The sequence below is a fragment of the Streptomyces sp. NPDC004752 genome, from assembly GCF_053601275.1.
The window spans coordinates 1-55,498 of record NZ_JBSGBN010000022.1 but is presented as its reverse complement, the minus strand read 5'-3'; the positions used below and the strand labels follow the sequence as shown (position 1 = coordinate 55,498).

The following is a 55,498-nucleotide window of genomic DNA, read 5'->3' as shown; positions in this document are numbered from 1 at the left end:
CGGTTCGCGGCCGGGCAGCTGACGGTGCCGACGTTCGGGAACCATCCGCTGCGCCTGACCCTGGACTGCGTCGGCAGCGGAGCGGCGGTACGGCGGTACCACGCGGACCATCCCGAGGTCGTCGACGTCCTGGGGTACTACGACGCGGCGACGGCGGCGAGCCGACTGCACAGGCCGGTGCTGGTGGCTGCCGCGCTGTTCGATCCGTCGGTGCCGCCACCCGGCCAGTTCGCCGTGTACAACGCGCTGGCGGGGGCGGGCGCGCTGCATGTGTTGGCAGCCGGGCACTTCGAGTACGACGGGGCGCAGGCGGAGCAGGCCGAACTGGACGCAGTCACCACCGAGTTCTTTGTCCGCACCCTCAAGTAACCTGCCGCTGTTGACGGTTCGAGGTGTTCAGGGGGCCGGCCTGGGGCGAGCGTCATCGCGCAGCAGTAGCCGCTCCCAGGCCGAACTTTCGTCGGCGACATCATCCTTTCGTCGGCGACATCATCGAAATCGCCACTGATGCCCACTCCTCGTCCGGAACGTCGCCGTGCCGTGTCCCGGGGGCTACGCCTCCTGCCTGCCTGTGCACCCGCAACTGCCCCGACGGGCGACGGACACCGGCAGCATCATCGACACCGGCTTGTTGTCCTGACGGCCGGTCAGGCGTCGCACGAGGAGTTCCACCGCCTCCTCGCCCAGCTGTCGCATCGGTTGGCGCACCGTGGTGAGCGCGGGGCGGACCAGGCGGCTGAGTGCGATGCCGTCGAAGCCGGTGACCGCGATGTCCTCCGGCACCCGCACACCCCGGCGTTCCAGTGTGTGGAGAGCGCCCACCGCCATCTGGTCGTTGGCGAACAACAGGGCCTTCGGCCGCTCACCGGGCCGGTCGAGGAGAGCTTCGGCGGCGCGGGCACCCTCGGCCTGCGTCATCATGCCGACGCGCAGATCGGGCTCTTCGGACACGGAGACTCCGGCGGCGCGGCACGCCTCGACATAGCCGCGGAAACGGGCCTCCACGTCCGGCGACTCCTCCGCGGACCCGACGTAGGCGAGGCGGCGCAGCCCGTGGTCCTCGATGAGGTGGCGGGTGAGTTCGCGCTGCCCGTCGGCGTTGGCGACCTCGATATGGTCCAGGTGGTCGAGGTCGTCGGACTCACGCGGCCCGGCCAGCATGACCACCGGCTGCCGTCGTGAGATGACCTCCAGGTCCTCCGTCGGGACGGTGCGGGCCAGTACCGCGAACCCGTCGACGCGGCCCGCCACCTTTGCCACCAGGCTCTCCGGGCCGCCCTTGAGCGAGGCGGCGATCAGCAACGCGTACCCGTGTCGCCGCGCGGCCCGCTCCATGCCGCGGATGATCTGGTCGGAGTAGAGCATCGCGGCGTCGTCGTCAGCCTCGTCGCCTGCGCTGTTCTCCGCCTCGGACTCGGCGTCCGGATCGGCGTAGTCGGGGAAGCACAGGCCGAGCACACCGGTGGAACGGCTGGCGAGACCACGGGCATTTCCACTGGGCACATAGCCGAGCTCGCGGGCGGCCGCGAGAACTCGCTCGCGGGTCTGCGCGCGGACTGTGTCGGGGGTGCGATACACCCGGGACACGGTGGCAATGGAGACGCCGGAGCGTTCCGCGACGTCGTACACAGTGGGGGCTGTGCTCACTGGTTAGGACCCCCGAGTCCGTTGCGGCCCGGCAGGGCCTGAGTAGATGAAAGCGCATTCAGCCTAGGTCGGGGCGCGCTGCGGGGCAAGGTCGGTCCAGACGGGTGCACAGAGGCGACAATCCTTCGGCCGACTGAGGCGCGCAGGGTCGGCTCCGGCCGTCGGGCAGCACACGTCCGTGCACCGGAAATGGTGCCGTGGTGTGCCCGGTAGGAGGTAGGAGCAGGGCCGTCCGTCGACCCTCGGGATGGGTATCCCGATCGATGTCCACAACGATCAGGCGATGGCGGCATGGGGACGCGACTATGTGCGCAAGGAACCGACTACGTGCGCAAGGAACCTGCCATGTGCGCAAGGAACCCTGCTCGGCGAACTCGCCGACGCCTGCCGGATGACGGACCTCGCGGCCCGGATCCGCGTCTTCGCAGGTCTGCTCATCCCTGCCGCGGGCGATGACCTGCCCCTGACCGGCTGGATCACCGACACCCCGCGCGCCCGACCTGCCCTCCCTGCGGCCGACCTGCCCTTCCTGCACTCGTCGGCCTCGAACGCGATCGTGCTGCCGTCGACGCCACCGTCCCCCGGCCTCACCACAACGGCCGGACCGAAGGCGTCAACAAGCCGGACCGAAGGCGTCAACAACAAGATGCCGTCGGGATCGAGGGCCGTGGCCAGGGGGCCGGTCGTGACTGTGGGCCGGTGTCGGCGAGCGCCATGTCCTCCATGCGCTCACCGACACCGGCCCCGCGCCCGAGTAGCCGCCCTCGTTGCGGCTGCTCGGGCGGGCTTGCCCGGCCTACGCGCTGAGCAGCGCGGCCCAGGTCGACAGGCCCACCGAACCGTCGGCCGTCAGGCCCTTGGCCTGCTGGAAGCTCTTCACCGCGGCCTCGGTGGCGGGGCCGAAGCTGCCGTCGATCGAGAGGCTGTTCCCTTGGGTGGTGAGCTGCTTCTGGAGAGCGCGCACGGCGTCGCCGGAGGAGCCCCGCTGCACGGTGGTCACCAACTTGGCCCAGGTGGCGGGACCGACCACGCCGTCGGCCGTCAGGCCGTTCGCGCTCTGGAACGCCTTCACCTTGGCTTCGGTGTCCCAGAGGAAGATGCCGTCGCTGCTGGTCGAGTAGCCACGGCTGGTGAGCAGATACTGGACCGTGGTGGCGTCGGCGCCCGAGGCACCGAAGCCCACCGTCGGCCAGGACGGACTAGGGTTCTGCGGCGGGTCGGTCGGGGTGCCGGAGTCGCTGATGTTCACCGGGCGGTACGGCTTGAACTCACTGCCGGCGTTCAGCCCGTAGGTGAGCACACGGTGGTCGGTGCCGTGCCCACCGCGCTGTTCGAACGCGCTGTATGCGGAGTGCGAGGAGTCCGTCCACCCCTCGAAGATCACCACGTGGCGGGTGGTGTTGCTGCCGTCGGCGTCGATGAGCAGATCGCCGGGTTGCAGTTCGCCGAGGGTGATCGGCGTGGTGAGGCTGCGGTTGGTCGCCAACTCCACGGTGTTGGGCCCCGACTTCCACAACCCGAGGGTCATGGAGACGTAGCCGGAGCAGTCCTGGCGGTAGCCGTCCGACCAGACCTTGGACTGGCTGTAGGGCACCTGGGACCCGTTGTTGGCGGTCAGCCAGGTGGCAGCACGGCGTAGCACCTCGGCGCGGGTGACGGTCTCCGCCTGCGTACGGACGGATGCCGAGGCGTGTGCCACGGTGGCCGCCGCCGGGCTGGTGGCGAAGGCCGTGCCGGCCGTGACACCGGTCAGGGCTATGCCACCGGCGACTGCCGAGGCAAGGGCTATGCGTGTTCTGCGGCTCGTCCTCGAGCGCAGCGACATCTGAAGCCTCCTGAAGCGTGTAGTGGGGGGGTGTGGGGGTGCGTGGGGTGCGTGGGGGGTGCGTGGGTGGGGGGACAGCCCGTGATCGCGTTCGGCAACGCGAGGCATCCGTCGCGATGCCCAGCCTTCGCCGCTTGGCCCGCGGGAACCGAAACGAGCCTGGCTACGGCCGAGTTGAGCGCTGTCCACGCGCGGTCGCTCAGGTCGCGAATGCCGAAGCTGCCGCCGATCGTTGAGTACGTGGCGTGCTGCACCCTGTCGGTGAACTCGATAATTCAGGCAGTGGGGACATGGAGATATCGCCTCCTGGCTCCCGCCGTGATGAGCCGACGCGGAAACCGTTTGGATGTGGGGGGTGGGCGCCAATTCGGCGGACCTTGGCCGGGTCGGAAAGCGCGCGTCAACCATGGGAAATGACGACTTCCTGAACGAAATTCAGGAAGCCGGGACAGGGTGCCGTCGCGCGCAATTCTGCTCGGTTGGGTCCGATGTTCAACCTAAAGGCAGCGTCGGGCCGACGGTGCCTCCCTTTCCATGGGTTCGGGCCCAGTCCTTGTTGGCCGATTGTGTGGCAAGGGTCCATGGCGTAAGGGGTGTTGATGGCCTACGTCTCGCGCGCGGAGTGGGACGAACCGGGGTGTTGCCGGGTGGTGGTCGTCAATTAACCCGCCCGAGGCGAGATGTGCTCGTGAAGGTTGCGTAGAGGGTTTTACTGCGGAGTGCGGTTGCGGCTGACCGCCCCACGAACGCCTTACCCCCCACCCCTCCGAGGCGCTTGAAACGCGGTGGCTCGCTCCCTTTTCCGGGGTCTATTCAGGCATGCGTGCTTTTCGCGCATTCTGCAACGTGGGCGTCTTTCCGTGCATCTGGGCCCGGCACGCCTTCGGTGCGCCTGGACGCGTCATGCCCACGGCGGTCAACGCTGCTGCCGTCGTGGTGGCGGCGACTGTAAGAGCGACGACCAGCCCGGCGCCCCCGACTGGCGGATTCGTCTGTGGGGCGGCAAACTCTCCTGGCACCGTGTACACCGTGATCCGTTCGCCAACGTGTGTGCTGGCCGGGCAGGTACGACCCAACGGAACAAAGTCCGACTCTCGGAGGCTACGGTGGCGTTCGGTGCCGTCGAGCCACCGCAGTGAGCATTCCTGCCAGGTGCCGGTGACCTGTCCCGTCGGAGCGTTCCGCTCATGCTGAGTGGTCTCCCTGACGACCGCCCGGACGGGCTTGCCCCACACGTCGAGCACCGCCTGGTCAAGGAAGACCAGCAGCGCCGCGGCCAGCAGACCTTCCACAACGGCGGCCAACCCCAACTGCCACGGCTCCAGGCGGATGAAGGACACAGCGATCAGCGCGCACCCCGCACCGAGAAGACAGAGCGCGGCGACATCCGCGACCAGCGGCCGGGGCCACAGCGCAGGGAGGAGGATCACTGCCACCACGGCGACTGCGAACGTGACCATCGTCGCGGCCACCCCGATCAACGCACCAGCGACCCAGGACTGCCGTCCCACACTCATCCGGCCCCGCCACCTCCGCGTCGATAGTCCTCTTCCCAGCTGCAACCCGGCTCAGCGCCTCAACGAGCCAGCATTCTCCCTGAACTTCGACATGCCGACCAGGAGTTGACGGCGCATCACGCCGCCAACTGCGGGCGAAGACCCGGCATCGAGGCCCCGGGGGACGGGACGAGGGGGCCTCCCGGCTCGGTCACCACCATGGTGACGGCGGCGCCATCCGCGCAGGCGGTCACCGAGACGAAGTCGTTCAGCGCGACAGCGCAGGCATACGGCGTCACGCAGCCCGCCCTGTCGAACAAGATCGCCAAGCTGGAGGAGCGCCTCGGTGGAAAGCTCTTCGAACGCATGCCGCGCGGGGTGACCGAGACGGCGGGCGGCGCCGAGGTGCTGCCGTTGGTCGAACGGGCCGCGTCCGCGCTCGACGTCGTCGCCGTGAAGGCCCGGCGGCTGACCGAGCCGGGCGGGCAACGGATCCGCCAGGGTCGTCTCGGCACTGGTCGGCTCCTAGCTCGTCGGCTGGGCGTTCCGTGCCGTACGCGCCCTCACCGAACCACGCGAACTCGTGCTGCACGAGGCAGACATGGAGGAACTACGGCAATGCCTGCGCCGGGCAGCAGTCCATGACCATGTCGAGACCGGCGGCCCGGGTCCGGTCGTACGCGGCCTCGTCGATCACCCTCAGCTGGAACCAGACGGCCCGCGCACCCTTGGCGACCGCCTCGTCGGCGACCTGCCCGGCGAGATCGCTGTTCACGAACACATCCACGACGTCGACCTCGAAGGGGATCTCCGCGAGGGAGGCGTACCCCCGCTCGCCGTGGACCGTCTCCGCCTTGGGGTGCACCGGGACCACGCGCTTGCCGAACCGCCGCAGCACCTCGGCCACGGCGTAGGCGGCGCGCCGCCGGTTCGAGGAGAGGCCCACGACGGCCCAGGTGTCACCGGCCTCGGTCAGGATCCTGCGGATCGTCGCTTCGCTGCCGTACACGGTCGCGGCCTCCTCGGGCGTGGCGCGGAACTGTCCTCGCCGCAACACCGCCCGCCGGGCGGTGATTCCCTCGCGGACCCGGGAAAGCCGCGCACGGGCGGTTGCGCGCCGCCCACCCCATCCCATACTCCGGCTGCCTACTCCATCTCCGGCCGCCCACCGCGTCTCCCGCCACGGTGTCGGTTTCGGCGTCAAGTCCTGCGTTCGGGCTTCCGTCCGCCTACGCTCGCCCCGTGCTGCGCATCATCGACGCCCGAACCGGTCAGCCCGTCGACGCCGCTCCCGCCCGCCGGGGGCTGACCCGTGTCGAGGCACACGTATCGGGCTCCGACACCTCGGCCCTGCGTGTACTGCTCGTCGCCGACGTACTGGTCCGCGCCCTGGAACTCGGCGGCACGCCCGTGTGGCCGCTGTTCACCGGCGGGCGGCGCCGGGCCGAGCTGCGTGCCGCGGCCACGACCCTGGGCATCCGTCCCTTCGAGGAGGGACGCTCCCTCGCCGCGGGCCTCGGCGAGGCGCAGATCGTCCACGTGGTCGGGGACGACGGCGTGCTGCCCGAGGGCGGGGTCGTCGTCGGCGTCGCCCCCGCGATCCGCGTGGATCTCGCGGGCGAGGCCCCCGCGGCGGCCGGTGCCCACGCGGGCGCCCCTTACGCGGCCCCGCTCGCCGACCCCGCCGTGCTGCGCCTGGCCCTGCTCGCCACCCGCCGGGACACGCCCGTGCGCATCGACGCCGACGCGCTCGACCGGGCCGGGCGGACGCTGGCGCGCTGGCGGCGGGCCGTCGCCCAGTGGGCACGGCAGCCGTCCCGGCCGATCCCCGACGAGGTGCGCGGGCGGCTGCGCGCCGCCTGGGAGGACAATCTGGATGTGACCGAGGTACTGAACGTCCTGGACCGGGTCGCGGCCGCCGCCGACCTGCCGGACGGCGCCCGCTTCGAGACGTACGCGCACGCCGACCGGCTGCTCGGCCTCGACCTCGTCCGCGATCTCGGGAGCCCCGCGTGATCGCCCGCGCGGGTGTGGGCCCGTTGCGCCGCCTGGTCGTGCTGCGGCACGCCAAGTCCGCCTGGCCCGGCGGCGTCGCCGACCACGAACGCCCGCTCGCACCGCGCGGCCGACGCGACGCCCCCGCCGCGGGCCGCGCCCTCGCCGAGGCCGACTGTCTGCCCGACCTCGCCCTGTGCTCCACGGCGCTGCGCGCCCGGAGCACCTGGGAACTGGCCTCGGCCCAGTGGGGCACCCCGCCACCGGTCCGGTTCGATCCGCGGCTGTACGCGGCCGACGCACCGGACCTGCTGCGGGTCGTGCACGAGGTGTCGCCCGAGGTCGAGACGCTGCTCCTGGTCGGACACAACCCCGGTCTGGCGGAACTGGTCCTCGACCTGGCCGGGGACGGCCTCGACGACAGCCTGGACGTGGTCCGGGCGAAGTTCCCGACCTCGGCCATCGCGGTCCTGTCCTGGCACGGCACCGGCTGGCAGGCCCTTGGCCCCGGCACCGCGCTCCTCACCTCGGTCACCGTCCCGCGCGGAAAGCGACCGGGGTAGACGGAGAGGAAGACGGAGGAGAGGGAGACGGAGGGGACGACGGAGTGGCAGACGGAGGAGAAGACAGGTGGGGGGAACGTCGACCGACGTGGATCCAGGCCCCGAGGGCCGGCGACCCGCGGCCCGGCGACCCATGCTCGACCAGCCCGTTGGAGCCGCTACCGCTCGGTCGGGCCCGCCGGGCACGGATTAGGCTGGCCGGATGCAGGACGAGTACCGCACCGTCGCCCGTGCGGGCGTGCACGAGACCGAGGTCAATCGCTCCCGGTTCCTGTGCGCGCTCGCCCCGGCCGCCACCGAGCAGGAGGCCCAGGAGGTCATCGCCGCGGTCCGCAAGGAGCACGCCGACGCCACCCACAACTGCTGGGCGTACGTCATCGGCGCCGACGCGGCCGTCCAGAAGGCCAGCGACGACGGCGAACCCGGTGGCACCGCGGGCGTACCGATGCTCCAGATGCTGCTGCGCCGCGACATGCGGTACGTCGTCGCCGTCGTCACCCGCTACTACGGCGGCGTCAAGCTCGGCGCGGGCGGACTCATCCGGGCGTACGGCGGAGCCGTCGGCGAGGCCCTGGACGAGCTGGGCACCCTCACCCGGCGCCGCTTCCGGCTGGCCACGGTGACCGTCGACCACCAGCGCGCGGGCAAGATGCACAACGACCTGCGCGCGACCGGCCGCGCGGTGCGCGACGTCCGGTATGGGGAGGAGGTCACCATCGAGATCGCCCTGCCGGACGCGGACGTGGCCGCCTTCCGGGCCTGGCTGGCCGACGCCACCGCCGGGACGGCCCGCTTCGAAGCGGGCGGGGAGGCGTACGGGGACGCATGACGTGCGGAACGGGGACGCATGACCTGCGGAGTCGATCGCACGTAACCGGCCCATGGGGCGCGGCTGGTGACGGCCCGATGCGGGAGTGACCGCCCGTGATGTCAGACCCGGCCGTTAGTCTCGGGGATCATGAGACTCCTGCACACTTCCGACTGGCATCTGGGCCGGGCGTTCCACCGGGTGAACCTGCTCGACGCCCAGGCCGAGTTCATCGGACACCTCGTTGGGACCGTGCGCGAGCGCGATGTCGACGCGGTGGTCGTGTCGGGAGACGTGTACGACCGGGCGGTGCCCCCGCTCGCCGCGGTCGAGCTGTTCGACGACGCGCTGCACCGGCTCGCGGACCTCGGCGTGCCCACGATGATGATCTCCGGCAACCACGACTCGGCCCGCCGCCTCGGGGTCGGCGCCGGGCTCCTCGACCGCGCGGGCATCCATCTGCGCACCGACCCGGCCGGCTGCGGCACCCCGGTCGTGCTGGCGGACGCCCACGGGGACGTCGCCTGCTACGGCCTGCCCTACCTCGAACCCGCCCTGGTGAAGGACGCGTTCGGGGCCGACCGGGCGGGCCACGAGACCGTGCTCGCCGCCGCCATGGACCGGGTCCGCGCCGACCTCGCCGCCCGTGCGCCGGGCACCCGCTCCGTTGTCCTCGCGCACGCCTTCGTCACCGGCGGCGAGGCCAGCGACAGCGAACGGGACATCACCGTCGGCGGGGTGGCCGCCGTCCCGGCCGGGGTGTTCGACGGCGTCGACTACGTGGCACTCGGGCATCTGCACGGCTGCCAGACCCTCTCCCCGCGCGTGCGCTACTCGGGCTCCCCGCTGGCCTACTCCTTCTCCGAGGCCGACCACCGCAAGAGCATGTGGCTCGTCGACCTCGGAGCCGACGGCTCGGTCGCCGCCGAGCGGGTCGACTGCCCGGTACCGCGCCCGCTGGCCCGGATCCGCGGCACACTGGAGGACCTGCTCGCCGACCCGGCGCTCGCCCGGCACGAGACGGCCTGGGTCGAGGCCACGCTCACCGACCAGGTGCGGCCCGCCGATCCCATGGCCCGGCTCACCGGCCGCTTCCCGCACACCCTCAGCCTCGTCTTCGCCCCCGAGCGGGCCCCGGACGACCCCGACGCGTCGTACGCCGGCCGCCTCGCCGGCCGAGCCGACCAGCAGATCGCCCAGGACTTCGTGGCCCATGTGCGCGGCGCAGGACCCGACGAGCGGGAACGGGCCGTGCTGCGGGAGGCGTTCGACGCCGTGCGCGCCGACGACGCGCTGCACGAGGTGGCGCGATGAGGCTGCACCGGCTGGACATCACCGCCTTCGGGCCGTTCGGCGGCTCCCAGAGCGTCGACTTCGACGCCCTGTCCGCCGCGGGCTTGTTCCTGCTGCACGGACCGACCGGCGCGGGCAAGACCTCCGTCCTGGACGCCGTGTGCTACGCGCTCTACGGCTCCGTGCCGGGCGCCCGGCAGAGCGGCCAGGGCCTGTCCCTGCGCAGCGACCACGCCGGCCCCGGCACCCGCACCGAGGTCCGCCTCGAACTGACCGTCGCCGGACGGCGGTTGGAGGTGACCCGGCAGCCGCCCTGGGAACGGCCGAAGAAGCGCGGTTCGGGCACGACCCTGGACAAGGCGCAGACCTGGCTGCGCGCCTATGATCCGGCGGCCGGTGCCTGGCGCGACCTCAGCCGCTCGCACCAGGAGATCGGCGAGGAGATCACCCAACTGCTCGGCATGAGCCGGGAACAGTTCTGCCAGGTGGTCCTGCTGCCGCAGGGCGACTTCGCGCGCTTCCTGCGCGCCGACGCCGAGGCCCGGGCCAGACTGCTCGGCCGCCTCTTCGACACCCGGCGCTTCGCCGACGTCGAAAAACGCCTGGCCGAACGGCGCCGCGCCACCGAGACCCGGGTCCGGGAGGGCGACGCCGCGCTCCTCGCCGACGCGCACCGCATGCAGCAGGAGGCGGGTGACACCATGGAGTTGCCGGAACTCGCCCCTGGCGAGCCCGGACTGGCCGAGGCGGTCCTGGGCGCCGCCGCCGTCGCCCGCAGCACCGCCCGGGAACGGCTCGCCATCGCCCACCGCCGGCTCACCGCCGCCGAGTCCGCCCAGACCGCCGCCGACCGGACCCTCGCCGACGTACGCGAGCTCGCCCGGCTCCAGGCCAGATACGCCGAGGCACAGCGGCGCGCCGCGCTCCTCAAGGAGCGGGCCGGCGCCCACCGCGAGGCGCAGGCCCGCATGGAGCGGGGCCGCAAGGCGGAGGCCGTGGCGCCCGCCCTGGAGCTGAGGCAGGCCGCCGAGGCCGAGCACCGGCTCACCGCCGCCGCCGCGACACACGCGCGCGGGCTGCTGCCGCGGACTTTCGCGGACGCCGGTGCCGCCGGGCTCGCCGCAGCCGCCCGCCGGGCCGCCGAGGAACTGGGCGGCCTGGAGTCGGCGCGCCGCGCCGAGCAACGGCTCGCCGAACTCGTCGCCGAGCGCGCCGACCTGGACCGTCAGGAACGCGCCGACGAGGACATCCTGCGGGAGGCCGGGAGCTGGCTGGCCGACTGGGACACCACCCGTGCCGGACTGCAGAGTCGGCTGGAATCCGCCCAGGAGGCAGCCACCCGTGCCGAACAGCTCGCTGTGCAGCGCGAACCGGCCCGGCGCCGACTCGACGCGGCCCGGCTGCGAGACCGACTGGCCGAGGACACGCAGGAGGCGCGGCAGCGGGCACTCGCCTCCGAGCGGAACGCCCTTGCGGCCCGCGCTCACTGGCTCGACCTCAAGGAACAGCGGCTGAACGGCATCGCGGCCGAACTCGCCGCGAACCTCACCGACGGAGCACCGTGCGCCGTCTGCGGCGCCACCGAACACCCCGCGCCCGCCCGCAGAGTCGCCGGGCACGTCGACCGCGCGGCGGAGGAGCGCGCGCTGGCGGACCACCAGCGCGCCGACGAACAGCGCGCCGAGGACGAGCGGCGGCTGGGCGCCGTCCGGGAAGCGCTGGCCGCCGCGACCGCCGAGGGGGGCGACACCCCGACAGACCAACTCGCCGCCCAGACAGATGAGTTGGAGCGGGAGTACGCGCGGGCGCGGCGGGACGCGTCCGGGCAGCACGCCGCCCGCGAGGAGCTGCGGCAGGCCGAGCAGGAGCGTGAACGACGCCTCGCCGCCCGGCAGCAGACCGAGATCAGGGCCGCCTCTCGGCTCACCCGGCGGGACGCCCTCGACCAGGAACGCACCCTCCTGGAGGAGGAGTTGACGCAGGCGCGCGGCGGCGCCGACAGCGTGGCGGCCCGCGCCGCGCAACTGGAGCGGCAGACGGCCCTGCTCACCGACGCCGCCGATGCCACACGCGGCGCCGAGGACAGCGCCCGACGGCTCAAGGACGCCGACGCCCGGCTGGCCGACGCCGCCTACCGCGCGGGCTTCGCCACCCCCCGGGACGCGGCCGCCGCCCTGCTCGACGACGCGTCCCACCGCGAACTCCAGCACCTCCTCGACGCCCGGCAGTCCGAGGAAGCCGCCGTACGCGCGATCCTCGCCGAGGCCGACGCGGCCGCCGCCGCCCAGCGGCCGCCCGCCGACCTCGAAGCGGCCGGGCGCGCCGCGGCCTCGGCGGCCGGCCGGCTGCGCGAGGCCGCGTCCGCACGCGACGCCGCGGCCCGCTGCTGCGCCGAACTCGACCGGCTCTCCGCCCGCGCCGCCGACGGCGTGCGCCGACTGGCGCCGCTGCGCGAGGAGTACGACCGGGTGGCCCGGCTCGCCGCCCTCACCGCGGGCACCTCGGCCGACAACGAACGCAGGATGCGGCTGGAGTCGTATGTGCTGGCGGCCCGCCTGGAACAGGTCGCCGCCGCCGCGACGGTACGGCTGCGCAGGATGTCCTCCGGCCGCTACACCCTGGTCCACTCCGACGACCGCACCGGACGGGGCCGCAGCGGGCTGGGGTTGCACGTGGTCGACGCCTGGACCGGCCGCGAGCGCGACACGGCGACGCTGTCGGGCGGCGAGACGTTCTTCGCCTCCCTCGCGCTGGCCCTCGGCCTCGCCGACGTCGTCACCGACGAGGCGGGCGGGGTCCGGCTGGACACCCTCTTCATCGACGAGGGCTTCGGCAGCCTCGACGACCAGACCCTGGACGAGGTCCTCGACGTGCTGGACTCTCTGCGCGAACGCGACCGCAGCGTCGGCATCGTCAGCCACGTCCCCGACCTGCGGCGCCGCATCCACGCCCAACTGGAGGTGGTGAAGGGCAGATCGGGCTCCGCGCTGCGGCAGCGGGGCCTCGGCTAGCCGGGCCGCCGAGCCCGCGCGGCGGCCGGGTCATGGGGTCCCGGAGGCGGTGCTGCCGTTCTGTGCCGGGGCCGACGGCGAGGATCTCGCCACGGACCACGACGGCGCGGCCCTCGTGCTCGGCGACGAACCGGCCTCCACCTCGTTCCTGCCGGACCACGACACCTTCGTACGGTGGAGCGCGTGTCGGCTCCGAGGACGAACCGCCGACGGGCGTGCCCGCGGCCCTCGGAGCGGCCGGGTGGCAGCACGAGACCGGCTGGCAGGGGCCCGGCCCGCCATCCAGTTCGAGTCGACCCGACCCGACCCGACCCGACCCGAACCGAACCGAACCGACCCGGCACCGCGACCGACCGCGCCGAGCACCTGCGCCCGCCGCTGGAGCCGGGCCGCTACGCGGTGCGCGCGGCGCATGCCGAGCCGGGGCCGGGGGCCCGGCTCGGCCTTGTCCAGCTGCGTCGGGGGCGTCGGGGGCGTCGGGCCTTGCCGTCGGTCAGAGCGCGGACAACTCGGCCACCAGATCGTCCAGGCCCAGCGAACCCTGGGACAGGGCCGCCATGTGCCACGCCTTGAGGTCGAAGGCGTCGCCGTGCCGCCTGCGCGCGTTCTCGCGGCCCAGCAGCCAGGCCCGCTCGCCGAGCTTGTAGCCGATCGCCTGACCCGGGATCGTCAGATAACGGGTCAGCTCGCTCTCCACGAAGTCGGCGGGCCGACTGCTGTGCGCGGCGAAGAACTCCTCGGCCAGCTCCGGCGTCCACCGCTCCTTCGGGTGGAACGGCGAGTCCGCCGGGATCTCCAGCTCCAGATGCATGCCGATGTCGACGATCACCCGGGCCGCGCGCATCATCTGCGCGTCGAGGTAGCCGAGCCGGTGCTCCGGATCGGTCAGGTAGCCCAGCTCGTCCATGAGGCGCTCGGCGTACAGCGCCCAGCCCTCCGCGTTGGCGCTGACCCCGCCGAGGGTCGCCTGGTAGCGGGAGAGGTTCTCGGCGACATGCGCCCACTGGGCGAGCTGGAGGTGGTGCCCGGGCACGCCCTCGTGGTACCAGGTCGACACCAGGTCGTACTCCGGGAACCGGGTCTGCCCCATGGTCGGCAGCCAGGTGCTGCCGGGGCGCGAGAAGTCCTCCGACGGGGCCGTGTAGTACGGGGCCGCGGCGCCGCCGGGCGGCGCGATGCGCGCCTCCACCTTCCGCACCCGCTCGGCGAGTTCGAAGTGCGTGCCGTCCAGCTCCGCGATCGCCCGGTCCATCAGGCCCTGCAGCCAGACCCGCACCTCCTCCACACCCTCGATGTGCGCGCCGTGCTCGTCGAGGTGGGCGAGCGCCACCCACGGCGTCTCGGCACCGGGCAGGACCTTCTCCGCCTCCTGCCGCATCTCGCCCAGGATGCGGTGGTACTCGGCCCAGCCGTACGCGTACGCCTCGTCCAGGTCCAGGTCCGTACCGTTGAAGTACCGCGACCAGCGGGCGTACCGCTCGCGGCCCACCGTGTTCGGGGCGCCCTCGACGGCCGGCGCGTACACGTCCCGCATCCAGTCCCGCAGCTCGACGATCGCCGCGGTCGCCACGCCGGCCGCGGCTGCCAGCTCGGCGCGCAGCGACTCGGGCCCGGCCGAGGCGAAGTCCTCGAACCAGCCGCGGCCCGTGCCGTCCGTGTCCGCCCACTCGGTGAGCTGGTCGACGAAGGTGGCGGTCGGGCGGGGAGCCGCGTACAGCTTCCGCTCCAGGCCGAGCGCCAGCGACTCGCGGTAGCCCGCGAGTGCGGCCGGGACCGCCCGCAGCCGCTCGGCGACCGCTGCCCAGTCCTCCTCCGTCTGGGTGGGCGTCACCGTGAAAACGTCGCGCACGGCGTGCCCGGGGGTGTGCATATTGCCGACCGCGCGCAGGCTCTCGTCGGCCTCGTGCACGGCGAGTTCGGCGGTGAGCCGCTCGCGCAGCAGACGGGCGCAGCGCCGCTCCACGTCACTGTCCGCCCCGGGCCGCCGCTCGGCCGCCGCGAGCGCGGCGAGGGTGTTGCGCGCCAGCCCCGCCAGGGCCTCCTGGCCCGCGGGCGAGAAGTCCGGCAGCCGACTCGAACTCTCCTTCACTCCGAGGTAGGTACCGGTGACCGGGTCCAGGGCGACGAGTGCGTCGACGTAGGCGTCGGCCACCTCGCGGGGCAGCGGGCTCTTGGATTCAGACATGCGGTCCATCCTCATACGGCGATGATGTCCGCGTCACCTCGTGCGGGCCCTCCGCACCTCGATTCGGCCGCGGGCGGGGCCGGGACGGCGGCCGGGGCGGCGCCCCGGGAAACCGCCGACGGACGAGCGATAGGTCTCTCCCGGCCAGTGGTTCAGTCGCGGCCGGCCGGACCGCCGGACCGCCGCTGCACGCAGTCGTACGGCGGGCGCGAGACGACCGGGGCGGCGTCCAGCCGGGCCGAGATGACCAGCGTGCCCTCCTCGATCTGGTAGTCGAGCGGCAGACCGAGCCCGCGCATCGCGGCGACCATGCCGGTGTTGGACGCCCGCGTCACGGCGTACACGCTCTCGCAGCCCGCCTCGACGGCCATCGACACCAGGCGGCCGAGCAGTTCACCGCCGATGCCGCGCCGCTGCCACTCGTCCTCGACGAGCAGCGTGACCTCCGTCTCGTCGCCGTCCCACAGCAGATGGCCGAGGCCGACGATGCGGCCCGACGCGGTCTGCACGGCCAGCGTCCGCCCGAAGCGGGGGCTGAGCAGATGATCGAGATACCGGTCCGCCTCCCGGACCGGCCCGTGGTACCGCAGGCCGAGGGTGCGTGCCGAGCACCGCGCGTGCATCGCCTTCGCCGCCTCCAGGTCGCTCGGGTCGGCCCGGCGCACGGTGATCGCGTTGCCCTCGGCGAACGTCAGCACGTCCTGACCGCGCGGGATCCGCGGGCCGAGCCGCTCGTCCAGCTCCACCAGTGCCCGCGCCCGGGCGAACTCGGTCGGCGTGAACGGCGGACACGGCCGCTCCACGATGATCACTCCGCCCTCCGGTGCCCGCAGCCGCATCACGGTGTCCTCCAGCGCCCCCTCGGCCGGCACCGCCTCCGGTTCCCGTCCGTCGCCGGCCGGTGCGGCGGGCAGCGAACGTATGGTGCACCGGCCCAGCAACTGCCGTAGCGCCAGCGGGAGTTCCGCGGCGTCCAGCGCGGTGCGCGCGGCGAGGCCGAGCACCCGGGTGGGCCCGTCCACGAGATCGTGCGCGTCGGCTCGCTCGATCCAGGTGTGCGCGCCCCCGGCCAGCGAGACCGCCCGGGTGATCTCGGCCGCCGTGAGGCCCGCCGGGGAGCGCAGCAGGAACTCGTCCGCCGTGCCCTCGGCCAGCGGATGCGTCTGGAGGCTCAGGATGTCCACCTCGCGGCCCGCGAGGGCCGTGCACAGCGCGGCCAGCGAGCCGGGTCGGTCCTGCACCGTCGTCCGCATCCGCCACAGCGCGCTCGCCCCGCCCTCGGCGCCGGGCGTCGTCTCCGGCTGCTCGGACGGCCCGGTCCGCCGCGGCTCGGCGGGCGGCCGGGCGTCGGTATGGTCCGTGGGAGGGGCATGACCGTGGCGCCGTGCCCACCAGGTGTGGAACCCCGCCGTGGCGATCAACGCCGCCGCGGCGATCACCAGCAGCGCCGGGCCGTCGGGCCCGTGCCCGATCAGGTCGGCCACCACATCCGCCACGGCGACGGCCGTGAAGAGGGCGGCGAGTTCCACGATGTCCCGCCGCCAGTGGTGCACGGGACGCCCGTGCTTCGCTCGTCTCACATCCGCTATGTCGCCAGTCATACACCCACTGTGAAGGAACGGTGTTGCGTGATCGCGAACGATGTGTGACTGATGGGTAAAGCGTGCTTCTGTCCTTTTTGCCGCTCTTTGGGATTGGCTGCGGACCATCGCCTCGGTCGGCGAAAACGCGCTGTGCGGCCGGGAGTTGGAAGGCTCGGGCGACCGAGCCGCGCACCGGGGGATGACGCCGGTGCGCGGCACGTCTTCGAGGGTACGGGAGCAGTCCGCAGGGGCGGGTTCCGGCCGCGCCTACTGGCCGACCCGGCCCGGCTGGAGCCGCTGGGTGAACAGCACCGTGCCGTCCTGCTCGCGCAGTCGCACCGTCAGCTCCCCGCTGTCGCCGTCGATGTCGACCTCGCCGAAGAACTGGTAGCCGCCGGCGGGGGAGACGTTCGCCGCGGTCGGCGCCTTCACGAACACCCGTTCCGGTCCGAAGGTGCCGTCGAGCAGGCTGGCCGGGAAGGCGCCCGCGTTGAGCGGACCGGAGACGAACTCCCAGAACGGCTCGAAGTCGGTGAACGCGGCCCGTGACGGCTGGTAGTGCTGGGCCGAGGTGTGGTGCACATCGGCGGTCAGCCACACCGTGCCGGTGATCCGCCGGTGCTTGATGTGGCGCAGCAGTTCGGCGATCTGCAGCTCGCGGCCCAGCGGAGCGCCAGGGTCGCCCTGTGCCACCGCCTCGATGTTCGGTCGGCCCTCGGTCGCGTCCGGTACGACCAGGCCGAGCGGCATGTCGGCGGCGATCACCTTCCACACCGCGCGCGACCGGGACAGCTCCCGCTTGAGCCACTCCAACTGCTCGCGGCCGAGGATGCCCTGCGGGTCCACGGTCTGGTCGTCGGGCGAGTTGGCGTTGCGGTAGGTCCGCATGTCCAGGACGAACACGTCGAGCAGCGGGCCGTACCGCACCACCCGCTGGACCCGGCCCTGCTTCGCGCCCGGCCGCAGCGTCGGGATCGGGAAGTACTCGCTGAAGGCCCGACGGGCGCGCGCCGCCAGCACGTCGACGCTCTTCTCGGTGTACCGGGCGTCCGAGTCGGCGATCACCTGCCCCGGGTACCAGTTGTTGCGCACCTCGTGGTCGTCCCACTGGATGATCGACGGAACCTGTGCGTTGAAATTCTTGAGGTTCTCGTCCAGCAGGTTGTACCGGAAGTTGCCGCGGAACTCCGCCAGCGTCTCGGCCACCTTGGACTTCTCCTCGGTGGTGATGTTCCGCCAGGTCCGGCCGTCGGGCAGGACCTGGGTGGCGCTGATCGGGCCGTCGGCGTAGATGTTGTCGCCGCTGCACAGGAAGAAGTCCGGGTCCAGCTTCGCCATGGCGTCGTAGATCCGGTAGCCGCCGAGGTCGGGGTTGATGCCCCAGCCCTGGCCGGCCAGGTCGCCGGACCACAGGAACCGCACGCCGCCCCGGCGGCGCGCCGAGACGGTGCGGAACGTGCCGGTCACGGGCTCGCCGGTGCGTCGCGGGTCGTCCGGGTCGGCGAGCAGCACGCGATAGTGGATCTGTTCGCCGGACGGCAGGCCGCGCAGCCGGGTGGTGCCGGTGAGGTCGGTGCCCTGGCCCAGCAGCGGGCCGTGCCATCTGCGCGGGTTGCGGAACGACTCGGTGGCCGAGGTTTCCACGATCATCCGGGCCGGCCGGTCCGAGCGCACCCACACCAGACCGGAGTCGGCGGTCACGTCGCCGACCTGCACGCCCCAGCCCGCCTTCGGGCGCCCCGACAGGGCGAACGCGGGGGCGGCGCCGACGGCGGCGGGCAGGGCAAGGGCCGCGGACGCGGCGAGGGAGCCGCGCAGGACGCTGCGGCGGCCGGGGAAGGGACGGTGTGACATGACTGCGCCTCCGGGGTCGGGAACCGGACCGTGTGCAGTGCCACACCTACTGGTGTGCCGCAGCGGGCACGGAAACCACAAGTGAACAACTGGCCCGGTGGCGACGGACCCCTGGAGGACACCTCCGGGGGTCCTGTCGCCCTCCGACGCGACCGGGCCCCAACTGCGGCCCCTGTCACCGCCGTTGTGGCAGCCCCACCCTGAAGGACCGGCACGCCGCGAATACGGCCCCCTCATGCCGCGAGTACGGCCGTCACGCCGCCGGTGCCGCGGCGATCAGCACTCCTCCGGATCTGATCCGCGCCCGTGCCGGGAGGGGCGTACCCGAGGACCGGACACACGCCGGAGCCGCCGATACGCGCGTGCGTGCAGGTGCTGTGCGGGTGCACCGCGACACCGGCCACGGCCCGGGCCCGGTCGGGCAACGGGGGCCGGCGGCGGCGCGTCGAGTACGCGCGCGTAGGAGACGGTGACACCCTGTGGGCCGTGTGGGGTGGGGACCTCGAAGGAGACGGTCTCGCGGACACGGTGGGCCGCTTCCTCGTCGCGGTCACCGGCGAGGAGACGTCCGGGCTGTCCGTCCGCTTCCTGGAGATCAACGGCGGCTTCGCGATGCTCGCCCTGCGCGACCGCGAACCCGACACCGTGCTGCAACTGGACGTGGCCGACGGCGTCGTCCAGGCGGTGTACCTCGTGCGCAACCCCGACAAGCTGCGGTCACTGGCCGCGCGCTGATCCGTTCCGCCCCAAACCCCCCGTCGCCCGCCGGTGGATTCCAGAGGGCTTTGCCGTCACGTCGCGAAAACGGCCCGGTGAGAGCGGTTCATGGACGCTCCGCCGGGGAGGCCCGCGCGCCGCCCGAGGGTTCGAGGATTGGTCTTGACCAAGGGTGTGCGCCGCCTTATCGTCGCAGATAAGTGCAACAACCTTTAATAAACAAGGGCGCTAAAACGCCGCCGTACCACGGCGATTGCGGAGGACAGGGTGGGGACCACGCAGCTGGAACCGGTGCCGGAACCGAAGTACTGGCATCTCAGGACCGTGCTCAGTGAGGCATTGGACTCCGAGTTCTCGGTCGGGGAGATCCTGCCCAACGAGCGGGACCTCGCCGCCCGCTTCGGAGTGGCCCGCGCCACGCTCCGCCAGGCCCTCGAACAGCTCGAACTCGAAGGCCGGCTGCAGCGCCGCCGCGGTGTCGGCACGACCGTCGCCCCGCCGCGCGTCGGCGTCGCCGTCGGCACCGAACAGCACGCCTGGCCGGGCGCCGCCGATGACGCCTGGCAGCCCGCGGACTGCACGCAGGCGGTGCCGCCCGCAGCCGTCGTCACGGCCCTGGAGACCGGCGCCGACGAGCCCGTGCACGCCGTGCGCCGCACCCGGGTGTCCCATGGCCAGCCGGTGGCCGCCGAACTGCTCTACGTCCCCGCGGCCTCGGTGCCCGACCTGTCGGCGATCGGCGTCTCCTCCGGCCCGGCACGCGCGCGTGCCGTGCTGCGCGAGCTGCGGCGCCTGGACCTGGAGGGCGAGGACCGCGCCGTGGAACTCGGCTCGGCCGGCGCGGACGACGCCAAGAAACTGGACCGGCTCCCCGGGGCGCCCGTCCTGGTCGTCACCACACGCTTCTTCGCCGAGGGACGCACGGCGGCGCTCTCCGTCGCCCTGTACCGCGCGGACACCTGCCGCCTCACCTTCGGTGACAAGGGCAGGGTGGAGATCCACCACGGACCCGAACGCCAGGCTTCGTAACCGACGATTCCTGGTGACGGACGATTCCTGGGAGCCGACGACTCCCGCGCCCGGCGGGACGGATCACCGCCCGGTCGTCGCCGTGCCGTCCACCGCGAACAGCTGCTCCTCCACCTGGTCGAGAGCGAGCCGCAGGGCGCCCATGGGCACGGCCGACTCGCCGAGCAGGGAGAGCGCGACCTTCGGCGGGCGCAGACAGTAACGGGCCAGTTCATGCCGGAGCGGTTCCAGGACGCCGTCCAGACCGGCCGCCCAACCGCCGATCACGACCAGCTCCGGGTCGAGCGCCAGGGCGAGCGCCGCCACGTCGTGCACAAGCCGCTGGATGAACCGGTCGACGGCGGCCCGCGCCCGCCCATCGCCCTCGCGCGCGAGCGCGAACACCTCGGCGACCGCCTGCTCGTCCAGCGGATGCAGTGGCTGGTCCGTGGTGGACAACAGCGTCTCCGGGGTCACCTCCCGGCCCAGCAGGTGCAGCGCGCCGATCTCCCCGGCCGCCCCGCCGTACCCGCGGTGCAGCCGCCCGCCGATCAGTGCGCCGGCGCCCGGGCTCAGCCCGGCCAGCACGAACACCACGTCGTCCGAGTCGGTCGCCGCGCCCTTCCAGCGCTCGGCGACGACGGCCGCGTTGGCGTCGTTCTCCACCAGCACCGGGCACTTGAAGGAGCGGCTCAGCCGCTCGCCGAGCCGCAGACCCGTCCACTGGGGCAGCGCCGTGCCCAGTCGCACGGTGCCATCGGCCTCGACGATCCCCGGCGTGCCCACCCCGACCGCCCGCAGCGCGCCGCGCGCGACCCCGGCCCGTCGCAGCAGCTCGGCCACGGCGGTCCGCACCCGCTCCAGCCGCTCGTCCGCCCCGGCCCTCTCGTCGACATCCTTGGCCTGCGCCCCCAGCACCCGCCCGTCCAGGTCGGACAGCAGCGCCGCGACGCGGTGCGCGCCGATCTCCAGGCCCAGCAGATGCCCGGCCTCGGCCCGGAACCGGAACCGCCGCGCGGGCCGCCCCTGGCGCCGTGCGGCGCCCTCCTCGGCCGCCGTCTCCACCACGAGGCCGGCTTCGATGAGCCCTTCGACGACCCCCTCGACGGTCGGCCGGGACAACCCGGTCACCCGGGCGATCTCCGTGAGCGTCGCGCAGTCCGTGGCACGCATCGCGTGCAGCACCACCGCGGAATTGATCCTTCGCAGCAGCGAGGGATCGCCGCCGGTCAGCCGCCCCACCGTCCGTCCTCCCAGCTCGTGCGCGTGTTGGGCGGATCGTACTCGGCACCGCGGAGCCCGGCGAGTGCCGGGCGCCGACTCCCTTGTGCCGCGCGGGCGGTCAGCCCGGGGCGACGAAGCCCGACTCGAACGCCGCGATCACCGCCTGGGTGCGGTCCCGCGCCCCGAGCTTCGCCAGCACCGCGCTCACATGGGACTTGACCGTCTCCGTTCCGACGACCAGCCGGGAGGCGATCTCCGCGTTGGACAGCCCCCGGGCCATCAACCGCAGCACCTCGGCCTCCCGTTCGGTCAGCCGGGCCCGCTCCAGCGCGGCCCGCGCCGTCCGGTTGCCGTGCCCGTCGTCGCCGTAGCGGGCGGCGAGCTGCCGCACCGACGCGGGGAACAGCAGCGACTCACCCTCGGCGACCAGCCGTACGGCGTGCACGATCTCGGCGGGCCGGGCCCGCTTCAGCAGAAACCCGTCGGCACCGGCACGCAGCGCCTCGTACACATACTCGTCGTTCTCGAACGTGGTCACCACCAGGATCTTCGGCGGCTCGGGCACGGTGCGCAGCACCGCGCGCGTGGCCTCGATACCGTCCAGGAGCGGCATCCTGACGTCCATGGCGACCACGTCCGGCCGCAGCCGCCGCACCAACGGGATCACCGCCGCACCGTCGGCCGCCTCGCCGACCACCTCGATGTCGGGCTGGGCATCGAGGACCGCGCGAAGCCCGGTGCGGACCAGGGGTTCGTCGTCGACGAGGAGAACGGTGACCGGCATCCGGCCAGCGTAGATCAGCGCACCGGCAGCTCCACCCGCACCTGCCAGTCGCCCGCGTCCGCACCCGTGTGCGCGCGACCCCCGAGCAGGGCCGCGCGCTCGCGTATGCCGCGCAGGCCGCTGCCCCGGCCGGGATTGGTCACCGCGGCCGTCAGCGGATTGCGCACCTGAAGGGCGAGCATGCCGTCCGCCACCGTGACGCGGACCAGGACCGGCACACAGCCCGCGTGCCGCAGCACATTGGTCAGCGCCTCCTGGAGGATGCGGTAGCCCTCCCGGGACACCGGCCCCGGCAGCGTCCCCAGGGGCCCGGTCACCTCCGCGTCCACCGTGGCCCCGGAGGCACGCGCCGACTCCAGCAGCCGGTCGGCATCGGCCAGCGTGGGACGGCCGCTCGCCGGCCGCTCCGACTCGCGGAGCACACCCAGCACCCGCTCCAGGTCCTCCAGGGCGGCCCGGCCCGTCTCCTCGATGGCTCCCAGAGCCCGGTCGGTGAACTCGGGATCGCCCGCCGCCCGCGCCGCCCCGGCCTGCACCACCGCCGCCGTCAGGGCGTGCCCGATGGAGTCGTGCAGCTCGCGCGCGATGCGGGTGCGCTCCAGGAGTTGTTCGGTCCGTTCCTCCAGAGCGGCCAGGCGCTCCGCGGCCGACGGGCCCAGCAGGCGGCGCGCAAGTGCCGTGACCAGTGTGCCGAGGCCCACCATCAGGCCGTACAGGACGATCAGGGGGAGCGGGGCGAGCAGACCGTAGGCCCAATGCGGCTGCGCCCGGTCCAGCACCGGTACGTCGGGGAAGGCGGTCCCGCAGGCGAGCCGGATCAGCTCGTAGGACAGTCCCGGCAGCCACACCGTGGCGACGGACACCGGCACCGCGAGGACCATCCGAGTCTGCAGCCACAGCACGGTGCGCAGCCTGTTCCGCCAGGTCGCCGACGGAGCCACCGAGATGCCGGACTCCTCCTCGCCGGGTGTCAGCAGCAGCCGCGCCTGCACTCCCTCCCCGGTCCGCACCGCCCCGATGAGCCCCACCGGGATCAGCACGGCGGCCGGCACCCACGGCTTCGACGGGTCGACGAACAGCCACACACTGACGATCAGCATGGGCACCCACAGGTGCAGGAAACGCGTGTACGTCGTCCCCCGCAGCAGCGGGCGCAGAAAGCGGGCCATCCGGCCATCGTGGCAGGTGCCACCGACAGCGGACCTCCCCCGGGCGGGGGAGACGGTCCGCACCCGCGGGGGAGGAACGGGCGCCCGCGAGCGGCCAGGGTGGTGCCATGACCTGCATCGACGTACGAGACCTGAGCAAGGAGTACGGCACCCGGCGGGCCGTGGACCATGTCACGTTCAGCGTCCGCCCCGGCCTGGTGACCGGCTTTCTCGGCCCCAACGGCGCCGGGAAGTCCACCACCATGCGGCTCGTCCTGGGCCTGGACCGGCCGACCTCCGGCACCGCGACGGTCGGCGGTCGCGCCTACGCCGAACTCCGTGAGCCCCTGCGTCAGGTGGGCGCGCTGCTCGACGCGCAGGCCGCGCACGGCGCCCGCACCGGACGCGACCACCTGCGCGCCCTGGCGGCGAGCAACCGCGTCCCCGTGCGCCGGGTCGACGCGGTGCTGGAGGAGACGGGACTCGCGGCCGTGGCACGGCGTCGGGTGAAGACGTACTCCCTGGGCATGCGGCAGCGGCTCGGGATCGCCGCCGCGCTGCTCGGCGATCCCGCGGTCGTCATCCTCGACGAGCCGTCGAACGGACTCGACCCCGAAGGCATCGTCTGGATCCGCGCGTTGCTGCGCCGGCTGGCGGCCCAGGGCCGCACCGTCCTCGTCTCCAGCCACCTCATGAACGAGACCGCGGCCTTCGCCGACCACCTCGTCGTCCTCGGTCGCGGCCGCCTGCTGGCGGACACCCCACTGAAGGACTTCCTCCACGCGCGCGTGCGGCCCGGCGTACGGGTCCGCACGACCGACGGGACGACCCTCGCGGGCCTGCTCGCCCGCCACGGTCACGACGCCACCTCGAACGACGCAGGTCAGTGGAGCGTGCGGAACGCGCGCGTGGAGGACATCGGGCGCCTCATGGCCGACGCGGGCATCCCCGTGCTCGAACTCGCCGCGGAGGAGGCCACCTTGGAGCAGGCATACCTCGATCTGACATCGGCCGAGGCCGAGTTCACCACCCAGCCCCTGGAGGCATGACCATGCCGGCCCCGTCGACGTTCCCGCCCGCCCTCCACGCCGAGTGGATCAAGATCCGTACGCTGCGCTCGCTCGTCGGCGGTCTCGGCGCGGTGTTCCTCGCGACCGTCGCCTTCGGAGCGCTCGTCTCGACCGACGGCGACGACACCGACCCGCTGTTCGCCATGTTCTTCGGTGTCTCCTTCGGGCAGATCGCGGCGATCGCGTTCGGCGCGACGGCGGTCTCGTCCGAGTTCCAGGGCGGCGCGCTGCGCCTCACGCTGGCCGCGGTTCCCGACCGGCGGCGGTGGTTCGCGGCGAAGGCCACCGCGATCGCGGCCCCCGTCCTCGCCGTCGGCCTGGTCACCGGAGCGGCGACCCTGCTCGTCGGCCGCGCCGCACTCGGGGCCGCAGCGGACCGGCCGACCTGGGCCGAAGGACTGCGGGCCGCAGTGGGCTGCGGCCTCTATCTGACGCTGATGGCGCTGTTCGCGGCCGGGCTCACGGCCGTGCTGCGCAGCGGGGTGGCCACGCTGAGCCTGCTGATCCCGCTGCTCCTGATCGTCTCCTTCGTGGTCGGCGATCTGTCCGGCAACGTCGCCGACTTCCTGCCCGACCGGGCCGGCCAGGTGGTGCTGCACCGCGACTGGGGCGGCGGTCTCGGCCCGTGGACCGGACTGGCGGTGACCGCGCTGTGGACGGCGGGGGCGCTGTGGGCGGGAGCGTGGAGCGTGTACCGGCGGGACGCCTGACACGTCGCCAATTGTCGGTGGTGCCCGCTTTACTGGATCGCATGGACATCACGCGACACCTGACCCTCATCGACCTGCTGCGCACCCGGGGGTTCCCCGTGGAGCACGGCAGGACGGAGCACGGCGAGAGCGGGCCCGGCTACCACATAGCGGAATTACAGACCAGCGCCGAGTTCTGGGAGGACGGCGGCGCGGAGCGGGAGGAGACCGAGACGCAGTACGAGGCCGACCGGGCCGGTCTCGGCGCGCGGCTCACCGAGCGGTGGGGGCCGCCGGAGCACATCAGCCTGTACAGCGTGCTGGAACGGAGCACGGAGGGCGAGGACATCGAGGAGCCATGGGCCGGGCTCAGCGGGCATGTGTCCGACCTCGACCTGTGGCACCCGCCCGGCGCGGACCGCTGGATCGCCCTCGGCGTCTCCCAGTGGGACAGGGAACTGCCCTTCCAACTGCTGGCCGTCGTCACAAACCTGGATCCGCCGTGACCCGGTCCGGATCCACCACGGCAGCACCCGCCACGACCGGGCCCGCCACGGCAGCACCCGCCACGACCGGGCCCGCCACGGCAGCACCCGCCACGACCGGGCCCGCCACGGCAGCACCCGCCACGACCGGGCCCGCCACAGCGGCACCCGCCACGACCGGGTTCGCAACCGCCGTGACCCGGTGCCCCGGCCCGTCCACCGCGGCCTCCCGCAGCCGTCCGAACTCCGCCGCCATCGTCGCCGCGGTCCAATGCGCGTTCAGCCCGCTGGGGTTGGGCAGCACCCACACGCGTGTGGCCCCGATGCTCCGTTCCTGCGGCCCCACTTGCGCCCGTCGCTCGCCGAACGCCGCACGGTACGCGGTCACCCCGACCACGGCCAGCCATCTCGGCCGCAGTCGCGTCACCTTGGCGGACAGCAGCCGCCCGCCCTCGACGTACTCCGCGGCGGACAGCTCGGCGGCCCGCGCCGTCGCCCGTGCCACCATATTGGTGATACCGAGCCCGTACGACAGCAACTCCCGCTGCTCCGAAGGCTTCAGCAGCCGCGGCGTGAACCCGGACAGTTGCAGCACCGGCCAGAACCGGTTGCCGGGGTGTGCGAAGTGGTGGCCCGTCACGGCCGTCAGCAGACCGGGGTTGATGCCGCAGAACAGCACGCGAAGACCGTCCGCGACCACGTCCGGTACCAGACGGTCGCGGGCGGCCTCCAGCTCTGCCCGGGTGAAGCGGGTCAGAGGATCGCTCCCGGGGCGTATCCCGCGGCCTGCGGGTGCTGCTTGACGATCTCCTCGATCCGGCCGACGACCACGCCGACCTGGTCGGCCGCCGCACCGGTGAAGGACAGCCGGTCCGCCATGAGCGCCTGCAACCGCTCCCGGTCCAGCGGCAGCCGCTCGTCGGCGGCCAGCTTGTCGAGCAGGTCGTTGCGCTCGGCACCCTGCTCGCGCATGGCGAGCGCCGTGGCGACCGCGTTCTCCTTGATGGCCTCGTGGGCGACCTCGCGGCCGACACCGGCCCGCACGGCGCCCATCAGCACCTTGGTCGTGGCGAGGAACGGCAGATAGCGGTCCAGCTCGCGGGCGATGACGGCGGGGAAGGCACCGAACTCGTCGAGCACCGTCAGGAAGGTCTCCAGCAGGCCGTCCAGCGCGAAGAAGGCGTCCGGCAACGCGACCCGGCGCACCACCGAGCAGGACACGTCGCCCTCGTTCCACTGGTCGCCCGCGAGTTCGCCGGTCATCGAGGCGTAGCCGCGCAGGATGACCATCAGGCCGTTGACGCGTTCGCAGGAGCGGGTGTTCATCTTGTGCGGCATCGCGGAGGAGCCGACCTGGCCCGGCTTGAAGCCCTCGGTGACCAGCTCGTGTCCGGCCATCAGCCGGATCGTCCTGGCCAGCGACGACGGCGCCGCCGCCAGCTGCACCAGCGCGGTCACCACCTCGTAGTCAAGGGAGCGCGGATAGACCTGGCCGACGGAGGCGAACGCCTGCGAGAAGCCGAGGTGCCGGGCGATCCGGTCCTCCAGTTCGGCGAGCTTCGACGCGTCGCCGCCCAGCAGGTCCAGCATGTCCTGAGCGGTGCCGACCGGGCCCTTGATGCCGCGCAGCGGGTAGCGGCCGAGCAGCTCCTCGATCCGGCCGTGGGCGACGAGCAACTCGTCGGCGGCGGTCGCGAAGCGCTTGCCGAGTGTGGTGGCCTGCGCGGCGACGTTGTGGGAGCGGCCCGCCATGACCAGCTCGGCGTACTCGCCGGCCAGTCGGCCGAGGCGCGCCAGGACGGCCACCGTGCGATCGCGCATCAGCTCCAGGGAGAGCCGGATCTGCAGCTGCTCGACGTTCTCGGTCAGGTCGCGCGAGGTCATGCCCTTGTGCACGTGCTCGTGTCCGGCGAGGTCGTTGAACTCCTCGATCCGCGCCTTCACGTCGTGCCGCGTGACCTTCTCGCGCTCCGCGATCGAGGCCAGGTCGACGGTGTCGAGGACCCGCTCGTAGTCGGCGATCGCCTCGTCCGGCACCTCGATCCCGAGGTCCTTCTGGGCCCGCAGCACGGCGAGCCAGAGCCGCCGCTCCAGCCTCACCTTCTGCTCGGGCGACCAGAGGGTGGCCAGTTCGGCGGAGGCGTAGCGTCCGGCGAGGACGTTCGGGATGCGGGGCTTGGCGGGAGCGGAAGTCACGTGAATGGAGCATACCGGCTGTTCATGTCCGCTCTGGCCGCACGTACGTCCACGGACCAGGTGGGGCGGGGCGGTGCCGAGCGGAGCGGGGTTCAGCGCGGTCGGCCTGCGGGTCGGCGGCCGGGACTTGCGGGTCGGCGGCCGGGGCCTGCGGGTCGGCGGCCGGGGGTCGGGGGCTGGCGGCCGGCTCGGCGGATTCGCGCGCCGGGTGCGGGCTACGTCCTGCGGGCTACGTTGCGCCGTCCGCGCCGTCCGCGCCGTCCGCGCCGTCCGCGCCGTCCGTGTCGGCCAGTTCGGCCAGTTCGGCCAGCACCTGCGCATGGCACGACTCGGGCACACACCAGCAGGCGAGGGTCCTGCCGCGCAGCCCCGGCAGCAGCTCCAGCAGCTCGGGCCGCTCCAGTAGATAGGCCCGGTACATCGCCATGACCTCGGCCCGGGTGCCGTCCCGCCGCTTGGCCGCGGTGTGGTGGGCGTACGGGTTGTACAGCGGATGCCGGGGCAGGTCCCAGCCGCCCAGGGTCCAGCGGCGGCCCATGTACACGAGGTCCGCGGGGGCGTTCTCCAGCCGGGGGCCGAGGTCGTGGATCCGGCCCCTGATGTTGATCACCCGGGTGCTCATGGCAGCGACGCTACGCCGCCGGGCCCTCGTACGCCGGGCCCTCGTACGGGAGCAGCTCGGGCCGCTTGGGCGGGTGTCCGTCGCCGGAGGAACGGCCGGTCAGCCTGCGGCCTATCCACGGCAGCAGGTGTCGCCGGGCGAACCGTATGTCCGCGGTCCGCCGGGTGACCCAGCCCGGCGGCACCTCGGCGGGCAACGAAACCCGCCACTCGGTGTCCTCGGCGGGGTAGCCGAGGCTCTGCCAGACGGCCTCGGCGACCCGCCGGTGCCCCCGCGCCGTCAGGTGCAGCCGGTCCACGTCCCACATCCGCGGGTCGGTCAGCGACGGCGCCCCGTACAGATCCACGACCAGGGCGCCGTGCCGCTCGGCGAGCTGGTCGACGCAGGCGTACAGCTCCTCCATGCGCGGCCGGAACCGTTCCAGGACCGGGCCGTGGCGGCCCGGGCTGCGCATCAGCACGAGCCGCTTGCAGGAGGGGGCCAGCCGCTCCACCGCCTCCGTCAGCAGCCCCCGCACCCGCCCCATGTCGCACCCGGGCCGCAGTGTGTCGTTCAGCCCGCCGACCAGCGTGACCACATCGGCGTGCATGCCGGCCGCCACATCGACCTGCTCGTCGACGATCTGCCCGATCAGCTTGCCGCGCACCGCCAGGTTGGCGTACCGGAACCCGGGGGTCCGGGCGGCCATCCGCGCCGCGAGCAGGTCGGCCCAGCCCCGGTAGGAACCGTCCGGCAGCAGGTCCGACATGCCTTCGGTGAAGGAGTCGCCGACCGCGACCAGGCTGGAGTGCGAGGGGTGCGGGGCGGGCGAGGGCTGCGAGGGGATCGTGTGCATGGCGACAGCGATGCTATCCCGCGCACGTACCCGCCGGTCGGTCGGGCCGGAGCCCCGCCGGGTCTCAGGCGTGCTGGCCGAACAGCTCCCGCAGCACGTCCTCCATCGTCACCAGTCCGGCCAGCCGTCCGTCGCTCCCGAGGACGGCCGCCAGATGCGTACGGCTGCCCCGCATCGCGGTGAGCACGTCGTCCAGCGGTGTGCTCTCCCGCACCCGCGCGACGGGCCTCATGTCCCGCAGCCGCAGCGGCATGTCCCGCGGCGAGGCGTCCAGCGCGTCCTTCACATGCAGATAGCCGACGATGCGGCGCCCCTCGTCCACCACCGGGAAACGGGAGAAGCCCGACTCCGCGGACAGCTGCTCCAGTTGCTCCGGGGTGACGCCCACGCGCGCGTAGACCACGTCCGCCAGCGGGACCACCACGTCGCGCACCGGACGCCGGCCCAGCTCCAGGGCATCGTGCAGCCGCTCCTGCGCCCGGTCGTCGATCAGGCCCGCCGCGCCGGCGTCCTTCACGATCTGGGCCAGTTCCGCGTCCGAGAACGTCGCCGTGACCTCGTCCTTCGCCTCGACCCTGAGCAGCTTGAGCAGCGTGTTCGCGAAGGCGTTGATCGCGAAGATCACCGGGCGCAGCGTTCGGGCCAGCGCGACCAGGGGCGGGCCGAGCAACAGCGCGCTGCGCACGGGTTCGGCGAGCGCGATGTTCTTGGGCACCATCTCGCCGAGCAGCATGTGCAGATACGTCGCCAGCGCCAGCGCGATCACGAAGGAGACGGCGTGGCCCGCGCTCTCGGGCACGCCCACCGCGTGGAAGACGGGCTCCAGCAGGTGTTCGATGGCCGGTTCCGCGACCACACCCAGGACCAGCGTGCACAGTGTGATGCCCAGTTGGGCGGCGGCCATCAGCACGGACACGTGCTGCAGCCCCCACAGCACGATCCTCGCGCTCCGGTCGCCCGCCTCGGCGTGCGGTTCGATCTGCGAGCGCCGCACGGAGATCAGGGCGAACTCGGCGCCCACGAAGAAGGCGTTGACGACGAGGGTCGCCAGACCGATCAGCAGCTGTACGGCGGTCACTTCTCGTCCTCCGCGCTTGCGTCGGTGCTGGTGTCGAGCGGTGCGTGCAGCAGCACCCGGGCCGCCCGGTGCCCGGCGGCGTCGACCACGTCGAGCCGCCACCCGGCGACCTCGACCCGGTCACCGGCCGTGGGTATGCGGCCCAGTTCGGTGGCGACCAGTCCGGCCAGCGTCTCGTACGGCCCCTCGGGTGCCCGCAGGCCCACGCGGGCGAGCTGGTCGGTGCGGGCGGCGCCGTCGGCCGAGTAGACGGCCCTGCCCTCCTCGTCGGCCCCTGCGGGGGCGAGGTCGGGCGTCTCGTGCGGGTCGTGCTCGTCCCGCACCTCGCCGACGACCTCCTCGACGATGTCCTCCAGGGTCGCCACACCCGCCGTACCGCCGTACTCGTCGATGACGATCGCCATCGTGCGCTTGCCGGAGAGCCGGTCCAGGAGCCGGTCGACGGTCAGCGACTCGGGGACGAGCAGCGGCTCACGCATCACCTGCGCGACATTGCAGCGGGCCCGCTCCTCGCCGGGCACCGCCAGTACGTCCTTGATGTGCGCGACCCCGACCACCGTGTCCAGGTTGCCGCGGTAGACGGGGAACCGGGACAGCCCGGTCGCCCGGGTGGCGTTGGTCACGTCCTCGCAGGTCGCCTGGGTGTCGAGGGCGACGACCTGGACCCGCGGGGTCATCACGTTCTCCGCGGTGAGGTCGGCGAGGTTCAGGGTCCGTACGAACAGTTCGGCGGTGTCCGCCTCCAGGGCACCCTCCTTGGCGGAGTGCCGGGCCAGCGCCGCCAGCTCCTGTGGTCCGCGCGCGGAGGCCAGCTCTTCGGCCGGCTCCAGGCCGAAGCGGCGCACCACGTGGTTGGCGGTGTTGTTCAGGTGCCTGATGAAGGGGCGGAAGGCGGCGCTGAACCAGCGCTGCGGACTGCCCACCCGTTTGGCCACCGCCAGCGGCGAGGAGATCGCCCAGTTCTTGGGCACCAGCTCGCCGACGACCATCAGGAACACGGTGGACAGCGCGGTGCCGATGACCAGCGCGACCGAGCCGGACGCGGAGGAGGGAACGCCGAGCGACCTGAGCGGGCCCGCGATCAGCCGGGCGATGGACGGCTCGGAGAGCATGCCGACCACCAGGTTGGTGACCGTGATGCCGAGCTGCGCACCGGAGAGCTGGAACGTCAGATTCCGTACGGCCTTCAGGGCGCCCGCCGCGCCGCGCTCGCCGCGCTCGGCTGCACGCTCCAGTTCGCCGCGCTCGACCGTGGTCAGCGAGAACTCGGCGGCGACGAAGGCACCGCAGGCGAGCGAGAGCAGCACCGCCACCAGCAGGAGGAGCACTTCGGTCATCGGGTCACCTCCGTCCCATGATCGGCCAGGGCAGGGAGGATCGCGCGATGTCGCGGACTGGGAGGCTCGTCCATGGGCGGACGCTCACACCTTTCGTCACTGGGGTACCGGGCCACCAGGTCACTGGGGTACCGGGTCACTGGGGTACCGGGTCACCGGGGATGGGGAATGGGGACCGGGCGGCCCCCACGTTGCTCCAATGGTAAAGGACGAGCAAAAGCGGTTGTCGGGTGAGGGGAAGGGCACACGTAAGGGCGCACCTCCCGCGCGGACCGGGCGCACGCTGTGCGGTCAACTCCCGCCAACTCCCGCCTACAGCGGCTTGACCCAGCGCCGCCAATGGTCCTCGCGGTGGTAGCCGGCCGCGGCCCAGGCGTGCTGGGCCCGCTCATTGGCCTCCAGGACCATGGCGTCCACGCGTCGCCCACCGAGGGCGGCGAAGCGCTGTTCGGCCGCTTCGAGCAGGGCGGTGGCGATGCCCTGCCGACGGTGCTCCGGGTGCACGGCCAGCCGGTAGGCGGAGCACCGCCAGCCGTCGAAGCCGGCTATCACCGTACCGACGAGGAGTTCGTCGCGCTCCGCGAGGAGCAGGGCTTCGGGGTCGCGTGCGATGAGGCGGCCGACTCCGTCGTGGTCGTCGCTGATGCTGGTGCCTTCCGCGGCCCCGCGCCAGAACCGCAGCACGGCGTCGATGTCGGTGTGGGCGGCGCAACGGATACGAAGATCGCTCATGTGGCGAGCCAAACAGAGCACCCGCCCGCCCGGCGAACGGTTTCCGCGGGTGTGCTGTCCGCGCAGTGAGTGGAGATGAAGCAGCGGGGAACGTTGCATGTCCGTCCAGTGAGAGATGTGGTAACTCTCTGTCGTGGCGTGCGTGATTTATTCTTCCCTGCCCCCTATGACGCGGAAGGCATGGACGTAGCGTGAGCCGTCCGTGGGTCACAAGGCCTGGGATTGTCTCATGAGGGATGGCTTAGCCCTGATGCACGATGTGCACGGAAGCTCGCCGACATCCACCGGCGGCGTCTCGGTCGCCGAGCCTCCGCCCCGACCGGCCCCCGCCCCGCAGCGCGTGGCCGCCGGGCGGGGCCGCCCTCGGCTGTACGTCGTCGACGGCATCCGCCTGGTCGCCGCCCTGATGGTGGTGCTGCACCACTACGCCGGCACCAAGCGGGTGGACCAGCCGGGCAACGCGATCTGGGACCGGCCGGTGTCCGACCTGATGCCCACGGTGTTCCGGTTCGCCTCCTTCGGCTGGATCGGCGTCGAGATCTTCTTCGTGATCAGCGGCTTCGTCATCTGCATGTCGTGCTGGGGCCGCACCCCGCGCCAGTTCTTCGTCTCCCGGGTGATCCGTCTCTATCCGGCGTACTGGTGCGCCGTCGTCCTCACCACGGGCGTGCTCGTGGCGCTGCCCGGCGTGTGGGACCGGCTGGCGATCCGCGACGTCCTGGTCAACCTCACGATGCTGCAGGCCGGTTCGGGTGTGCCGAACGTCGACCCCGTCTACTGGACCCTCTGGTCGGAGCTGCGTTTCTATCTGCTCTTCCTGGTTGTCGTCGCCATGGGCCTGACGTACCGCAGGGTCGTGGTGTTCTGCTGCGTGTGGGGCGCGGCGGCGATGCTCGCGCCGGTCGCCGAGCTGCCGCTGCTGGAACTGGTGGCCGACCCGACCGGTGCCTGGTACTTCATCGCCGGCCTCGCCCTCTACCTCATGCACCGCTTCGGCCAGGACCTGATGCTCTGGGGCATCCTGGCCATGGCATGGCTGATGGGCCAGCGCGAGCTGGGGATGCGGGCGGCGTACGAGGGTGTCTCCAGCTGGCGCGGAGCCGTGCTGATCTTCACCGTGTTCCTGCTGATCATGGTGGCCGTCGCGCTCGGCCTGACCGACCGTATCCGCTGGAAGTGGCTGGTCACCGCCGGCTGTCTGACCTACCCGCTCTATCTGATGCACTACGTGGCCGGTACGACGCTGATCCACCGCCTGCGCGACGCCATGGACGTCCGGCTGGTGGTCGCCGTCGTGATCGCGGCCTTCCTGGTGCTGAGCTGGCTGGTGCACCGGTTCGTCGAGCGCCCGGTGGCCCGGGTGCTGAAGAGCGGACTGGACGCGTCGTTCGCGAGAGCCGCCCGCTAGCGAACCCTCCCTGCCCCGGGCGACCGCTTGCCGCCGCTAGCGGTCCGGCGCTAGCTTCGGGGTATGGCCAAGACCCAGCTGAACGTGCGGGTGGACGAGGGCACCGCCCGAGCCGCCCGCGAGCGCGCCCAGGCCCGCGGCATGAGCGTCAACCGCTACATAGAAGAGCTGGTCCGGAAGGACACCGGGGAGGCCGGCCGCACCTTCGTGGAGGCCGCCGCCGACTTCATGAAGCAGTACGAGGGCGTGTTCGCGGAGGAGTTCGACGAGGGCCGCGGGACCGGTCGGGGCGAGGGCCGGCGCTGATCCGTTGAACGACCTGAGCATCGACCTCGCCTGGCTCCTCATGCTCGCCGAACAGAAGACGCCGGGGGACCCCCAGGTCACCGACTGGGGCGCGCTGGTCGCCGCGGTCGCCCGGCACCGGGCCGAGATATTCGACATCCCCGTCTACGAGGGCCCGCACGCCCGTGCCGCCGCCCTGCTCCAGCTGCTGATCCACGTCCCCGCGCTGGAGCGCTCCAACGCCCTGTTCGCCTCCGCCGTGGCCTACGCCTATCTCGTCGCCAGCGGCCTCAAGGTCGCCACCTCGCCGGAACGGGTCCGCGATCTGGCCCGGCTGGTCAAGGACGGGGAGGTGTCGGTGTCCGACATCGCGCGGGAGCTGCGGCAGTGGACCCTGTGATCACGCCTCGGACGGCGACCGCCCGGACCCCGGGCGCCGGGCGGTGCCCAGTACGAAGTACGAGGTGGGCAGCCGCGGCCCCGTCTCCGGCATCAGCGTCCGCCGGTACGGGCCGAGGGCGTACCCCGCGTCCCTGAGCGCGGCGACCGGCTCGCGGGACAGATGGCAGCCGCCGCTCAACCGCGGCCACAGCGTCCGGTCGAGGACCCGCTGGGTCAGGAGCATCGCCCGGCCGCCGCCCCGGCCGTGCTCGAAGAACCGCAGTTCGCCGCCGGGGCGCAGGACGCGGCGCACCTCCCCGAGGGCACGCGCCACATCACGGACACTGCACAGCACCAGGCACAGTACGGCCGCGTCGAACGCCTCGCTCTTCACCGGCAGCGCCTCCGCCACGCCCGGCACCACGTCGACCGGCACCTCGCTGCGCAGCGCCGCGTCCACGGCCAACTGCCGCAGCAGGCGCTCCGGTTCGATCGCGACCACCTCCGAGACGGCGCTCGGGTAGTGGGCGAAGTTCAGCCCGTTGCCCGCGCCGATCTCGATGACCCGGCCGGACAGCCCCGCGAGCAGCCGGTCACGGATCGCGGCCATCCCCAGCCGGGTCTCCGCGTTCACGCTCACCCGGGCGTAGCAGCGGGCGAACACCGGGTGGTGGACGGCGTCCCGCGCCACCTTGCCCGAACCACCGGACCGCAGCGACATGACGACCTCCCCAACAGGACGGGTGCGGGCTCCCGTACGGACGAGTCCAGAGAGATTGTCCCCCGCGGCCCCCCACCGCACCCGCCGACCTCGCCCTGCCGCCGCGCAGGCGGGTGGGCCGACCGTGTCGGGCACTGGGAAGGTGAGTACACGTTGCGGTGCGGTACTTGAGCGGGCACTGTCACGCCGACGGGTCTGGTTCGGCGTGCTCCCCCCTGGTCATCGTGGGGGTGCGAGGGTGGTCGGTCGGTTGGGCGGGGGTGGCTTCGGGTCGTCCGTCCCGCGCCCGTCGGTGCCCCGGTGCCGCCCTATCGCGCCGCGCGATCGCGGTCGGTGATCGGGGGCGCTCGGCGCGCGGCCGGGTGTGCGTCGCCGCGCCCGCGTTCCTGGTCGACCAGGGGCGACGCGGGTCGGTCTCTCCCGGGCCCGGACCCGGGCCGGACGATTGTCGGCCCGCGGCGCCCTCAGCCGTGGCCCGCGGGGGGCGCCTCCCGGGTGCGGAACGAGGCCGCGTCCCAGGTGCCCTCCAGGCGGGGCGACAGCCACGTCGGGGCCGCCCTGCGGAAGTCGCGCGGTGGCAGCGCGCCGGCCCCGGCAGGCAGGGCGCCGAGCAGCGGGGCGCCCGCCACCTCCGGCAGGTCCACGAGATTGCAGCGCGAGGCGAGATCCGCGGACTTCGGCCAGCTGCCGATCACCACACCGAGCAACTCGATGGCGCGGAAACGCAGTTCACGTGCCGTCAGCTCGGTCGTGTTCAACGTGCCCAGACCGGCCGAGGCGACCACCAGGACCGGCGCCGCCAGCAGCCGGGCCGCGTCCGCCAGCGTGCCCCCCGCCGCGTCGAACCGCACGAGCAGCCCGCCCGCCCCCTCGACCAGCACCAGATCGTGCTCGGTGGCCAACTTGGCGGCGGCCTCGGCCACCTCGTACGGACGCACGGGGGCCAGGCCCGCCCGTCGGGCCGCCGTCCCCGGCGCCAACGGCTCGGGGTAGCGGGCCAGTTCGGTCGCCGTCACCGCGCCCGCGAGCCGCGCCACCTCGTCCGCGTCCCCGCGCTCGCCCGGCCCCACCCCCGTCTGCGCGGCCTTCAGCACGGCCACCGACCGGCCGGCCCCGAGCGCGGCGGCGGCCACCGCCGCGGTCGTGACCGTCTTGCCGACCTCCGTACCCGTGCCCGTGATCACCAGTACCGGCATGTCAACCCTCCCGCGCCGCCGCGCACACCGCGCGGGCGATCCGTGCCACGTCCTCGTCCCCGGTGACATACGGCGGCATCGTGTAGACCAGGTCGCGGAACGGCCGCAGCCACACGCCCGCGCGCACGGCCGCCGCGGTGGCCGCCGCCATGTCCACCTCGTGGTCGAGCTGCACCACGCCGATGGCGCCCAGGACCCGTATGTCACGCACCCCGGGCAGGTCCGCGGCCGGGGCGAGGCCGGCCCGCAGGCCCGTCTCGATCCGCCCGACCTCCGCGCGCCAGTCCTGCCCGAGCAGCAGCTCGATCGACGCGCAGGCCACGGCGGCGGCCAGCGGATTGCCCATGAACGTCGGCCCGTGCGCGAGCACCGGAACCTCGCCGCGGGAGATCCCGTCCGCCACCCGGGAGGTGCACAGCGTCGCCGCCATCGTCAGATAGCCGCCGGTCAGCGCCTTGCCCACGCACATCACATCCGGCGTCACCGCCGCGTGCTCCGCGGCGAACAGCGCGCCCGTCCGGCCGAATCCGGTCGCGATCTCGTCGAACACCAACAGCACGTCGTGCGCGTCGCACGCCTCGCGCAGCACCCGCAGATACTCGGGGGAGTGGAACCGCATCCCGCCCGCGCCCTGCACCACCGGCTCCACGATCACGGCGGCCAGTTCGTCCGCGTGCCGCCCGATCAGCTCGCGCAGCCGCTCGGCGTACGCCTCCTCGTACCCGGTCGGCGGCGGGTCCGCGAAGATCTGCCGCGGCAGCACCCCGCTCCACAGCTCGTGCATCCCGCCCTCGGGGTCGCACACGGACATCGGCTGCCAGGTGTCACCGTGGTAGCCGCCCCGCCAGGTCAGCAGCCGACTCTTGAGCGGGCGGCCGAGCGAGCGCCAGTACTGCAGGCACATCTTGACCGCGACCTCGACCGAGACCGAGCCGGAGTCGGCGAGGAAGACATGCTCAAGGCCGTCCGGCGACATATCGACAAGGAGCTTCGCGAGCCGGACGGCGGGCTCGTGCGTGAGCCCGCCGAACATCACATGGCTCATCCGCTCCAGCTGGCCCCGCGCGGCCTCGTTGAGCACCGGGTGGTTGTAGCCGTGGATCGCCGACCACCAGGACGACATGCCGTCGACCAACTCGCCCGAGCCGTCGGCCAGTCGCAGTCGGACCCCGCTCGCCGACGCCACGACGAGCGGTTCGGCGCGCCCGGGCATCGGGCCGTACGGATGCCACACATGCCGCCGGTCCAGTTCCAGCAGCGCGGGGACGCCGAGGTCAGGCATTGGGCGCGAGGTCCGTTCCGGGGCCCCGACGGCGGACCGCGACCAGGTCGGTGCGCGCCTCGTTCGCCTTCGGCGCAGCGGCCGCCGCGGAACCGCACACCCCCGCGCCCTCGTGCGATCCGCAGCCCGCCTCGGCGTGTGACCCGCAGCCCGCCTCCGCCTGCGATCCGCAGCCCGCCTCGGTGTGCGATGCGCAGCCGTACGTGCCCGCTGTCCGGTGCTCCGGCAGCGTCACCTCGTCGGCGCCCTCCACCACGAACCCGGCATCCGCGATCATCTCCAGGTCGGCCTTGCCCGCCTGGCCCTCGCTGGTGAGGTAGTCGCCGAGGAAGAGGGAGTTGGCCAGGTGCAGTGCGAGCGGCTGCAGGGTGCGCAGGTGTACCTCGCGACCACCGGAGACGCGGACCTCGACGTCGGGGCAGACGAACCGGACCATCGCGAGGATGCGCAGACAGTGCTGCGGCGTGAGGTTCCACTCCTTGGCGAGCGGGGTGCCCTCGAACGGGATCAGGAAGTTCACCGGCACCGAGTCCGGGTCCAGCTCGCGCAGCGCGAAGACCACGTCGACCAGGTCCGCGTCGCTCTCGCCCATGCCCGCGATCAGCCCGGAGCACGGGGAGAGCCCCGCCGCGTGCGCCTTCTGCACCGTTTCCACCCGATCGGCGTACGTATGCGTCGTCGTGATGTCCGCGTACGTGCCCTCGGAGGTGTTGAGGTTGTGGTTGTAGGCGTCGGCCCCGGCCGTGCGCAGCCGCTCGGCCTGACCGTCGGAGAGCAGACCGAGGCACGCGCAGACCTCGACGCCCTCGTTCCGCTCCTTGATCGTCCTGATCGTCTCGGAGACCCGGTCCACGTCCCGGTCCGTCGGGCCCCGGCCGCTGGCCACCAGACACACCCGCTTGGCACCGCCGGCCAGGCCCGCCGCGGCGGCCTCGGATGCCTCGTCCGGCCCCAGCCAGGTGTACTTCAGAATGCCGGCCGTCGAGCCCAGCCGCTGCGAGCAGTAGGAGCAGTCCTCGGGACACAGGCCGGACTTGAGATTGACCAGATAGTTGAGTTTCACGCGTCGGCCGAACCAGTGCCGGCGCACCCGGCCGGCCGCGGCCACCACGTCGAGCAGGTCGTCGTCGGAGGTGGCGAGCACGGCGAGTGCCTCGTCGCGGGTCGGCGGCTCGCGGCGCAGGCCCTTGTCCGCCAGCGTGTTCAGGAGGTCCATGAGGTCCGATCCTGCCCTGCCGAAGCGGTCCGGGCCAAGGAGGGTTCGTACAACGGAGACCGTTCGATGTGTGGGTATGGCCACACAGTGGACGGACGGTGCTCGGGCTAGGGTCTGTGCACTGCCTACAAATGCCCCGGAGGAGCCATGGCGTTCGGCTGGATCGACGAGCAGGCGGAGCTGCGCCGCCGGGCCGGACTCGTGCGCACGCTGCGGCCCCGCCCCGCCGACTCACCGCTCCTCGATCTCGCGAGCAACGACTACCTGGGCCTGGCCCGGCATCCGGAGGTCGCCGCCGGCGCCGCCGACGCCGCGCGCGCCTGGGGCGGCGGCGCCACCGGTTCCCGGCTGGTCACCGGGACCACTCGGCTGCACAGCGAACTGGAGCGCGAACTGGCCGCCTTCTGCGGCTTCGAGGCGGCTCTGGTCTTCTCCTCCGGATACGCCGCGAACCTCGCCGCGGTCACCACGCTGGGACCGCACGGCTCACTGATCGTCTCCGACGCGGGCAACCACGCGTCCCTCATCGACGGCTGTCGGCTGGCACGCGGCGTCACCCAGGTGGTCGGGCACGCCCACCCGGAGGCGGTGCGCAAGGCGCTGGCCCCGCACGAGGGGCCCGCGGTCGTCGTCTCCGACACGGTGTTCTCGGTCGACGGGGACGCCGCACCGCTCGCGGCCCTCACCGAGGCGTGCCGGGAGTACGGCGCGGGGCTGCTGGTGGACGACGCCCATGGGCTGGGCGTGCTGGGGGACGGCGGCCGGGGAGCCCCGTACGCGGCCGGTCTCGCGGGCGCCGACGACGTCGTCGTCACGGCCACGCTGTCCAAGTCTCTGGGCAGTCAGGGTGGCGCCGTACTCGGCCCCGCGCGGGTGATCGACCACCTGGTCAACGCGGCCCGCACCTTCATCTTCGACACGGGCCTCGCGCCCGCGGCGGTCGGCGCTGCGCTCGCGGCCCTGCGCCTGCTGCGCCGCGAACCCGAGCGGGCGGCACGCGCGCGTGCGGTCGCCGCCGAGCTGCACGCACGGCTGACCACGGCGGGTCTTGAAGCGGTGCGCCCGGACGCCGCGGTCGTCTCCGTGCGCGCGCCGTCCCCGGAGGAGGCCGTCCGCTGGGCGGCGGACTGCCGTGCGGCCGGCCTGGCCGTGGGCTGTTTCCGTCCTCCTTCCGTGCCCGACGGTGTCTCACGGCTCAGGCTCACCGCCCGTGCGGACCTCTCCGGGGCGGAGATCGAACGCGCTGTACAGGTGATCGGCGAGGCGCGACCATGAGTCGGCGTGGCACGGCCGTGCGTCACCGGAGCGGAAACGGTCAGTAGCGGACAGTAGCGGTCGGCGGGACTGGGCGGTACGGGGGTCAGCGCAGCGTGGCGAGGAAACCCGCCCAGCTCTCGGGGGAGAAGAGCAGCGCGGGTCCGGCCGGGTCCTTGGAGTCGCGTACGGCGAGCGCTCCGGTCCGCGGACCGGAGCGCGGCCGGGCCGTCTCCACGCAGTTGTTGGCTCCCGTGCTGTAGCTGCTGCGCAGCCAGCGCACTTCGGGCAATTCGACAGTTGAAAGTACATTCCGCGGCAGTGCGGTCATGGTGCCTCCTTATGCGCCGTCGCCTATCCCGGCGAGCCCGGCGATGTAATCCAACGAGTCCTTGGGGGAAAGGGCGCGGATCTGAAGGGTGTTGAAGGCGTCTGTATAGGCCCGGAGGTCTTCTTTCCGTTCGAGGTAGAGGCTACTCGTCAATTGGTCAAGAACAACAACATCCAGATCAGCTGTGCTCGGAAATGAGAAGATAACGAAAGGCCCGGTGATGCCGATGTGCGCTCCGGCGGCAAAGGGCAACACCTGGAGCCTCACCTGCGGCAGCCGCGCCGCCTCCGTCAGCCGCTCCAACTGCCGTGCCATGACGTCCGGTCCGCCGACCTCGCGGCGCAGTACCGCCTCGTCCAGTACGGCGGTCAGCTCCAGCGGCGACCGCGAGCGCAGTACGTCCTGCCGGGCGAGCCGCACCTCCACCAGCGTGTCCAGCCGGTCCTCGTCGAGACCGTCCACCGCCGCCCGGGTCACCGCGCGGGCGTATTCGGGTGTCTGCAACAGCCCCGGAACGACCGATGTCTCCAGCGTGCGCATCCCGCTGGCCTGCGACTCCAAACTGATGAAGTCCCGGTACGTGGGTGGCAGTACGCCGCGGTAGGCATGCCACCAGCGGTGTCGGCCGCCCACGTCCTCCGACCCCGCCAACACCATGAGCAACTCGCACAGTTGGGTGTCCCGCACGCCGTACGCGTCGAGGAGTAACCGCACGTCGGTCGGTTTCACGCCACTCGCGCCCGTCTCGACGCGGCTCACTTTCGACTGGTGCCAGCCCAACAACCGGGCCGCCTCACCACTGGTGAGACCCGCGCCGGTGCGCAGGGCGCGCAGTTCGGCGCCCAGTTTCCGGCGGCGCACCGCGGGACCGTGCTGCATGGGCTACTCCTTACTCCTTCCGAGCCGCTCACATACGGTCTGCCGTCGCAGAGTTCACCGCTTCGAGCGACAGATATATGCATATCTTGGTGGATCGACCCTGTGACCGGAGCGGTAATGGCAGTCTGGCGACGAAGCACCAGTCCGGGACCGTACTCGAACCATCCGCTCCGTGTCGGACTGCGGTCCCGTGGGAAAGGGACGGCATCGCCATGGCAGACCATCTGGAAGCATCCATCACTCTGCCGAGCGATCCCGCCTCGGTCTCCGCGGCCCGCTCACATGTGCTGAGCACCCTCGTGGAGTGGGGCCTGCCGTCGCACACGGAAGCCGCCGAGACGATCCGTCTCATCGTCTCCGAGCTGGCCACCAACGCCGTACAGCACACCTTCGGTCAGTCACCCACTTTCACGGTGGATCTGGTGCTCGACCGTGACGAGCACCTGCGCATCGGTGTCACCGACAGTCATCCGCGCTTCCCGAAGAGACTTCCCGCGGCCGTGCAGCAGGACAACGGCCGCGGCATGGTCATCATCCGCTGGCTCACCGCCGAATGCGGCGGCAAGCTGCGCGTCCGGCCCACCCGCGAGGGCGGCAAGACCATCAGCGTGGAACTGCCCTGGACCGTACCGGCCCACCCGGTCACCGCGGTGGGCCAGCAGGAGCCGTAGCGCCTCGGTACTGGGCGGGGCCGGGACCGCGGGATGCGGCCCGCCCGCTCACGGCGGCCGCACCCCTCGGCCGGGTCAGTTGACCCGGCCGTACCAGACGCTCCTCGTCCAGATCTTCTGCAACCGCACCACGTCCCCGGATTTCGGGGCGTGCCAGATCTTCCCCTGGCCCGCGTAGATGCCGACGTGGTAGACGAAGGAGCCCGAATGGAAGAACACCAGGTCTCCGGCCTTGCGGTGCTTGGCCGAGATGTGGCGCGTCTTGTTGTACTGCTGGGCGGCCGTGCGCGGCAGGGCCTTGCCCGCCTTCTTGAACGAGTACAGCGTGAGCCCCGAGCAGTCGAACCTGCGCGGTCCGGTGGCGCCCCACCGGTACGGGGACCCTTTCTTGGACGCCGCGATCCGAAGCGCCTTCGTCGCCATGGTGGCGGCCTCCGCGTCGGGTGCCAGGCCAGGGGCCACGATCGAGCCGCCCACGGCGGCGATGGTCAGCGCCGAGGCCGTACCGGCTCGGGCCATCAGTGACGGGACACGATTGAGCGCGGTCATGCGCAACCCTTCGTCAGCCGCCTGTGAAGGATGACCTGTCGGATTCGGGCTGGCGAAGTCGCCCGGCCGCGTTGCCGCGGCTTCACCCCAAGGGCTGGCTGCTCGGAACGGACGGCGTCCGCTCCGGCGACCCGTCGTGCTCGGGTCCTCCACTCCTGCCGATCCACTCCTGTCGACCGGTCATCCGGGCGGCGGCAGGACTCGGCGTCTGCCCGGACCGCCCCGCCGCCGTGGCGGGGGCTTGTCGTCGGACACGGATCTTCACTCACAACTGTCCGAAAATCCCAACGGCACCGGGTATTTGTGGCGTTACTCACCATCCACCCGTTCGGGCGGACAGCGCTCTGTTCGATTCCTGACCGAGGGGTCGACGCACCCTCGGACCAGCACGGGAGCACCTCGACGGGTCGTACGGGCAAGCGCCGTACGCCACCCTCGCGGTCCCGAAAAGGGACACTCGGCTGAGCCGAACAGAGGTAAGTCGTTTGGGCCGTTTCGGACCGGTCCCCGACCATGCGAGGTCGCGACCTCGCAGCGGCGCGCGGGGACCGGGTGCGCCCGCGTCAGCCCGCGCCGTCGGGCGGTACGACGACCCGGGCGGTGCGCCGCTCGCCGTCCAGCACCCGCAGCGCCCGCGTCAGGGTGGCCGCGTGCAACTCGCTCTCGCCTCTGTGGTGCATCAGGGCCAGCGCGTCCCGTAACTTCACCGCGGTGCGTACCAGTGCCTGGGCGGCCCGCAGCCCGTGGTAGGTGTGCTCGGCCCGTGCCGGGTTGATCCGGCCCAGCAGGTCGACCGTCTCCAGGTAACGGTCGATCAACTCGCTCTCGGCCCGGGTCAGGGCGGGCAGCGGCGGCAGTTCCGGCGGCAGCATCCGCGGCTCACCCCGCGTCCGTCGTGCGCGCGGCCCGGCGGCTCGGGATGATCCCGTCCACCAGCCCGTACTCCAGCGCGCCCGGCGCGTCCAGGATCAGATCCCGCTCCAGGTCCTCGTGGACCCGCTCCGGGGTGCGTCCGGTGTGGCGCACCAGCATCTCCTCCTGGAGCGCGCGCACGCGCACCAACTCCTCGGCCTCGATGACGAGATCGCTCGGCTGACCCCGCACCGGCCGCGGCAGCGACGGCTGCTGGAGCAGCAGCCGGGCGCCCGGCAGCGTGAACCGCTTGCCCGGCGTGCCGGCCGCGATCAGCACCGCCGCCGCGGAGCCGGCCTGCCCCAGGCAGATCGTCTCCACGTCACAGGTGATGTACCGCATCGTGTCGTAGATCGCCGTCATCGCGCTGAACGAGCCGCCGGGGGAGTTGACGTACAGCGAGATGTCCTGGTCCGGGGCGTGGTGCTCCAGGTGCATGAACTGCGCCATCACGTCGTTCGCCGCGGTGTCGTCGATCGGCGTGCCCAGGAAGACGATCCGCTCCTCCAGCAGCTTCGCGTACGGATCGAGCGTGCGCGAACCCGCGCTCGTGCGCTCGGTGAACTCGGGCAGGACATAGCGGGCGGACGGTCCTGTCATGACATACCCCTCCTCGCGGCGAAGCCGCATCCGACGAAGCTCTCTGTAGAAAATGTACAGGACGTACAGAGTGGGGGAAGGGGGTACGGCGTCCTCGGGCCGGGAGGGAGTCCGGGGGAGCCCCGTAAGCTGGATTCATGGCCTACGAGATTCCGGTGACGCAAGCCAGGGCTGAACTCGCCGATCTGATCAACCGGGTGGTGTACGGCGGTGAGCGCGTCGTCGTGACGCGCCACGGCAAGCCTCTCGTCGCCCTCGTCTCCGCCGCCGACCTGGAGCGGCTCGAAGAACTCCCGGAGCCCGCGGACGAGCAGGTCGTCAGCTCGGTCTCCAGCGTCCACGAGGTGACGGGCGCGTCCCGTGGGCAGCGCCGCTTCGGCATCGCGGCCGAGCACCGCAGGCCCGACGGCTCATAGCCGCGCAACCGGCCGAGCCGGGAGCCGCGCGGCGACAGGGGCGCCCACCAGGTCAGGATGAGGGCGGGACCGGTGCCCGCCGCGCCGTCGAAGAAGGGCACCCGGCGCAACGGGGTCGCCCCTGCCTCTGGTGGGCGGCCACTGACCGATGGCACCGGTCGGCGCCGACAGAAGGCGCCGGGTGCGGGCCGCGCCGGAGAACGGGTTGCCGAGCAGCGTCACCGGGCCCGCGCCGACCCCGATGCCCGCGGGCCCGATCGGCCCCGCAAGCCCCGCCGAGGCGGTGCTTCCGGCCGGTGTCGTCAGTCCGAGTACTGCGGCTCGCGCTCATCAGTTCCCTGCGCTGACCCCGAGTCGGTTGTTCGTGGTCCTGGCCGTGGTCAGGCTTGCCGGGGTGGCGAGGGCCGAGGGAGCGGCCACTGTGCGGCTGCCGGGCCGGCCCGGCCCGGGCGCCGGCCGAATGCGCCGCGATCCCGGCCAGGTCGAGCGGCGGCGCGCTCGCCGTCAGGGCCGCCCCGCGCGGATTCCGCTTCGGGGCCGGGACGACGCCGATGGCCCTGACCGGTGCGCCCCCGCAGTTCTTCGTCATCGACGTGGTCGGCGGGGACGACATCCCGCGCGACGGCGGCCCCGGTGTGACCACCGCCGATCTGCTCGTGGTCGGCAAGACCGACCTCGCGCCGTACGTCTCGGCTCCGATCCCGCGTGGATCACCGTCGCCGACGGAGGTGAACTGCACTGACTGCCCGAGCCGTTGATCTCCGTGGGCGACCGCGGGCTTGTACTTCACCACCCGGGTCGACCTCGCCGCCGTGCCCGTCTCGTGCTGGGTGAGGAGCAGGTGCTCGGCCGGGGCGGGCGAGGAACCGGGGCGGCTCAGCGGCCGGTTGGCGGTGCGGGTCGCCGGGGGCGGGGTGCTCGACCAGGAGTCGGCCTGCGGACCCGGCGCGCCGGGTGGCTGGGACGGCCCCGATGTCCTGGCGGAACATCGCGTCGGGAACCAACTCGAAGTCGTACGGCCTGAGTTGACCAATCGCCGGCCGGGCATGCGGACGCGATGCCTGGGTAGGGTGCGGCGAGCATTCCGTTCGCCGGGCCCGCCGCGCCGGTGGGGCGCCGTGGCCGTCGACGGGCTGCGGCTAAGGTGGGTGCTGGACGCGGAGTTGATGCTGTTCGGTCAGGACGCTCCGCTCAGCGGGACGTGACCATCCGGTTATCGGATTGGCAAAGAAGGTCAACGACCCCTATTCCCAGGCTCCTTACAGGGACGAGGATCCCCCTGACATTCGCATGACATTCACAGCGATGCAGGGGGAGGGTTCACTTGAGGGACAACAGACCGAAGAACCGCGTACTCGCACTCGGTTCGGCCGGAGCGCTCGTCACCGCGACCCTGATAGCAGGCGCCGTCTCGGCGCCCACGGCCGCCGCCACCTCGGGCCACCGGCCGGACCGCGAGGCCCGGGGCGCCGCGATCGCGGCCGAGCGGGCCGCGAGGACGGGCATCGACTGGCGGGACTGCCCCGCCGACTGGGGGCTTGCAAAGCCCATCCGGTGCGGCTGGGTGACCGTGCCGCTCGACTACGCCAAGCCGTACGGCAAGCAGATCAAGCTCGCCGTCGACCGCATCGGCAACACGGGCACCCAGCAGGAGCGTCAGGGCGCGCTCGTCTACAACCCCGGCGGCCCGGGCGGCTCCGGGCTGCGCTTCCCGACCCGGGTCACCAACAACAACGCCGTGTGGGCGAAGACGGCCAAGGCGTACGACTTTGTGGGCTTCGACCCGCGCGGTGTCGGCCACTCCGCGCCCATCTCCTGCATCGACCCGCAGGAGTTCGTCAAGGCGCCCAAGGCCGACCCGGTGCCCGACTCCGAGGCCGACAAGCTCGCCCAGCGCAAGCTGGCCCGCGAGTACGCGGACGGCTGCTACGAACGCAGCGGCACGATGCTGCCGCACATGACCACCCCGAACACCGCACGCGACCTGGACGTCGTCCGTGCCGCGCTCGGCGAGCAGAAGATCAACTACCTCGGCGTCTCCTACGGCACCTACCTGGGCGCCGTCTACGGCACGCTGTTCCCCGGGCACGTCCGCCGCATGGTCGTCGACAGCGTGGTCGACCCGGCCCGGGACAACATCTGGTACCAGGCCAACCTCAGCCAGGACATCGCCTTCGAGGGCCGCTGGCAGGACTGGCAGGACTGGGTCGCCGCCAACGACGCCGCCTTCCACCTCGGCACCACCCGCGCCGCCGTCCAGGCCAAGTGGCTCCAACTGCGCGCCACCGCCAAGAAGAACCCCATCGGCGGGGTCGTCGGCCCGGCCGAGCTGCTCTCCTTCTTCCAGAGCGCCCCGTACTACGACTCCTCGTGGGTGCCGGTCGCCACGGTGTTCAGCAAGTACGTCGCCGGTGACACCCAGGCGCTGGTGGACGCCGCCGCCCCGGATCTGTCCGACACCGCGGGGAACATCTCCTCGGAGAACGGCAACGCGGTCTACACGGCCGTCGAGTGCGCCGACGCCAAGTGGCCCACCAGCTGGCGGCGATGGGACCGGGACAACACCCGGCTGCACCGGGACTACCCGTTCCTGACCTGGTCCAACGCCTGGATGAACTTGCCGTGCGCCACCTGGCCGGTCAAGCAGCAGACCCCCGTCGACGTGCGCACCGGCGAGGGGCTGCCCCCGGTGCTCATCGTGCAGTCCACCCGGGACGCCGCCACCCCGTACGCCGGCGCCGTCGAACTGCACAAGCGTTTCAAGGGCTCCCGCCTGATCACCGAGCGGGACGCCGGCTCGCACGGGGTGACCGGGCTGGTCAACCCTTGCATCAACGACCGGGTGGACACCTATCTGCTCACCGGCACGGTCGACGCCGCCGACCTGACCTGCGCACCGCACGCCACGCCCAAGCCCTGACCGGCTGAGGGGCGGCCGGGACGTCCTCCCGGCCGCCCCGCTCACCGTGCGCGCAGCCAGGCCCGGCCGTCCCCTGCCAGTGCGTCAACCGGGGGGCGGCCGATCCGTCCCGTCGCCTCGATCACCACAGCACGTCTCATCAGCCGACCGTACGGTCCCGGTCCTGCCGGGCCGCGACCGTTCTGCCGACGGCCACGCCCGGGTCGGTGCTCAGCTCAGCGGTGCCCGCGGAAACCTCCGCTGCCTCGCGCCGTCCGCCGCGGCCTGCTCCGCCTTGACGACGGCCGCGTACCGGTCGACGTACTCCTGCCCGGACAGCGTCAGGATCGCGTACATGATCTCGTCGGTGACCGCGCGCAGGACGGCCTTCTCGTGCTCCAGGCCGGCGTACCGGGAGAAGTCGAGCGGCTCGCCGAAGCGGATGACGACGGGGTGCACGTTCGGGATGACCTTGCCCGGTGGCTGGGCCTCGAAGGTGCCGATCATCGCGCACGGCACGACCGGCACACCGGCCTTCAGCGCCATCACGGCGACACCGACCTTGCCCTTGTACAGACGGCCGTCGGGCGAGCGGGTGCCCTCCGGGTAGATGCCGAGCAGCTCGCCCCTGCGCAGTACGCCGAGGCCCTCGCGGATCGCGGCCCGGCCGGCCTCCTTGCCGGAGCGGTCGACCGGGATCTGGCCCGCGCTGCGGAAGAAGAACGCGGTCAGCCGGCCCTTGACGCCCGGACCGGTGAAGTACTCGGCCTTGGCGAGGAACGTGATGCGCCGTCTGAGTATCGCGGGCATCAGGAAGTGGTCGGAGAACGAGAGATGGTTGCCGGCGACGATGGCCGGCCCGGACGCGGGCACATGGTCGAGCCCCTCCGTGCGGGGCCGGAAGACCAGCCTGAGCAGCGGCCCCAGCAGCACGTACTTGAGCAGGTAGTAGAACACGGCTCGCCCCTCATGTTGCCCGGCCCGCTTCGAACTGGGCATTCCCCAGGCCGACGCCGAGATCACGGAAGTTGTCCCACGTGCACCTGGAGTCGACGGAAGTTGTGCCACGTGCACCTGGAGTCATCAGTAACCGTCTTCTGCAAGCGCCTTCCGTCACGGGCTCGCCGGGTGCACCCGCATCACGCGGACTCCGCGCCGCTGGAGCCCCGCGACGGTGTACTCCTGGCGCCGCCACCTGCCGAGGCCGCCGCCCACCAGGTTCTCGGCCTCGTCGCGCCGCAGGTCCCGGTACCTGAGTTCGACCAGCGGAGGCTCGTAGCCGGGCACTGCCTCGAAGTCGTACACCTCGCAGAACCTCTCGCCGATGCCACCGTCGGCGGCGTAGTAGGTGAACCACCGGGCGTGGTCCTCCAGCCGGGTGGGATGCACACCCGGGTGGCCCAGCACCAGGCCGGCCACGATGGCCGTGACCTCGGGGCACTTGTTGGTGATCGAGGCGACGGGATCGTTGTCCAGGTCGCCCATGATGACGACCGGCCGCGGCGCGGTCACGGGCCGAAAGACCCGCACATGGTAGTTCGCGTGGCCGTACCAGTGCGGTGACCGGTGGGGCAACGCGTACTGGTCGATCACCAGGACCGCCTCGTCGTCCGGGGGCGGCGCGTCGGCGGACCCGCGGCGGCGGGAGAAGAGGCTCATATCCGTTTCCTCAGCAATGTGGTGATCTCGGCGCCGACGTCCTCGGTGAGCGGGCCTGCGCACGGGATGCCGAGGCTTTCCGCGAGTCCTCGGCCGTGCAGGTCGACGGCCGACTCGGCGAGCTCAGCGAACACCACGCCCGCCGCCCGCGCCCGCCACCAGGCCGTCACCGCGGTGACGACGCCGACGATCGCCGAAGGCCACCACACGACACCCACGGCGAAATAGCCGAGGGCCCACGCCACCAGCCGGGAGGCCGCGGCGAGCCGGCCGCGGGCCGTGCCGATCTCGGCGCGCACGTCCTCGGGCAGCGTCAGCCACAGCCGTGGCCAGGCCGAGGAGAGGTCGAGCCGGTAGGTTTCCCAGACGCGGGTGTCCACCGCGGCGATCCGATCGCCCAGCCAGAACGGATGGGTGGGCGGCGCGAGGCTGATCCGGTTGCGCCGGGCATTCAGCTCACGGGCCCGCGCCGCGGCCGCTTCCGCCTCGGGGGTGCGCTCGGCCCTGGCCGCCGCGACCAGGGCGTGGTCGAACCGCTGCCGCTCGGCATCCCAGCGCCGGCGGCGCCGGGCGGCGAGCCGTCGGGGCCGGGTGGCGAGCCACACCCGTTCCACCACGGCGCCCAGCGCGCCGACCGCCAGCCCGAGGCCCGCGGAGACGGCGAGGAGCCCCGCCAGGACGAGGACCAGCGTGCCGGTGTTCTGCAGCGCGGGCTGTGCCGACAGCCGGTCGAGCCGGTCGAGCAGCAGGCCGGTGTCGTACCACCGTCGGTGCCCGAGCGTCACCCCGGCCGCGGCCACACTCATCAGCAGCACACTGGGGCCGAGCAGCAGGGTGAGCCAGCGTTCGGCCAGCTTGCCGCCCAGTGCCTCCAGGAACCGGGTCACGACCTGAGCCTGGTGACGGCCATCGGCCGCCGGTGCACCGGGCAGTCCACCGGCACCGCGCCCGGCGCCTCGATGCGGGAGCAGATACCGCCGGGGCAGGCGAGGACCGCGAGGACCGGGTGCCCGTCACCGCCGCCGGGCAGCCGCTCGTAGGTACGGACCGGGCTGAGCCCCGCCGCGTGTCCGGCCCGCAGCAGCAGATCTTCCAAGGCGTCGAAGTCGTCGGCGAGTTCGGCGGGCGTGGCGCCGCCGCGGACCCGGTCGGCGATCGACTCCGCACGCGCCCGGATCTCCGGCGAGGTCCGCACCGCGTCGGCGGCGTCGGCCAAACGCTCGCACAGTGCGGCGAGTTGGTCACAGGTCACCGTAGTGAGGATAGCCTCGCGTGGTGACCCCGACACCCTTCGACAACGAGATCGAACGGAACCGGCGGCGGGCCGCGGAGGGCTCGGTGAACGCCATGCTCGACCTGGCCATGGGGCTGCGCGACCGCCACCGGCACACCGGTGATCCGACGGATCTGCTGGAGGGGATCGCCCAACTGCGCACCGCCATCGGATACTTGCCGGACCACCCAATCCGCCATGTGCTGCGGGTCAACCTCGGTGCCCTGCTGCTGGACCACTTCCAGTACTTCGGTGAGGTGTCGGCGCTCGACGAGGCGCTCGCCGGATGCGACGAGGCGATGGGGCACCTGGACGAGGAGGACCGGCGGGTGGCGGCCACGATGCGGGCCGAGGCGCTGCTCGTGCTGGCCGAGCACACCCGCGACGTGGCGTATGTCGACGAGGCCGTCGCGTCGGCGGCACGGCTGCCGCGCGGGCCGGCCGTGCTGTTCGTGCTGGGCAGGGCCCTGTACCAGCGGTACGCACTGACCGACGACCGCACCGCCCTGCTCGACGCGGCCCGCCTCCTCGACGAGAGCGTCCGGGCGTCACCGACCGGCGATCCCGACCACCTGCTGCGGCTCAACCTGCTCGGTGATGTGCTGCAGACCACCGCCGAACACACGGGTGACGAATCGGTGCGGGAGAGGGCCGTCGGGTATCTGCGGGCCGCGGTGGCGGGCGCCCCGAGCACGTCGGGCCTGCTGCCGGACTTCAAGGTCGACCTCGCCGCCGCGCTGCGGGACCGCGGCCGGTACACCGGTGACCTCGCGGCACTGCGGGAAGGCGTGGATCTCCTGCGCGAGGTGCTCGCGGCCACCCCGTCCGGCACCCGCCCGTGGGGCAACCGATGCGAGAACTACCTGGTCGCCGTGCACGACCTGGTGGAACAGACGCACGACATCGAACTGCTGGACCAAGCCGTGGAGATCGGCCGGTCCGCGCGTGGCCGGGGCAGCAAGGACGCCACGATCCCGCTGCTGCTGGGGCTGCTCCACCACGACCGGTTCCTGCACACCCGGCTGCGGTCCGACCTGGCCCAGGCGGTCACCGCCTTCACCGAGGTCGTCGAGACGGTGCCGTACGGCGGCTCGGACCATATGGCGGCGCTGGGCAACCTGGGCCGGGTGTGGCTGTCCGAGTACCGCTTCAGCGGCGATCCCGCGGCGCTCGGCCGGTCCGTGACGGCGCTGGGCAGCGCCGTCCGGGCGAGCGCTCCCGACACCCCCGAGCGCGGCGCGGCCCAGATCAACCACGGTGACGCCCTGTACGCCCAGTACGAGCTGAGCCTGGACCCCGGCGTCCGCGCCGCGGCGGGGCACGCCTTCCACGAGGCGGCCCGCACCGAGGAAGCGCAGCCGATCGTCCGGATCAGGGCCGCCCGCGCATGGGCCCGCACCGAGGCGGAGGCAGGACACTGGAGCCGGGCGCGGGACGCCTACGCATTCGCCGTCGGCCTGCTGCCGCTCGTGGTGCCGCGGCGTCTTGCCCGCCTCGACCAGCAGCGGTTGCTGGCGGAGCTCAACGGTCTCGCCGCCGACGCGGCCGCCGGCGCCCTCGGGGCGGACGACCCGGGGACGGCGGTACGGCTGCTGGAACTCGGCCGCGGCGTGCTCGGCGGGCAGGTGCTGCAGAGCCGCAGCGATCTGTCCCGGCTGTGGGCCGCCGCACCCGAACTCGCCGCGCGGCTGCGTGACGCGTTCGACCGGCTGGCCCCCTCCGGTCATCTGCTGGGCGCCGCGGCGGACGAGCGGCACGGCCTGGACATCCGGCTGGGGCGCCTGCTCGACGAGGCCCGCGCGCTGCCCGGGTTCGGCGACTTCCTCGCCCCGCCCGAGCTGCCCGACCTCCTGGCGTCCACGCGGCACGGACCGGTCGTGCTCATCAACGTGAGCGGGTTCCGCAGCGACGCGCTCATCGTCGAACCCTCGGGCGTCACCGTGGTCGAACTGCCGGGCGTGACACCGGACTCCGTGGCGGAGCAGGCCGCCGTGTTCGGCGCCGCGCTGCGGGCGGCGACCCGCCCTGGAGCGGGCGAGACCGAGGCCCAGCTCACCGTCACACAGGTGCTCGGCTGGCTGTGGGACGTCATCGCCGAACCGGTGCTGACACGACTCGGACACACCGCGGCGCCGTCCGGTGCCTGGCCGCGGATCTGGTGGTCGCCGGTGGGACAGCTCGCGTTGCTCCCCCTCCACGCGGCCGGCCGCTTCCCGGGCGATACGACGGTCCTCGACCGGGCCGTCTCCGCCTACACCCCGACCCTGCGGGCCCTGCGGCACGCCCGCGCCCGGTACGCCCGCGCGGACGAGGACCTGGTGATAGTGGCGATCGGGGACGCGCCGGGGGCGAAGGCGCTGCGCAGCGCGGAGCGGGAGGCGAGCAGGATCGCCGCACTGACCCCGGCCACCCGGCTGACCGGCGCGCAGGCGACGGCCGACGCGGTCCGCGCCGCGCTCGCGTCGCACGCGTCGGCGCACTTCGCCTGCCACGCGACGAGCGATCCAGACGACCCGTCAGCCGGGCATCTGCTGCTGCACGACGGTCCGCTGTCCGTGCTCGACGTGTCCGCACTGGACCTCTCCCATGTCCGGCTCGCGGTGCTGTCGGCGTGCGAGACGTCGCTCGGCGCACACCGCATCCCGGACGAGAGCCTGCACCTGGTGTCGGCCTTCCAACTCGCCGGCTACCCGCAGGTCGTCGGCACGCTGTGGCAGGTCAACGACCATGTCGCCCGGCTGGTCGCCGTGGACCTGCACCAGGGGATCGCGGACGGCGAGGACGTCGCGACGGCCTTGCACCACGCCGTGCGCCGCTGCCGGGAGCGCTATCCGAGGACCCCGACGCTGTGGGCGGCGTACCTGTATTCCGGTCAATGACCCTCCAACGACGTTCAGATGACCGCCGAACGTTCGGACGACCGCCGAACGGTCGCATGACCGTCGGGTCACGTGACCGTCAAACCCCTGGGCACCGGCCCGCATTGCGGCCAAGCTGGTGTTGTGGCGTTCTGGGGCAGGAAGAAGACGAAGAGGGAGCAGTCGGAGACCACCGACCACATCGTCGGTGACTTCGGCAGTGCCGAGATCAAGGTGACCGAGCGGCCCGGTGACGTGCCGCTGGTCGACGTCAAGCTGAAGGTGACCCAGGAGTTCGCCTCCGGCGCGGAGTTCGAGCGCAAACGCGAAGAGCTGGGTCTTGAGCATCCGGAGACCCTGCACGCGCTCCATGTGTACGCGGTGGCCCTGGGGCGGAAACCCGACCGGCGCGGCGATGCCGTCGAACTGCTGAACTGGCTGGTCTCCGCCCGCGCGGACGACGAGGGGAACAGGCTGCTGACGCTGAACGACCTCACTCGGCTCCTGCAAGAGGGAGGTCAGCTCGTGCTCGCCGAGCAGCGGTTGCGTCAGGCGCTGGCCGGGTGGGAGCGGCTGCGCGGCCAGGACGACGCCCAGACCCTGACGATCGCGACGAACCTGGGGAACGTCCTGCTCGGCCTCGGCCGCCGGGAAGAGGCCGAAGGGCTGATGCGGGACACCGTGGCCCGCCGCACCCGCACCCTCGGCGCCACCCATTCGGACACGCTGAGCAGCCGGAACACCCTGGCGGGAACGTTACGCGGCTCGCCCGAGCGGCTCGCCGAGGCCGAGCGCTGCTATCGGGCGATGCTGGCCGACGTCGACGGCGGCAGCGACCTGGCGTTGACCGTACGGCACAACCTCGCCGCCGTGCTTCTCCACCAGGGCAGGCACGCCGAGGCGCTGGAGATGTACCGGGAACTGGTCGACGCCCGGTCGCGGCTGAAGGGCGACCGGGATCCGGACACCCTGATCGCCCGGCACAACTACGCGGTCGTCCTGAACCGGCTCGGCCGCGTCACCGAAGCGGAGACACTGATCGCCGAGGTGCTCGAAGGCTACCGGCGGGCGTACGGCCCCCGGCACGCCAGGACCCTCGGGGTCCAGGTCGACCTGGCGGCGATGAAGGCCAACCAGGGCCGCACCGCGGAGGCGGTGCCGCTGCTGCGCGACGCGATCGACGGCTACCGGGGCACACATGGCCCCGACCACCCGCGCGTTCGTGAACTCACCGGCATCCTCGCGCAGCTCGGCGGGTGACCGTCCCGTAGGCGGCCGGGCGTCCGGGTACGTCGGTGATCGTCGGCACAGTGCCCGCATGCTCCGACGGATACGGTGCACCAGACGTCCGGCCGCGCTGTCGGCGAGCCTCGCCGCCGTCCTCGGCCCGCTCTCGCCACCCGCGGCGGCCGAAGGTCAGGCAAGGGCGCGTTACGGCTCGACCGCGTTACGGCTCGACGCCCCGGCGACCTTTCCGATGTACCTCGCCGACGAGGACAGCCCGGGCGTCGAAGCGCGCGGCGACGGCGGCCCGGCGTGGAACGTCACGGTGGGCGTGGACACGTCGGGGCTGACGGGCTTCGCCGCGCCTAGCAGGGGCGGCTACGGCAACTGCTCCACGGGGCCGGGCAGCCGATGGAGCTTGCGGCGACGAGTCCGGCGCCGGTGACGCGGGGCACCGAGGTAAGGGGCGCCGTCACGGCAGGGGAGGCCAGGGAGATCAGGGCCGTCCGGAGGAATCGGGGGACGGACCGGCCAGACCGGCCGGTCGGCGACTGACGCCGCACCGTCGTCGATGTCCTGACCGGCCGATGACCGTATCCCGCGCGCCGGATGACCGTCCGGCAGGCCCGGAAGACCGTCCGGCAGGCGGAGAGCGTGCCGATTCCGGCTCGCCGCGGCGGCACCTCTACGATGAGCGCGATGATCGGAACCGAGCGGTACCCGTATCCGCCCCCGCGGCGGTGGCGGGTGCTGCTCGTACTCGGGCTGCTGGCCGGTCTGCTCGGCATGCACGCGCTGGCTCCCGGCGGCGCCGCCGCGAGCCCGGCCCACGGCCCTGCCCCGAGCGCTACGGCCGTGGTCGCCGCCGACCCGGACTGTCCCGACGACGGGCACTGCGGCGGACACCACGCACGGCACGCCGACCCGACCTGTGCGTCCGGTGCCGTGAGTTGGGGACCGGACCTGCCCGCGCTCGTCCCGCACCCTGTCACCGCCGCCGTTCCCACCGACCGGATCGGCTCATGCCCGTCCGCGGCCCCCGACGGGGCCCGTGCGCCACCGTCCCTGGCGGAACTCCAACTCCTGCGGATCTAGGGCGTGTTTCGAAAGTAGCGTCGTCCGCCCGGAGGGCGGGGCCCGTGGCGTCTGGTGCGGTGCATCGCAAGGCGGAGGGTCGTCCGCGTACTGGGCGTACGCGGATGATCCCGACAACGCGGCGTGGGGGCACCTCCCGGCCGAAGGCTGGGGGAGTGCCGTGCCAGGCGTCGCGGGCCAGACGGGACTTTCGAAACACGCCCT

The 55,498-nt window shown here is 72.6% G+C and carries 53 protein-coding genes and 3 pseudogenes (1 of these 56 cut by a window edge); 26 read left to right on the top strand and 30 right to left on the bottom strand.

The features are described 5' to 3' along the window. Positions 1-369 carry the end of an acetylxylan esterase gene (locus tag ACWEKM_RS12175; protein ID WP_451621081.1) on the top strand. It extends 642 nt beyond the left edge of the window, so only the last 369 of its 1,011 coding nucleotides appear in the window; the start codon falls outside the window, past its left edge; its stop codon occupies positions 367-369. Positions 370-552: 183 nt separating this feature from the next. Here the strand turns inward: ACWEKM_RS12175 and ACWEKM_RS12170 are convergent, their stop codons facing one another. The 3 genes from ACWEKM_RS12170 to ACWEKM_RS12160 form a co-directional block, all read right to left on the bottom strand. Beyond that, the gene (locus tag ACWEKM_RS12170; RefSeq protein WP_451621080.1) at positions 553-1,647 is read right to left on the bottom strand and encodes a LacI family DNA-binding transcriptional regulator; all 1,095 of its coding nucleotides are present in this window, start codon (positions 1,645-1,647) and stop codon (positions 553-555) included. A 796-nt stretch (positions 1,648-2,443) separates the two neighbouring features. Then, the gene (locus ACWEKM_RS12165; RefSeq protein WP_451621079.1) at positions 2,444-3,472 is read right to left on the bottom strand and encodes a peptidoglycan-binding protein; all 1,029 of its coding nucleotides are present in this window, start codon (positions 3,470-3,472) and stop codon (positions 2,444-2,446) included. 809 nt (positions 3,473-4,281) lie between these two features. After that, entirely contained in the window at positions 4,282-4,989 is a 708-nt protein-coding gene (locus ACWEKM_RS12160) for a hypothetical protein (protein WP_451621078.1), read from the bottom strand. A gap of 198 nt (positions 4,990-5,187) precedes the next feature. Here ACWEKM_RS12160 and ACWEKM_RS12155 point away from each other — a divergent pair, with 198 nt between their 5' ends. Then, complete coding sequence (locus tag ACWEKM_RS12155; protein ID WP_451621113.1) at positions 5,188-5,613, top strand: LysR family transcriptional regulator; 426 nt, start codon at positions 5,188-5,190, stop codon at positions 5,611-5,613. Here the strand turns inward: ACWEKM_RS12155 and ACWEKM_RS12150 are convergent. Beyond that, entirely contained in the window at positions 5,579-5,977 is a 399-nt protein-coding gene (locus tag ACWEKM_RS12150) for a CoA-binding protein (RefSeq protein WP_451621077.1), read from the bottom strand. The two genes, ACWEKM_RS12155 and ACWEKM_RS12150, sit on opposite strands and share 35 nt — an antisense overlap. A gap of 233 nt (positions 5,978-6,210) precedes the next feature. On the opposite strand from ACWEKM_RS12150, the gene ACWEKM_RS12145 reads away from it, so the two are divergent. The 6 genes and pseudogenes from ACWEKM_RS12145 to ACWEKM_RS12120 form a co-directional block, all read left to right on the top strand. Then, on the top strand, positions 6,211-6,984 hold the full coding sequence (locus ACWEKM_RS12145) for a hypothetical protein (RefSeq protein WP_451621076.1): 774 nt from the start codon (positions 6,211-6,213) through the stop codon (positions 6,982-6,984). Further along, positions 6,981-7,526 carry a SixA phosphatase family protein gene (locus ACWEKM_RS12140; RefSeq protein ID WP_451621075.1) on the top strand — a complete coding sequence of 182 codons (546 nt, stop codon included), beginning with the start codon at positions 6,981-6,983 and terminating at the stop codon, positions 7,524-7,526. Before ACWEKM_RS12145 ends, ACWEKM_RS12140 begins: the two co-directional genes overlap by 4 nt. 202 nt (positions 7,527-7,728) lie before the next feature. Further along, complete coding sequence (locus tag ACWEKM_RS12135) at positions 7,729-8,355, top strand: YigZ family protein (RefSeq protein ID WP_451621074.1); 627 nt, start codon at positions 7,729-7,731, stop codon at positions 8,353-8,355. A 129-nt stretch (positions 8,356-8,484) separates the two neighbouring features. Continuing rightward, on the top strand, positions 8,485-9,648 hold the full coding sequence (locus ACWEKM_RS12130; RefSeq protein WP_451621073.1) for an exonuclease SbcCD subunit D: 1,164 nt from the start codon (positions 8,485-8,487) through the stop codon (positions 9,646-9,648). Then, on the top strand, positions 9,645-12,638 hold the full coding sequence (locus ACWEKM_RS12125; RefSeq protein WP_451621072.1) for an AAA family ATPase: 2,994 nt from the start codon (positions 9,645-9,647) through the stop codon (positions 12,636-12,638). The genes ACWEKM_RS12130 and ACWEKM_RS12125 overlap by 4 nt, the downstream gene beginning before the upstream one ends. 49 nt (positions 12,639-12,687) lie before the next feature. Beyond that, a pseudogene (locus ACWEKM_RS12120) lies at positions 12,688-12,783 on the top strand (hypothetical protein); the annotation flags it as partial. Between the two features lie 348 nt (positions 12,784-13,131). Here ACWEKM_RS12120 and ACWEKM_RS12115 read toward each other — a convergent pair. From ACWEKM_RS12115 to ACWEKM_RS12105, 3 genes are all read right to left on the bottom strand, one after another. Then, entirely contained in the window at positions 13,132-14,823 is a 1,692-nt protein-coding gene (locus tag ACWEKM_RS12115) for a DUF885 domain-containing protein (RefSeq protein WP_451621071.1), read from the bottom strand. A gap of 152 nt (positions 14,824-14,975) precedes the next feature. Continuing rightward, positions 14,976-16,424, bottom strand: a complete 1,449-nt coding sequence (locus tag ACWEKM_RS12110) for a GNAT family N-acetyltransferase (RefSeq protein WP_451621070.1) — start codon at positions 16,422-16,424, stop codon at positions 14,976-14,978. 249 nt (positions 16,425-16,673) lie between these two features. Next, the gene (locus ACWEKM_RS12105) at positions 16,674-18,260 is read right to left on the bottom strand and encodes an alkaline phosphatase D family protein (RefSeq protein WP_451621069.1); all 1,587 of its coding nucleotides are present in this window, start codon (positions 18,258-18,260) and stop codon (positions 16,674-16,676) included. A 366-nt stretch (positions 18,261-18,626) separates the two neighbouring features. Here ACWEKM_RS12105 and ACWEKM_RS12100 point away from each other — a divergent pair, with 366 nt between their 5' ends. Together ACWEKM_RS12100 and ACWEKM_RS12095 are read left to right on the top strand one after the other, a co-directional pair. Beyond that, positions 18,627-18,995 carry a hypothetical protein gene (locus ACWEKM_RS12100; RefSeq protein ID WP_451621068.1) on the top strand — a complete coding sequence of 123 codons (369 nt, stop codon included), beginning with the start codon at positions 18,627-18,629 and terminating at the stop codon, positions 18,993-18,995. 249 nt (positions 18,996-19,244) lie between these two features. Next, positions 19,245-20,006 (top strand): GntR family transcriptional regulator, encoded by a 762-nt coding sequence (locus tag ACWEKM_RS12095; RefSeq protein WP_451621067.1) that lies wholly within the window; start codon positions 19,245-19,247, stop codon positions 20,004-20,006. Positions 20,007-20,069: 63 nt separating this feature from the next. Here ACWEKM_RS12095 and ACWEKM_RS12090 read toward each other — a convergent pair whose 3' ends face one another. The 3 genes from ACWEKM_RS12090 to ACWEKM_RS12080 all read right to left on the bottom strand — a co-directional run bounded on the left by ACWEKM_RS12090 (position 20,070) and on the right by ACWEKM_RS12080 (position 23,162). Next, complete coding sequence (locus tag ACWEKM_RS12090) at positions 20,070-21,227, bottom strand: ROK family transcriptional regulator (RefSeq protein ID WP_451621066.1); 1,158 nt, start codon at positions 21,225-21,227, stop codon at positions 20,070-20,072. A gap of 100 nt (positions 21,228-21,327) precedes the next feature. Then, positions 21,328-21,993, bottom strand: coding sequence for a response regulator (locus ACWEKM_RS12085; protein WP_451621065.1), 666 nt, complete (start codon positions 21,991-21,993; stop codon positions 21,328-21,330). A gap of 14 nt (positions 21,994-22,007) precedes the next feature. After that, positions 22,008-23,162, bottom strand: a complete 1,155-nt coding sequence (locus ACWEKM_RS12080) for a sensor histidine kinase (protein WP_451621064.1) — start codon at positions 23,160-23,162, stop codon at positions 22,008-22,010. 107 nt (positions 23,163-23,269) lie between these two features. Between ACWEKM_RS12080 and ACWEKM_RS12075 the strand changes: the two genes are divergently transcribed. The 3 genes from ACWEKM_RS12075 to ACWEKM_RS12065 are packed head-to-tail and all read left to right on the top strand — an operon-like array spanning position 23,270 to position 25,406. Next, positions 23,270-24,190 (top strand): ABC transporter ATP-binding protein, encoded by a 921-nt coding sequence (locus ACWEKM_RS12075; protein WP_451621063.1) that lies wholly within the window; start codon positions 23,270-23,272, stop codon positions 24,188-24,190. Continuing rightward, positions 24,187-24,921: an ABC transporter permease subunit gene (locus ACWEKM_RS12070; protein WP_451621062.1), complete on the top strand. Its 735-nt coding sequence runs from the start codon at positions 24,187-24,189 to the stop codon at positions 24,919-24,921. Before ACWEKM_RS12075 ends, ACWEKM_RS12070 begins: the two co-directional genes overlap by 4 nt. Before the next feature lie 41 nt (positions 24,922-24,962). Then, complete coding sequence (locus tag ACWEKM_RS12065) at positions 24,963-25,406, top strand: hypothetical protein (protein WP_451621061.1); 444 nt, start codon at positions 24,963-24,965, stop codon at positions 25,404-25,406. A gap of 199 nt (positions 25,407-25,605) precedes the next feature. On the opposite strand, the pseudogene mug reads toward ACWEKM_RS12065, so the two are convergent. From mug to ACWEKM_RS12030, 7 genes and pseudogenes are all read right to left on the bottom strand, one after another. Beyond that, positions 25,606-26,142 (bottom strand): annotated as a pseudogene (mug, locus tag ACWEKM_RS12060) (G/U mismatch-specific DNA glycosylase); the annotation flags it as partial. Next, complete coding sequence (gene purB, locus ACWEKM_RS12055; RefSeq protein ID WP_451621060.1) at positions 26,139-27,581, bottom strand: adenylosuccinate lyase; 1,443 nt, start codon at positions 27,579-27,581, stop codon at positions 26,139-26,141. The pseudogene mug and the gene purB, both read right to left, overlap by 4 nt. A 229-nt stretch (positions 27,582-27,810) precedes the next feature. After that, entirely contained in the window at positions 27,811-28,203 is a 393-nt protein-coding gene (locus tag ACWEKM_RS12050; RefSeq protein WP_451621059.1) for a DUF4326 domain-containing protein, read from the bottom strand. Positions 28,204-28,213: 10 nt separating this feature from the next. Next, a complete protein-coding gene (locus tag ACWEKM_RS12045) occupies positions 28,214-29,038 on the bottom strand; it encodes an SGNH/GDSL hydrolase family protein (RefSeq protein ID WP_451621058.1) in 825 nt (274 codons plus the stop codon). 64 nt (positions 29,039-29,102) lie between these two features. Beyond that, positions 29,103-30,116: a hemolysin family protein gene (locus tag ACWEKM_RS12040; RefSeq protein WP_451621057.1), complete on the bottom strand. Its 1,014-nt coding sequence runs from the start codon at positions 30,114-30,116 to the stop codon at positions 29,103-29,105. Next, entirely contained in the window at positions 30,113-31,453 is a 1,341-nt protein-coding gene (locus ACWEKM_RS12035; protein ID WP_451621056.1) for a hemolysin family protein, read from the bottom strand. The genes ACWEKM_RS12040 and ACWEKM_RS12035 overlap by 4 nt, the downstream gene beginning before the upstream one ends. A 312-nt stretch (positions 31,454-31,765) precedes the next feature. Then, positions 31,766-32,185 (bottom strand): GNAT family N-acetyltransferase, encoded by a 420-nt coding sequence (locus ACWEKM_RS12030; RefSeq protein WP_451621055.1) that lies wholly within the window; start codon positions 32,183-32,185, stop codon positions 31,766-31,768. Between the two features lie 250 nt (positions 32,186-32,435). Here ACWEKM_RS12030 and ACWEKM_RS12025 point away from each other — a divergent pair, with 250 nt between their 5' ends. The 3 genes from ACWEKM_RS12025 to ACWEKM_RS12015 all read left to right on the top strand — a co-directional run bounded on the left by ACWEKM_RS12025 (position 32,436) and on the right by ACWEKM_RS12015 (position 34,278). Further along, entirely contained in the window at positions 32,436-33,593 is a 1,158-nt protein-coding gene (locus ACWEKM_RS12025; RefSeq protein WP_451621112.1) for an acyltransferase family protein, read from the top strand. A 63-nt stretch (positions 33,594-33,656) separates the two neighbouring features. Then, a complete protein-coding gene (locus ACWEKM_RS12020; protein ID WP_451621054.1) occupies positions 33,657-33,899 on the top strand; it encodes a toxin-antitoxin system HicB family antitoxin in 243 nt (80 codons plus the stop codon). A gap of 4 nt (positions 33,900-33,903) precedes the next feature. Then, entirely contained in the window at positions 33,904-34,278 is a 375-nt protein-coding gene (locus ACWEKM_RS12015; RefSeq protein WP_121891214.1) for a fic family toxin-antitoxin system, toxin component, read from the top strand. Here ACWEKM_RS12015 and ACWEKM_RS12010 read toward each other — a convergent pair whose 3' ends face one another. The 4 genes from ACWEKM_RS12010 to bioB form a co-directional block, all read right to left on the bottom strand. Next, a complete protein-coding gene (locus tag ACWEKM_RS12010) occupies positions 34,279-34,980 on the bottom strand; it encodes a class I SAM-dependent methyltransferase (RefSeq protein WP_451621053.1) in 702 nt (233 codons plus the stop codon). Positions 34,981-35,444: 464 nt separating this feature from the next. Continuing rightward, positions 35,445-36,176: a dethiobiotin synthase gene (gene bioD, locus ACWEKM_RS12005; RefSeq protein WP_451621052.1), complete on the bottom strand. Its 732-nt coding sequence runs from the start codon at positions 36,174-36,176 to the stop codon at positions 35,445-35,447. 1 nt (position 36,177) lies between these two features. Then, entirely contained in the window at positions 36,178-37,458 is a 1,281-nt protein-coding gene (locus ACWEKM_RS12000) for an adenosylmethionine--8-amino-7-oxononanoate transaminase (protein ID WP_451621051.1), read from the bottom strand. Beyond that, complete coding sequence (gene bioB, locus ACWEKM_RS11995) at positions 37,451-38,674, bottom strand: biotin synthase BioB (protein ID WP_451621050.1); 1,224 nt, start codon at positions 38,672-38,674, stop codon at positions 37,451-37,453. The genes ACWEKM_RS12000 and bioB overlap by 8 nt, the downstream gene beginning before the upstream one ends. Positions 38,675-38,821: 147 nt before the next feature. Between bioB and ACWEKM_RS11990 the strand changes: the two genes are divergently transcribed. Continuing rightward, entirely contained in the window at positions 38,822-39,949 is a 1,128-nt protein-coding gene (locus ACWEKM_RS11990; protein ID WP_451621049.1) for an 8-amino-7-oxononanoate synthase, read from the top strand. An 85-nt stretch (positions 39,950-40,034) separates the two neighbouring features. Here ACWEKM_RS11990 and ACWEKM_RS11985 read toward each other — a convergent pair whose 3' ends face one another. Further along, the gene (locus ACWEKM_RS11985; protein WP_451621048.1) at positions 40,035-40,259 is read right to left on the bottom strand and encodes a DUF397 domain-containing protein; all 225 of its coding nucleotides are present in this window, start codon (positions 40,257-40,259) and stop codon (positions 40,035-40,037) included. A gap of 9 nt (positions 40,260-40,268) precedes the next feature. Next, positions 40,269-41,138, bottom strand: a complete 870-nt coding sequence (locus ACWEKM_RS11980; protein ID WP_451621047.1) for a helix-turn-helix domain-containing protein — start codon at positions 41,136-41,138, stop codon at positions 40,269-40,271. 212 nt (positions 41,139-41,350) lie between these two features. On the opposite strand from ACWEKM_RS11980, the gene ACWEKM_RS11975 reads away from it, so the two are divergent. Beyond that, complete coding sequence (locus tag ACWEKM_RS11975; protein ID WP_451621046.1) at positions 41,351-41,809, top strand: ATP-binding protein; 459 nt, start codon at positions 41,351-41,353, stop codon at positions 41,807-41,809. Between the two features lie 75 nt (positions 41,810-41,884). Here the strand turns inward: ACWEKM_RS11975 and ACWEKM_RS11970 are convergent, their stop codons facing one another. The 3 genes from ACWEKM_RS11970 to ACWEKM_RS11960 all read right to left on the bottom strand — a co-directional run bounded on the left by ACWEKM_RS11970 (position 41,885) and on the right by ACWEKM_RS11960 (position 43,870). After that, a complete protein-coding gene (locus tag ACWEKM_RS11970) occupies positions 41,885-42,358 on the bottom strand; it encodes a C40 family peptidase (RefSeq protein ID WP_451621045.1) in 474 nt (157 codons plus the stop codon). A 563-nt stretch (positions 42,359-42,921) separates the two neighbouring features. Further along, on the bottom strand, positions 42,922-43,230 hold the full coding sequence (locus ACWEKM_RS11965; protein WP_451621044.1) for a hypothetical protein: 309 nt from the start codon (positions 43,228-43,230) through the stop codon (positions 42,922-42,924). Positions 43,231-43,237: 7 nt separating this feature from the next. Next, positions 43,238-43,870, bottom strand: coding sequence for an ATP-dependent Clp protease proteolytic subunit (locus tag ACWEKM_RS11960; protein WP_451621043.1), 633 nt, complete (start codon positions 43,868-43,870; stop codon positions 43,238-43,240). 137 nt (positions 43,871-44,007) lie between these two features. Here ACWEKM_RS11960 and ACWEKM_RS11955 point away from each other — a divergent pair, with 137 nt between their 5' ends. The 4 genes and pseudogenes from ACWEKM_RS11955 (at position 44,008) to ACWEKM_RS11940 (ending at position 47,206) form a co-directional block, all read left to right on the top strand. Next, on the top strand, positions 44,008-44,286 hold the full coding sequence (locus ACWEKM_RS11955; RefSeq protein WP_451621042.1) for a type II toxin-antitoxin system Phd/YefM family antitoxin: 279 nt from the start codon (positions 44,008-44,010) through the stop codon (positions 44,284-44,286). 575 nt (positions 44,287-44,861) lie between these two features. After that, positions 44,862-44,993 (top strand): annotated as a pseudogene (locus ACWEKM_RS11950) (GTP-binding protein); the annotation flags it as partial. A gap of 72 nt (positions 44,994-45,065) precedes the next feature. Beyond that, positions 45,066-45,491, top strand: a complete 426-nt coding sequence (locus ACWEKM_RS11945; protein ID WP_451621041.1) for a hypothetical protein — start codon at positions 45,066-45,068, stop codon at positions 45,489-45,491. A 119-nt stretch (positions 45,492-45,610) separates the two neighbouring features. Beyond that, positions 45,611-47,206 carry an alpha/beta hydrolase gene (locus ACWEKM_RS11940; protein ID WP_451621040.1) on the top strand — a complete coding sequence of 532 codons (1,596 nt, stop codon included), beginning with the start codon at positions 45,611-45,613 and terminating at the stop codon, positions 47,204-47,206. 210 nt (positions 47,207-47,416) lie between these two features. On the opposite strand, the gene ACWEKM_RS11935 is transcribed toward ACWEKM_RS11940, so the two are convergent. The 4 genes from ACWEKM_RS11935 to ACWEKM_RS11920 form a co-directional block, all read right to left on the bottom strand. Continuing rightward, positions 47,417-48,142: a lysophospholipid acyltransferase family protein gene (locus ACWEKM_RS11935; protein WP_451621039.1), complete on the bottom strand. Its 726-nt coding sequence runs from the start codon at positions 48,140-48,142 to the stop codon at positions 47,417-47,419. A 156-nt stretch (positions 48,143-48,298) separates the two neighbouring features. After that, entirely contained in the window at positions 48,299-48,844 is a 546-nt protein-coding gene (locus ACWEKM_RS11930; RefSeq protein ID WP_451621038.1) for a hypothetical protein, read from the bottom strand. Next, positions 48,841-49,731 (bottom strand): hypothetical protein, encoded by an 891-nt coding sequence (locus ACWEKM_RS11925; protein ID WP_451621037.1) that lies wholly within the window; start codon positions 49,729-49,731, stop codon positions 48,841-48,843. The genes ACWEKM_RS11930 and ACWEKM_RS11925 overlap by 4 nt, the downstream gene beginning before the upstream one ends. Continuing rightward, positions 49,728-50,096: a hypothetical protein gene (locus tag ACWEKM_RS11920; protein ID WP_451621036.1), complete on the bottom strand. Its 369-nt coding sequence runs from the start codon at positions 50,094-50,096 to the stop codon at positions 49,728-49,730. Before ACWEKM_RS11920 ends, ACWEKM_RS11925 begins: the two co-directional genes overlap by 4 nt. Before the next feature lie 23 nt (positions 50,097-50,119). Between ACWEKM_RS11920 and ACWEKM_RS11915 the strand changes: the two genes are divergently transcribed. The 4 genes from ACWEKM_RS11915 to ACWEKM_RS11900 all read left to right on the top strand — a co-directional run bounded on the left by ACWEKM_RS11915 (position 50,120) and on the right by ACWEKM_RS11900 (position 55,294). Next, entirely contained in the window at positions 50,120-52,996 is a 2,877-nt protein-coding gene (locus ACWEKM_RS11915) for a CHAT domain-containing protein (protein ID WP_451621035.1), read from the top strand. 72 nt (positions 52,997-53,068) lie between these two features. Beyond that, positions 53,069-54,235: a tetratricopeptide repeat protein gene (locus tag ACWEKM_RS11910; protein WP_451621034.1), complete on the top strand. Its 1,167-nt coding sequence runs from the start codon at positions 53,069-53,071 to the stop codon at positions 54,233-54,235. Positions 54,236-54,293: 58 nt separating this feature from the next. Next, positions 54,294-54,644, top strand: a complete 351-nt coding sequence (locus tag ACWEKM_RS11905; RefSeq protein WP_451621033.1) for a hypothetical protein — start codon at positions 54,294-54,296, stop codon at positions 54,642-54,644. Positions 54,645-54,898: 254 nt separating this feature from the next. Continuing rightward, complete coding sequence (locus tag ACWEKM_RS11900) at positions 54,899-55,294, top strand: DUF6153 family protein (protein WP_451621032.1); 396 nt, start codon at positions 54,899-54,901, stop codon at positions 55,292-55,294. Positions 55,295-55,498 lie beyond the last annotated feature (204 nt).

What these genes read in the sequence shown, in the direction of transcription:
- ACWEKM_RS12165 (WP_451621079.1), bottom strand. Translation starts at nt 3,472, where the DNA reads ATGTCGCTGCGCTCGAGGACGAGCCGCAGAACACGCATAGCCCTTGCC.
- ACWEKM_RS12160 (WP_451621078.1), bottom strand. Translation starts at nt 4,989, where the DNA reads ATGAGTGTGGGACGGCAGTCCTGGGTCGCTGGTGCGTTGATCGGGGTG.
- ACWEKM_RS12155 (WP_451621113.1), top strand. Translation starts at nt 5,188, where the DNA reads ATGGTGACGGCGGCGCCATCCGCGCAGGCGGTCACCGAGACGAAGTCG.
- ACWEKM_RS12135 (WP_451621074.1), top strand. Translation starts at nt 7,729, where the DNA reads ATGCAGGACGAGTACCGCACCGTCGCCCGTGCGGGCGTGCACGAGACC.
- ACWEKM_RS12130 (WP_451621073.1), top strand. Translation starts at nt 8,485, where the DNA reads ATGAGACTCCTGCACACTTCCGACTGGCATCTGGGCCGGGCGTTCCAC.
- ACWEKM_RS12125 (WP_451621072.1), top strand. Translation starts at nt 9,645, where the DNA reads ATGAGGCTGCACCGGCTGGACATCACCGCCTTCGGGCCGTTCGGCGGC.
- ACWEKM_RS12115 (WP_451621071.1), bottom strand. Translation starts at nt 14,823, where the DNA reads ATGTCTGAATCCAAGAGCCCGCTGCCCCGCGAGGTGGCCGACGCCTAC.
- ACWEKM_RS12110 (WP_451621070.1), bottom strand. Translation starts at nt 16,424, where the DNA reads ATGACTGGCGACATAGCGGATGTGAGACGAGCGAAGCACGGGCGTCCC.
- ACWEKM_RS12105 (WP_451621069.1), bottom strand. Translation starts at nt 18,260, where the DNA reads ATGTCACACCGTCCCTTCCCCGGCCGCCGCAGCGTCCTGCGCGGCTCC.
- ACWEKM_RS12085 (WP_451621065.1), bottom strand. Translation starts at nt 21,993, where the DNA reads ATGCCGGTCACCGTTCTCCTCGTCGACGACGAACCCCTGGTCCGCACC.
- ACWEKM_RS12080 (WP_451621064.1), bottom strand. Translation starts at nt 23,162, where the DNA reads ATGGCCCGCTTTCTGCGCCCGCTGCTGCGGGGGACGACGTACACGCGT.
- ACWEKM_RS12075 (WP_451621063.1), top strand. Translation starts at nt 23,270, where the DNA reads ATGACCTGCATCGACGTACGAGACCTGAGCAAGGAGTACGGCACCCGG.
- ACWEKM_RS12070 (WP_451621062.1), top strand. Translation starts at nt 24,187, where the DNA reads ATGACCATGCCGGCCCCGTCGACGTTCCCGCCCGCCCTCCACGCCGAG.
- ACWEKM_RS12065 (WP_451621061.1), top strand. Translation starts at nt 24,963, where the DNA reads ATGGACATCACGCGACACCTGACCCTCATCGACCTGCTGCGCACCCGG.
- ACWEKM_RS12050 (WP_451621059.1), bottom strand. Translation starts at nt 28,203, where the DNA reads ATGAGCACCCGGGTGATCAACATCAGGGGCCGGATCCACGACCTCGGC.
- ACWEKM_RS12045 (WP_451621058.1), bottom strand. Translation starts at nt 29,038, where the DNA reads ATGCACACGATCCCCTCGCAGCCCTCGCCCGCCCCGCACCCCTCGCAC.
- ACWEKM_RS12035 (WP_451621056.1), bottom strand. Translation starts at nt 31,453, where the DNA reads ATGACCGAAGTGCTCCTCCTGCTGGTGGCGGTGCTGCTCTCGCTCGCC.
- ACWEKM_RS12030 (WP_451621055.1), bottom strand. Translation starts at nt 32,185, where the DNA reads ATGAGCGATCTTCGTATCCGTTGCGCCGCCCACACCGACATCGACGCC.
- ACWEKM_RS12025 (WP_451621112.1), top strand. Translation starts at nt 32,436, where the DNA reads ATGCACGATGTGCACGGAAGCTCGCCGACATCCACCGGCGGCGTCTCG.
- ACWEKM_RS12020 (WP_451621054.1), top strand. Translation starts at nt 33,657, where the DNA reads ATGGCCAAGACCCAGCTGAACGTGCGGGTGGACGAGGGCACCGCCCGA.
- ACWEKM_RS12010 (WP_451621053.1), bottom strand. Translation starts at nt 34,980, where the DNA reads ATGTCGCTGCGGTCCGGTGGTTCGGGCAAGGTGGCGCGGGACGCCGTC.
- bioD (WP_451621052.1), bottom strand. Translation starts at nt 36,176, where the DNA reads ATGCCGGTACTGGTGATCACGGGCACGGGTACGGAGGTCGGCAAGACG.
- ACWEKM_RS12000 (WP_451621051.1), bottom strand. Translation starts at nt 37,458, where the DNA reads ATGCCTGACCTCGGCGTCCCCGCGCTGCTGGAACTGGACCGGCGGCAT.
- bioB (WP_451621050.1), bottom strand. Translation starts at nt 38,674, where the DNA reads ATGGACCTCCTGAACACGCTGGCGGACAAGGGCCTGCGCCGCGAGCCG.
- ACWEKM_RS11990 (WP_451621049.1), top strand. Translation starts at nt 38,822, where the DNA reads ATGGCGTTCGGCTGGATCGACGAGCAGGCGGAGCTGCGCCGCCGGGCC.
- ACWEKM_RS11985 (WP_451621048.1), bottom strand. Translation starts at nt 40,259, where the DNA reads ATGACCGCACTGCCGCGGAATGTACTTTCAACTGTCGAATTGCCCGAA.
- ACWEKM_RS11980 (WP_451621047.1), bottom strand. Translation starts at nt 41,138, where the DNA reads ATGCAGCACGGTCCCGCGGTGCGCCGCCGGAAACTGGGCGCCGAACTG.
- ACWEKM_RS11975 (WP_451621046.1), top strand. Translation starts at nt 41,351, where the DNA reads ATGGCAGACCATCTGGAAGCATCCATCACTCTGCCGAGCGATCCCGCC.
- ACWEKM_RS11970 (WP_451621045.1), bottom strand. Translation starts at nt 42,358, where the DNA reads ATGACCGCGCTCAATCGTGTCCCGTCACTGATGGCCCGAGCCGGTACG.
- ACWEKM_RS11965 (WP_451621044.1), bottom strand. Translation starts at nt 43,230, where the DNA reads ATGCTGCCGCCGGAACTGCCGCCGCTGCCCGCCCTGACCCGGGCCGAG.
- ACWEKM_RS11960 (WP_451621043.1), bottom strand. Translation starts at nt 43,870, where the DNA reads ATGACAGGACCGTCCGCCCGCTATGTCCTGCCCGAGTTCACCGAGCGC.
- ACWEKM_RS11955 (WP_451621042.1), top strand. Translation starts at nt 44,008, where the DNA reads ATGGCCTACGAGATTCCGGTGACGCAAGCCAGGGCTGAACTCGCCGAT.
- ACWEKM_RS11930 (WP_451621038.1), bottom strand. Translation starts at nt 48,844, where the DNA reads ATGAGCCTCTTCTCCCGCCGCCGCGGGTCCGCCGACGCGCCGCCCCCG.
- ACWEKM_RS11905 (WP_451621033.1), top strand. Translation starts at nt 54,294, where the DNA reads ATGCTCCGACGGATACGGTGCACCAGACGTCCGGCCGCGCTGTCGGCG.
- ACWEKM_RS11900 (WP_451621032.1), top strand. Translation starts at nt 54,899, where the DNA reads ATGATCGGAACCGAGCGGTACCCGTATCCGCCCCCGCGGCGGTGGCGG.